Genomic DNA, 57671 nt, shown 5'->3' on the forward strand with positions numbered 1-57671 from the left:
CACCAAGCTCGGCTGGGGCAGCCGCCTGGGCGGCAGGGACGACTGATGCTCGATCCGGCGCGCAGTTTCGACATCATCGGTGACGTGCACGGTTGCGCGCTCACCCTCGAACGCTTGCTCGACGCCCTCGGCTACAAGCGCATCGGCGGGGTCTGGCGGCACCCGCGGCGCCAGGCGTTGTTCCTGGGCGACATCGTCGACCGCGGCCCGCGCATCCGCGAGGCGCTGCACATCGTTCATGACATGGTCGAGGCCGGCCAGGCGTTCTGCATCATGGGCAACCATGAGTACAACGCCCTGGGCTGGGTCACCCCGGCGTTGCCGGGCAGTGGCAAGGCCTTCGTGCGCGAGCACACCCCACGCCATGCCCGGCTGATCGACGAGACCCTCACCCAGTTCGCCCAGCACCCCGGCGACTGGCACGATTTCATCCAGTGGTTCTACCAGCTGCCGCTGTTCATCGACGCCGGTCGCTTCCGTCTGGTGCATGCCTGCTGGGACCCGCGGCTGATCGAGCCGTTGCGCCTGCAGTACCCCACGGGCTGCATCGACGAGCACTTCGTGCAGGCTTCGGCAGTGTCCGGCAGCTTCGCCTCGACGGTGTGCAACCGCCTGCTGCGCGGCACTGACATGCGCCTGCCGGACGGCCTGACCTTGACCGGTGGCGACGGTTTGACCCGCGCCTTCTTCCGCACCAAGTTCTGGGAGGAGGACCCGCAGACCTACGGCGACATCGTCTTCCAGCCCGACGCACTGCCCGATGAAGTGGCCCGCACGCCGCTCAGCCACAGCCAGAAGAACGCCCTGCTGCGCTATGCCGAGGACGAACCGTTGCTGTTCGTCGGCCATTACTGGCGCAGTGGCCGGCCGGCGCCGATCCGCGACAACCTGGCCTGCCTGGACTACAGCGCCGTGCTCTATGGCAAGCTCGCGGCCTACCGCCTGGACGACGAGACCCGCATCGATCCGCACAAGTTCGTCTGGGTCGATGTCGACCGCCCGCAGGCTAGCCAATGAATGTGATCGAAGTGCTGCGCCTGCCGCTGGCGGTCGATCTCAGCGGTTTCGTCGTCCTGCTGCGCCGTCTGCAGGTGCCGCACCGGGTGGTGGAGGAGGGCGAGGAGCAGGTGCTGTGGGCGCCGCCGGCCATGGCCCACGACGTACTGGAACTCTATCGGCGCTTCCCTGAGGGCAATGCCGACCTAGAAGCGATACCCGAACCTGTGGACGCTGGCATGCCGACCGCCCCGGCGGCGCCTTCGCTGAAGGAGCAGGCCATGGCCTGCAAGGTCACCGCCGCCGTACTGATCCTGAGCCTGGTGGTCGCCGGGGTGACCGGCCTGGGTGACAACCTCTCGACCATCGGCTGGTTCACCTTCCTGTCGTTCAAGGTGCAGGGCGACTACCTGTACTTCACCCCCTTGCTCCAGGGCCTCGCCGAAGGCCAGTGGTGGCGCCTGGTGTCACCGATGCTGCTGCACTTCGGCGTGCTGCACCTGGCCATGAACGGCCTGTGGTATTGGGAGCTGGGCAAGCGCATTGAGCTGCGCCAGGGCCCGTGGATGTTGCTGGGGCTGACGCTGTTGTTCAGCCTGGTATCCAACCTGGCCCAGCATTTCACCAGCGGGCCGAGCCTGTTCGGCGGGCTGTCCGGCGTGCTCTACGGCTTGCTCGGGCATGTCTGGCTGTACCAGTGGCTGGCGCCGAACCCGCAGTTCAACCTGCCCAAGGGCGTGCTGGTGATGATGCTGATCTGGCTGGTGATCTGCCTGAGTGGCGTGGTCGGCCAGCTCGGCTTTGGCCAGATCGCCAACGCCGCACATGTCGGTGGGTTGCTCATCGGATGCCTGACGGGGCTCTTGGGTGGCGCGCTGGCGAGGCGTAAACTGACGGCCTGACTGAGGAGACAGCATGTCCACATTCGCGCAAATGATCGAAAACATCACCCCCGAGATCTACGAGAGCCTGAAGACAGCGGTTGAAATCGGCAAATGGTCCGATGGCCGCAAACTGACCGCCGAACAGAAAGAACTGTCGCTGCAGGCGGTGATCGCCTGGGAAATCAAGAACCTCCCCGAAGAGCAGCGTACCGGCTACATGGGCCCGCAGGAGTGCGCCTCGAAGTCGGCGCCGATCGCCAACATTCTGTTCAAATCGGACTCGGTACATTGATCGAACTCGCTCGTGGCTCTCTGAGCAAGATGGCGGTGCGCCTGGACGCACCGGTCGTTCAATACAGTTTCCGCCTGGATGACACCGAGGTGCCGGTCAATCCGCTGATCGGCCAGTCGATCCGCCTCGAGTACCTCGGCGCGATCCACTGCAGCCATTGCGGCAAACGCACCAAGACCAGCTTCAGCCAGGGCTACTGCTACCCGTGCATGACCAAGCTGGCCCAGTGCGACGTGTGCATCATGGCCCCGGAACGCTGCCACTACGACGCCGGCACCTGCCGCGAGCCGTCGTGGGGTGAGCAGTTCTGCATGACCGATCACGTGGTGTACCTGGCCAACTCGTCGGGCATCAAGGTCGGCATCACCCGCGCCACCCAGTTGCCCACCCGTTGGCTCGACCAGGGCGCCAGCCAGGCGCTGCCGATCATGCGCGTGGCCACCCGCCAGCAATCCGGGCTGGTCGAAGACGTGCTGCGCAGCCAGGTGCCGGACCGCACCAACTGGCGCGCGCTGCTCAAGGGCGACGCCGAGGTACTCGACCTGCCGGCCATCCGCGAGCAGATCTTCGACGCCTGCGCCGACGGCATCCGCGCCTTGCAGGAGCGCTTCGGCCTGCAGGCCATCCAGCCGCTGCCCGACGCCGAAGTGGTGCAGATGCGCTACCCGGTCGGGGCCTACCCGAAAAAGATCGTCAGCTTCAACCTCGACAAGGATCCCGTCGTGGAAGGCACGCTGCTGGGCATCAAGGGCCAGTACCTGATCTTCGACACCGGCGTGATCAATATTCGCAAGTACACGGCCTACCAGCTGGCCGTGCTCCAGTAAAAGGATCGTCACCATGCGTACCGAACAACCGCAAGTGATCTACCTCAAGGACTATCAGGCCCCCGAGTACCTGATCGATGAGACCCACCTGACCTTCGAACTGTTCGAGGACCACAGCCTGGTCCATGCGCAGCTGGTCATGCGCCGCAACCCCGAGCGCGGCGCCGGCCTGCCGCCGCTGGTGCTCGATGGCCAGCACCTGGAGCTGCTGAGCGTGCAGCTGGACGACCAGGTGCTTGCTGCCGGCGACTACCAGCTCGATGACGACAGCCTCACCGTGCATCCCAAGGCCGAACGCTTCACCCTGGATACCAGCGTGAAGATCCACCCGGAGAACAACACCGCGCTGGAAGGCCTGTACAAGTCCGGCAAGATGTTCTGCACCCAGTGCGAGGCCGAGGGCTTCCGCAAGATCACCTACTACCTCGACCGCCCGGATGTGATGAGCGTCTTCACCACCACGGTGATCGCCGAGCAGCATCGCTACCCGGTGCTGCTGTCCAACGGCAACCCGATCGGCAGCGGGCCGGCCGAAGACGGCCGCCACTGGGCGACCTGGGAAGACCCGTTCAAGAAGCCGGCCTACCTGTTTGCCCTGGTAGCCGGTGACCTGTGGTGCGTCGAGAGCGAGTTCACCCGCCAGTCCGGCCGCGACGTGACCCTGCGTATCTATGTCGAGGAAGAAAACCTCGACAAGTGCGACCACGCCATGGTCAGCCTGAAGAAGTCCATGCGCTGGGACGAGGAAGTCTATGGCCGTGAGTACGACCTGGACATCTTCATGATCGTCGCGGTCAACGACTTCAATATGGGCGCCATGGAAAACAAGGGCCTGAACATCTTCAACTCCAGCTGCGTGCTGGCCCGCGCCGAGACCGCCACCGACGCCGCCCACCAGCGGGTCGAGGGCGTGGTGGCCCACGAGTACTTCCACAACTGGTCGGGCAACCGCGTGACCTGCCGCGACTGGTTCCAGCTGTCGCTCAAGGAAGGCTTCACGGTGTTCCGCGATGCCGAGTTCAGCGCCGACATGAACTCGCGCACGGTCAAGCGCATCGAGGACGTCGCCTATCTGCGTACCCATCAGTTCGCCGAAGACGCCGGCCCCATGGCCCACCCGATCCGCCCGGACAGCTTCATCGAGATCTCCAACTTCTACACCCTGACGGTGTACGAGAAGGGCGCCGAGGTGGTCGGCATGGTCCACACCCTGCTGGGGGCCGAGGGCTTCCGCAAGGGTAGCGACCTGTACTTCGAGCGCCATGATGGCCAGGCCGTTACCACCGACGACTTCATCAAGGCCATGGAAGACGCCAACGGCGTCGACCTGGCCCAGTTCAAGCGCTGGTACACCCAGGCCGGCACCCCGCGCCTGGAGGTCAGCGAGGCCTATGACGCTGCCGCGCAGCGCTACAGCCTGACCTTCCGCCAGAGCTGCCCGCCGACACCGGGGCAGGTTGAGAAACTGCCGTTCGTGATCCCGGTGGCGCTGGGCCTGCTGGATGCCCAAGGCAACGACCTGCCGTTGCGCCTGGCCGGCGAAAGCGCCGCCACTGGCACCAGCCGCGTCCTGTCGGTGATCGAAGCCGAGCAGACCTTCACCTTCGAAGGTATTGCCAGTCAGCCGCTGCCGTCGCTGCTGCGCGGCTTCAGCGCACCGGTCAAGCTGAGCTTCCCCTACGACCGCGACCAGTTGATGTTCCTCATGCAACACGACAGCGACGGCTTCAACCGCTGGGAAGCAGGGCAGCAGTTGGCCGTGCAGGTGCTCCAGGAGCTGATCGGCCAGCACCAGCGTGGCGAAGCACTGGCCCTCGACCAGCGCCTGATCACTGCACTGGGCACTGTGGTTGGCAATGAGTCGTTGGACCCGGCCATGGTCGCCGAGATGCTCTCGCTGCCGGGCGAGGCCTACCTCACCGAGATCAGCCAGGTGGCCGACGTGGATGCCATCCACGCCGCCCGTGAGTTCGCCCGCCGGCAGATCGCCGAGCAGCTGTTCGATGCGCTGTGGGCGCGTTACCAGGCCAACCGCGAGGTCTCGCGCAAGACCGCCTACGTGGCCTCGGCCGAGCACTTTGCCCGTCGTAGCCTGCAGAACATCGCGCTGTCGTACCTGATGCTCAGCGGCAAGCCGCAGGTGCTCGAGGCGACCCTGGAGCAGTACGAGCACTGCGACAACATGACCGAGCGTCTCACCGCCCTGGCGGTGCTGGTCAACTCGCCGTTCGGGGCCGAGCGCGCCAAGGCCCTGGAAGCCTTCGCCGAGCACTTCAAGGACAACCCGCTGGTAATGGACCAGTGGTTCAGCGTGCAGGCGGCCAGCACCCTGCCGGGCGGCCTGGCGCGGGTCAAGGCATTGATGCAGCACCCGGCCTTCACCCTGAAGAACCCGAACAAGGTGCGTGCGCTGATCGGTGGTTTCGCCGGGCAGAACCTGGTCAACTTCCACGCCGCTGACGGTTCGGGGTATCGCTTCCTGGCGGACCTGGTGATCGAGCTCAATGCGCTGAACCCGCAAATCGCCTCGCGTCAACTCGCCCCGCTGACCCGCTGGCGCAAGTATGACGACCAGCGTCAGGCGCTGATGAAGGGCGAGCTGGAGCGGATCCTCGCGTCCGGGGCGCTGTCCAGCGATGTGTACGAGGTGGTGAGCAAGAGCCTGGCGTAAGTCGGGCGAAGTTTGGGGCCGCTTTGCGGCCCCAGTCATTTTCTATGGTTAACAAAACATAACGTCCCGCTCGTTGTTTTCTGTCGGACAAGCCCGATACGATGGTCAGAAGCTATTCCAGGCCTCTGGACCAGGGGTTTCGGCAGTGCCTGGCAATAGATTGACCCACCACAAGAACACAACAGGGGGCAGTCATGAGAGAGCGGATAACGCCACGCCGCAGGCTGGCGGCAGGCGCGATGCTGGCACTGGTGCTGGGCATCGGCGCCGGCAATGCCGAGGCGGCGGTGGCCGCCGAGGAATACTCGGTGGAGTCGGCCAAGGCCAGCCAGAGCCTGTTGATCGGCGCCACCCACGCAGGCCAGCGCCTGGTGGTGGTCGGCGATCGCGGCCATATCCTGTTCTCCGACGACCAGGGCAAGACCTGGACCCAGGCCCGGGTGCCCACCCGGCAACTGCTCACCGCAGTGTTCTTCCTCGACGACAAGCGCGGCTGGGCGGTCGGCCATGATGCTCAGATCCTCGCCAGCAACGACGGCGGCGCGACCTGGAGCAAGCAGTTCGAAGACCTGTCCCGCGAAGCGCCCTTGCTCGACGTGCGTTTCATCGATGCTCAACATGGCTTTGCCGTCGGCGCCTATGGCGCGCTGCTGGAGAGCACCGATGGCGGCCAGCACTGGCAGGACGTCGCCGAGCGCCTGGACAACCCCGACCAGCTCCACCTCAACGCCATCACCCAAGTGAAGGACGCCGGCCTGTTCATCGTCGGCGAGCAGGGCAGCATGTTCCGCTCCAGCGATGCTGGCCAGAGCTGGACGACGGTGCAAGGCCCCTACGAGGGTTCGCTGTTCGGTGTGATCGGCACCGCCCAGCCCAACACCCTGTTGGCCTACGGCCTGCGAGGCAACCTGTTCCGCTCCACCGATTTCGGCGACAGCTGGCAGCCGATCGAACTCAAGGCCGAACGCGGCCCGCTCGAATTCGGCCTGGCAAGCGCTACGCTTCTCGAGGACGGCAGCCTGGTGCTGGTCGGCAATGGCGGCAGCGTGCTGCGCAGCCATGATGACGGGCAGACCTTCAGCGTGCGCAACCGCGCCGACCGTATCGCCCTGTCGGGTGTCAGCGGCCTGGGCGGTGGCGGCCTGTTGCTGGTCGGGCAAGGGGGCGTGCACCTGGCCTCGGCCGACGGTACCCAGGAGGCGCGTCCATGACCAGCCGGGAGAGCTTCGACATGCAGCACAAGGACAAGGCCACCCTGCTGGAACGCCTGATCTTCAACAACCGCCCCGTGGTCATCGGCATCTGCCTGCTGGTGAGCGTGTTCCTGTTCTGGCAGGCCACGCAGATCCGCCCGTCCACCAGCTTCGAGAAGATGATCCCGCTGCAGCATCCGTTCATCGAGCAGATGATGGAGCACCGCAACGACCTGGCCAACCTCGGCAACACCGTCCGCGTCTCGGTGGAGGCTGTCAATGGTGACATCTTCGACAAGGACTACATGGAGACCCTGCGCCAGATCCATGACGAGGTGTTCTACATCCCCGGTGTCGACCGCGCCGGGCTGAAATCGCTGTGGAGCCCGAGCGTGCGCTGGAGCGAGGTCACCGAAGAGGGCTTCTCCGGCGGCGAAGTGATCCCCAATACCTACAATGGCTCCCAGGACAGCCTCGACACCCTGCGCGACAACGTGCTCAAGTCGGGCCAGGTGGGGCGCCTGGTGGCCAACAACTTCAAGTCCAGCATCATCGATATCCCGCTGCTGGAGAACCATCCCGACCCGCAGGATCCGGGGCGCCAGGTCAAGCTCGACTACCAGCAGTTCTCCCACCAGCTGGAAGAGAAGATTCGCGACAAGTTCCAGGCGCAGAACCCGAACGTGAAGATTCACATCGTCGGTTTCGCCAAGAAGGTCGGTGACCTGATCGACGGCCTGGTGATGGTCGCGATGTTCTTCGGCGTGGCGCTGGTGATCACCTGGGCGCTGCTGTACTGGTTCACCTGGTGCATTCGCAGCACCATCGCCGTGCTCATCACCACCCTGGTAGCGGTGGTCTGGCAGTTGGGGCTGATGCATGCGGTGGGCTTCGGCCTGGACCCGTACTCGATGCTGGTGCCGTTCCTGATCTTTGCCATCGGCATTTCCCACGGGGTGCAGAAGATCAACGGCATCGCCCTGCAATCCAGTGACGCCGACAACGCCCTGACCGCGGCCCGGCGCACCTTCCGCCAGCTGTTCCTGCCGGGGATGATCGCCATCCTCGCCGACGCCGTGGGCTTCATCACCCTGCTGATCATCGACATCGGCGTAATCCGCGAGCTGGCCATCGGCGCCTCGATCGGCGTGGCGGTGATCGTGTTCACCAACCTGATCCTGCTGCCGGTGGCGATCAGCTATGTCGGCATCAGCCAGAAGGCCATCGCCCGCAGCAAGAAGGACGCGACCCGCGAGCATCCGTTCTGGCGCCTGCTGTCCAACTTCGCCAGCCCCAAGGTGGCGCCGGTATCGGTGGTGCTGGCGCTGCTGGCCTTCGGTGGCGGCCTCTGGTACAGCCAGAACCTGAAGATCGGCGACCTCGACCAGGGCGCGCCGGAGCTGCGCCCGGACTCGCGCTACAATCAGGACAACAGCTTCATCATCAGCAATTACTCGACCAGTTCCGATGTGCTGGTGATCATGGTCAAGACCCCGGCCGAGAGCTGCTCGATCCACTCGACCATGGCGCCGATCGACGAGCTGATGTGGACCATGGACAACACCCCCGGGGTGCAGTCGACCATCTCCCTGGTGACCGTGTCCAAGCAGGTCATCAAGGGCATGAACGAGGGCAGCCTGAAATGGGAAACCCTGTCGCGCAACCCGGATATCCTCAACAACTCCATCGCCCGTGCCGACGGCCTGTACAACGCCGACTGTTCGCTGGCGCCAGTGCTGGTGTTCCTCAACGACCACAAGGCCGAGACCCTGGAGCGGGTCACCGCAGCGGCCAAGGCTTTCGCCGACAGCCACAGCAAGGAAGGCCTGCAGTTCCTCCTGGCGGCGGGTAATGCCGGCATCGAGGCGGCCACCAACGAAGTGATCAAGTCGGCCGAGCTGACCATCCTGATCCTCGTGTACATCTGCGTGGCGGTGATGTGCATGATCACCTTCCGCTCGTTCGCCGCGACCCTGTGCATTGTCCTGCCGCTGGTGCTGACCTCGGTACTGGGCAACGCGCTGATGGCCTTCATGGGCATTGGCGTGAAGGTCGCCACGCTGCCGGTGGTGGCGCTGGGCGTGGGCATCGGCGTGGACTACGGCATCTACATCTACAGCCGCCTGGAGAGCTTCCTGCGCGCCGGCCTGCCATTGCAGGAGGCCTACTACGAGACCCTGCGCTCCACCGGCAAGGCGGTACTGTTCACCGGCCTGTGCCTGGCCATCGGCGTGTGCACCTGGATCTTCTCGGCGATCAAGTTCCAGGCCGACATGGGCCTGATGCTGACCTTCATGCTGCTGTGGAACATGTTCGGCGCCCTGTGGCTGCTGCCGGCGCTGGCGCGGTTCCTGATCAAGCCAGAGAAATTGGCGGGCAAGGAGGGCGGCTCGATCTTCGCCCATTGAGTGACGCCATGATCGCGGGTCAAGTCGCATCGGCGCACCGCCGCGACTTGACCCGCGATTGCGTATAATGGCGGCCTTTGTCTGAAATGGTATTACCATGACCACCCTCGCCACCGCCCTCGCAGCCTGCGACATGCTCCTGATCGACGGCCTGCACGCCTTCGACTTCACCCTCGACGAATCCGGCCTCACCATCGAATGCATGGACGGCCGCCAACTGCGCCGCTGGTCCTTCACCCCCGAGCAGATCGCTGCCGCCACTGGCGCGGGCGACGACTGGAGCCTGGCCACTGATGAAGGCGAGCATCGTCTAGTCTGTATGAGTGCTTTTCGTGCCCCGGATGAAGAAGACGATGAACAGGAAATGGACACGCCTGCTGACCGCTAGCCTGATGGCTTTGTCAGTCAACGCCCAGGCCGCCACGTTGCTGGTGGGCAGCTACACCGACAACGGCAGCGAAGGGATCTACCGCTACGACTTCAACGCTCGCACTGGCCAGATCGACGCCAAGCCCCGGCAGGTGGTCAAGAGTGTCAGCCCCTCGTGGCTGGTGCTGTCTGCCGACCAGCGCCAGCTGTTCGCGGTAAATGAAACGCCCAAGGGCAACGTCAGCAGCTTCTCGCTAAGCAGCAAGGGCGAGATCAAGCTGCTGAACCAGGTGCCCAGCCAGGGCGACGAGCCGACCCACGCCAGCCTGAGCCATGACCAGCGCTACCTGTTCGTCGCCAACTACGCCGTCGCTCCCGACCCCGGTGGCAGCCTGGTGGTGATCCCGGTGGCCAGGGACGGCAAGCTCAAACCGGTGGTGCAGCAGGCTAGGCACACGCCAAGCAAGGTCAACCCCGAGCGCCAGGCCGGTGCCCATGTGCATTCGCTGGTGCTGTCGCCCGATGGCCGCCACCTGTATGCCAGCGACCTGGGCGCGGACAAGGTGTTCATCTACCGCTATGACGGCGCCAGCCCCGAGCATCCGCTGAGCCCGGCGATTCCGCCGTCAGTGGCGTTGCCACCGGGCAGTGGCCCGCGTCATCTGCTGTTCGACGCCAAGGGTCGGCACGCCTACCTGACGCTGGAGATGAGCGCCGAGGTGGTGGTATTCGATGTGCAGGACGGTGCTCTGACCGAGCGCCAGCACTTGCCGCTGACCGACAGCAAGGATGCAGCGGCCAGGGCCGCGGGCGGGCTGCACCTGTCGGCCGATGGCCGCTTCCTCTATGTCAGCAATCGCGGCACTGCCAACGAGATCGTGGTGTATGCGGTAGGCAAGGATGACGGCCAACTGAGATTGGTGCAGCGCCGCTCGGTCGAGGGCGACCATCCCCGCGAGTTTGCCCTGGACCCCAGTGGCAACTACCTGCTGGTGGCGAACCAGAAGAGCAACCAGATCGTGGTCATGCGCCGAGATCCGCGCAGCGGCAAGCTGGGGGACACCCTGCAGAAGTTGGCGCAGCAGGCGCCTTCGGACCTCAAGTTCCTCGAATAATGGCGGACACTGAGTTGGCGTGGGAGCGGCATCGGCAATTATCAATGGCCATGATAATGGCTACTGCCGCAATGAATTTTTACAGGCAGATCCATCGGCGTAAGTTTTGACCCAAGGCCCACGACGGGCCAACGTCAACCACCGAAGTCGAGGTCTGCCAGCATGAACTTCAATCTCTTCCCACTCATCGCCGCCTCCGCCATCTCTGCCTCCGTCGTTTTGCCAGCCCACGCCCAGGCGGAGCAGGGTACCAAGGCCTCGAGCACCCACAGCTACACCCAGAAATACCTGCAACAGAGCGCGCATTTCCATGCCGCCTTGAGCAAGCACTCCAACTGAGTGTGTAAAGCCATTGGTAATAGCACAAAGCCATATGATTTAATTTGACGCTAAATTTTTGACTCGCCAAAGGGGCAGAGCATGATGTGGCGTATCACGGCGGTAGTGCTGTTGCTGATGTCCGCGCCGATTCTGGCGTTGTGAGTAGCGGGCGGCAGGAAAAAACACAGGACGAACGACGCTTTTTCCTGCGGCCTGCAGTGTGTCGCGTGGGGCACTATGGCTTCGCCATGACGGCCTCGAACAGGGATGACCCCAGCCAGCCCTGAAGCCAGCTCCGCAGCCGCGGATAAGCAGCCTCGGCGAACCATTGCGGTTCGACCCCGGCAAACTGGCGCATCAAGGGCAGCAAGGCGGCGTCGGCCAGGCTAGGGTGCTCGGCGAGTAGCCAGGGCCTGCCTTCGAGAAGGCTTTCCAGCTCGGCCAGCCAGGGCTCGGCCTGGGCGCGGTAGTGGGCCCGGGAATACTTTGGATAGCGCTCGGCATACTTGTACAGGTTTACCTGCGCCTTGAACGCGCTGTCGTTGCGGGCTATCAGCGCGTCGGCCTGGCGCGCGGCCGCTGGGTCAGCCAGCAGGCGCCAGTCTTCGGGGTCGTGGCGGTCGAGCGCCCAGCGCATGATCTCGAGGCTTTCCTCCAGTACGCCATTCCCGGTATCGAGCACCGGCACCGTGCCCTTGGGCGACAGTGCCAGCAGTTCGGCGGGCTTTTCCTTCATCTTTACCTCGACCACCTGCACGTCGCACCCGGCGTAGCGCAGCGCCAGGCGTGCGCGCATGGCCCAGGGGCAGCGGCGGAACGAGTAGAGAATCACCCGCACACCTCGACATCGCTCAGCCCATTGCCCTGACGGCGCACCTGGATCTGCACCGGGATGCGTTCGTGCATCTCCTGCACGTGGGAGATCACCGCTACCTTGCGGCCCTGAGCCTGCAGACCGTCGAGGGCGTCCATGGCCAGTTGCAGCGACTCGGGGTCGAGGCTGCCGAAGCCTTCGTCGATGAACAGCGATTCGATGCGCAGGGTGCTGGAGGCCATCGACGCCAGGCCCAGGGCCAGCGCCAGGGAGACCAAGAAGGTTTCGCCGCCCGACAGCGAGTGCACAGAGCGCAGCTCGTCGCCCATCTCGGTGTCCAGCACCAGCAGGCCCAGCGCGCTGCCGCCGCGCTTGAGGCGGTAGCGTTTGGCTAACTGGCGCAACTGGCTATTGGCGTGGTGCAGCAGCAGGTCGAGATTGTAGCCCTGGGCGATCTTGCGGAACACATCGCCCGAGGCCGAGCCGATCAGCGCATTCAGGCGCGCCCAGCGTTGCCATTGCTGGTAGGCCTGCTCGATCTGCTCGGCCAGGGCCTGGCTGGCCTGCTGACGGCGCTGGTCGTCGGCCTGGCGCGCGCGTAGTTCGGCGCAGCCTTGTTCTTGAGCGGCCAGTTGCTGCTGGAGCTCGCTGAGTGCTTGCTCCAGTTCTTCCGCCGGCAATTCGCCGTGGGCCTGGCTGGCATGTTGCTGCAGGCGTTGTTCACGCTCCTGAAGCAGCACCCGGCCTTGCTCGATGGCCTTCTCTGCAGTTTGCAGGCGCTGACGCAATTCACCGAGCTGGGCATCGTCGACGGCCAGCAGGCGGTCAAGGCCGGCATCGTCCAGCTCAGGGTGCGCGCTGCGCCAATTGGCGATTTCGCCCTGCAACTGCTGATGCTCCTGTTCCAGGGCCTGCTGACGCTGCTGGTTGGCCTTGAGGTCGCCGGCCAGTTGCACGCTTTGGGTGTGCAGCGCTTGCAGCTTCTGGACGCAGTCGGCCTCGGCGCTGCGCGCCTGCTCCAGCTGGGTATCCATGTACTGTTGCCAGGCTTCGGCGCTGGGCTGTTCACCGAGCAGTTCGCCAAGTGTGGCGCGGGCCTGCTGGTGTTGCGCGTCCAGCGTGGCAAATTTCTGTTGCAGTTGCTGATGCACGTGCAGGCGTGTCTGTTGCTGGTCCCGCAGCTTGTCGAGCTGGACTTGACGGGCCTGTTGCTCTTCCTGTTCGTCCTTGCGCAGGTCGAGTTGTTGGCGGCGCTGGGCGATCTGCTGGTCGAGGCCGAGGAAGGCGTTGGCCGGGTCGTCGCGCAGGGCCTGGAGAATGTCCTGGGGCAGCACGCTGCCCAGGTCGTCGAGGCTTTGTTCCAGTTGCTGGGCGTCGGCGGCCAGGGCCTGGTGCTGCTGGTCGAGGTGACGCTGCGCCTGTTGCTGGGCCTCGCCTGCGGCCTGCAATTGCTGGGTAAGGCGAGCGGCATCCTTCTGCAGGGTGAGCAGGGCGCCCTGACGTTTCTCGTCGCGGTCTATCTCCTCGCCGAGGCGGCGTAACTGGCCGTCGAGCCACTTGCCGCGGGCCGCGTCGTCTTGCGGGGCAAGCGCCGGCCACAGAGCATGGGCGTGGAGCTGTTCGGTCACAGGCTGCAACTGCTCGCCGAGCTGCTGTTGTTGTTGCTGGTAATCCTTGAGCTGGGCATTGACCACGCCCAGTTCGGTGCGCAGTTCCACCAGCTTGCCATTGAGCTGCTCGACTTGCTTGTGCGCCGCCTCTTCCTCGGCCTGGTCGTGTCGACCAAGGCTGTGCAGCAGGGCTTCGGGCTGGTGGAACGGGTGTTCGGCGCTACCGCAGACCGGGCAAGGCTCGCCGTCGCGCAGTTGCGCGCGCAGCTCTTCGACGCTGGTGTTGCGCGCCAGGCGCTGGCGCTCGAGCAATTGACGGGTGAGGGTCAGCGCTTGCTCGGCGCTTTCCAGCTCGGCCTTGGCCGCGGTGCCTTCGCCGATCAGTTGCTGGCGCCGCTGCATGGCTTGCTGCTGGCGTTCACGCAGGGCGGCGATGGCCTGGCGCAGTTCCTGCTCGCGACCATGCAGGCGGCCCAGCTCTTCGACGGCGCGCTGTTGCTTGCGGTTGTCCTGAAGCATGGCGCCGAGCAGATCGACCTGCTCGGCCAGCGCATGGGGTTCGGCACCGGCTTCGCGGAACAGCAGTTCGAAATGCTCGCGTTGCGCTTGCAGTTGGGCGTTGGCCTGGCTGGCCTGGGCCTGCAGCCCGGGCAGCTCTTCGCGGCCCTTGGCCAGGCGGCCGCCGGTCAGCATGACCTGCTTGAGTTGTGGCAGATAGGCCTGCCAGGCGTCGGCGAGGCCGCCCAGATGCTGGCTTTCGGCCAGGGCGGCATCGATCTGCGACAACTGCTGCTGGCTGCGTTGCTGATGGTCCTCCAGCTGTTGCAGCTGCTGCTGGCCCGCGCTGGCCTCCTGCTCGGCCTGGTTACAGGCTTCGCGCTGTTCCGTCAGGTCCTTGTCCAGGCGTGCGATGTCGCCTTGAGCGGCGAAGGCCTGGCGCAGGCGCGGAGCGTTTTCGCCTTGCAGGGCCTGCTGTTGGCCCAGGTGCTGGCGGGCGGCTTCGAGGGACTGCTGCAGTGCGTCGATATCTTGCTGCATATCGCTTTGCTGGCGTTGTTGCTGGTCGATATCCGCCTGCACCGGGGCCAGTTGCGCGGCCAGGTGCTGTTGGCGATGGAACTGGTGGCGCTGGGGCGCCAGGCGCTCCAGGCGTTGCAGGTCGACGCGCTGTTCGGCCAGTTGCTGCCACGCCTGCTCGGCGGCTTGCAGGGCAGTGCCGGCCTCATGGTGCTGGGCGTGCAGGCGCTGCTGTTCTTCGAACCAGGTGCGCTGTTGTTCGAGCAGGCGCTGGCGTGCCTGGCCGGCCTTGAACTGTTGCTGGGCCAGTTCAAGTTCCTGGTCGAGGGCGGCACGAGCTTCGGCGTCCATCGGCAGCAGATGCTCGGCCTGCTTCTTCAGATCGTTGTGTACCTCGCCGGTTTCCCGAGCCTTGCTGAAGGCGCGCTGGCCGAGGCGGGTGTAGATCGCCGTGTTGGTGAGTTTTTCCAGCAATTCGCTGCGCTCACGGTCGTCGGCCTTGAGAAAGGCGCCGAACTCGCTCTGGGCCAGCATCACCGCGCGGGTGAACTGCTCGAAATTCAGGCCCAGGCGGGCCTCGACCAGCTGCTTGTATTCGTTCTTGCCGCTACCCAGCAACTGCTCGCTGTCCAGGTCGTAGAGGCTTTGGCGGCTGTTCTGCAGCTTGCCGGTGGCTTTCTCGCGGGCGCGATTGGCTTCCCAGCGGGCGCGGTAGCGGCAGCCGTCGATGCCGATGAAATCCACCTCGGCAAAGCCGCTGCCGGTGCCACGGCGCAGCAGGTTGCGTGGGTCGGAGGTGGGGATCTCGCCGTCGGCATCCGGCACCTTGGCTTCCCGGGCGATATCGTTCAGGCGTGGCACGCTGCCGAACAGGGCCAGGCACAGGGCGTCGAGCAGTGTGCTCTTGCCGGCCCCGGTCGGCCCGGTGATGGCGAACAGGCCGGCGCTGGCCAGGGGCTCGGCGGTGAAGTCGATGTCGATGGGGCCGGCAAGGGAAGCCAGGTTCTTCAGGCGGATGGCGAGAATCTTCATGGTCGTTCCTCCTCTTGCAGCACGTCCTGCAGCAGCTCGGCAAAGTCGGCCAGGGCCTGCTCGTCGGCAGGGTTGCCGTACTGTTGTTGCCAGGCACGGCCGAACAGGTCCTGCGGGGTCAGCTGCGCCAGTTCGACAAAGGTTTGTTCATCCTCCTCCTGGCGCCCGGCGCCGGCATACTCGGCGCTGATGCGCACCAGGCGCACAGCCTTGCCTTGCAGGGCGGTCTCGATCTGCTGGCGCAGGTCGGGCTGCGGCTCGTCCAGGCGTACCCGCACCTCCAGCCAGGGTTGGCGGTTGGGGTCTTCGAGCAGGTCGATCACCGGCAATTGGCCCAATTGTTCGAGCAACTCGCCCAGCGGTGCCGGGCCGACCCGCTGCAGGGCCACGGCACGCGGCACCGGGCGCGGCTCGACGCTGACCAGTTCGGCGCCCTCCAGCTCCACTTCCAGCACCTGGTGCGGGTAGTTGATTTCAGCGAAGGACAGCGGGATCGGCGCGCCGCTGTAGCGGATGCGATCCTCGCGGTTGACCTTCTGCGGCTTGTGCAGATGACCCAGGGCGACATAGCTGATGGCCTTGTCGAACAGCCGCGCCGGCAGCGCCTCGGCATTGCCGATGATCAGGCTGCGTTCGGAGTCTTCCGAGATGCTGCCGCCGGCCATGTGCGCATGGCTGATGGCGACCAGCGCCTGGTCCTTCTTGCGTTTCTTCTGTGCTGCCGCGATCAACTGCTCGTGGACCTGGGTGATGCCCTGCAGGTAGTCGTCACCCAGCGCCGGCCCGGTGACTTCGGCGGGGCGCAGGAAGGGCAGGGCCAGGCACCAGGCGCCGACCTTGCCGCGGGCGTTGGTCAGCGGGATCAGCAGGCGCTCGGCGTCCAGCTGGCCCTCGTCGAGCCAGTGCACGCGGCCCAGGGCGTGGGTGCGCAGGCGGCGCATCAGTGGCGCCGGCAGCTCGATGCGCGAGCCGGAGTCGTGGTTGCCGGCGATCATCACGATGTCCAGCTTGGGCTGTTGCTCGTGGGCCTGGACGATGAAGTCGTAAAGGCGTTCCTGGGCTTTGACCGGCGGATTGACGGTGTCGAAGATGTCGCCGGCGATCAGCAGCGCATCGGGCTGGCGCAGGCGCAGCTGGCCTAGCAGCCAGTCGAGGAAGCAGGCGTGTTCGAAGTCGCGTTCCTGGCCATGCAGGCTCTGGCCCAGGTGCCAGTCGGAGGTGTGAAACAGACGCATGGAAGATCCGTAGGGTGAGCGGCAGGGGGCGTTTGGATTCGGGCGCTATGGTAACTCATCGCGGACTTGTGGGAGCGGGCTTGGCCCGCGATGGGGCTACTTGGGATAAAGCGGAGGCAGGCTACTGGCCTCGCCCGTCGGCGCCAGCTCCTGCTCGGCCGGCGGTATGGCGCCGATGGCCCGCCATAGCTCGTCGCCATGCCAGTACTGGCCGCTTTCGCTGTACAACGCACCGTTCAACCCATCCAGCGCATCGGACAACGGCACGAAGCGCGCCGCCATCTCGGCCAGGGTTTCCGGCTGCTGCCGCGCCCAGGCGTCCAGCGCCTGGCGGGTGGCCTGCGGATCGTTGGCCTGGCAGGCGCGCTTGAGGTCGTCGAGCAGCGTGCGTGGACTTGGGCCAGTCTGCGCCGCCCGCAGTACCGCCGGTTGCGAACGGGCCCGCCACCACAGGGTGAAACCGAGCAAGGTGGTCAGCGCCAGTACCAGCGTAGCCAACTGCCAGGGCCAGAGCAGGCTGGGGGCCATGTTGCTGTCGCCGACCGGGGTGTCGGCGCTGAGCGCCGGATTGTCCTGCACGTTCAGGGTGCGTGCCGGCAGGCTGCTGTGCTCCAGGTGGTCCTCGCGGGTGTTCCACCAGGTCACCTCCAGCGCCGGCAGGGCCAGCTCGCCGGCGTGGGTCGGCACCAGCGCCTCGCGTTCCTCACGGTTGGCGACCATGCCGCGCTCGCCGATCTCATTGCGCAGCAACGGCTGGTCGGGGTAACGGCGCAGGCCGGCGGCCTCGGTGGCCGGCAGCGGCGGCAACTGAGTGCTCGAAAGGCCCTCGGCGCGCACACTGATGTTGCGCGTCAGCGAGTCGCCGATCTGCGTCGGCTGGCTGTTCGGGTCGGGGTTCCAGTGTTCTTCCAGGGTCAGGCTGCGTGCCGGCAGCCAGGGGCGGTCGGCCGGGTAGCCGGCCGGGATCGGCTTGACGGTCAGGCGCAACGGCAGCGAACTAACCTGCACCTGGCGGCCGACCCTTGGCGTGCCGGCGGGTTGCTCGCCATTGTCGGCGGCGGTGGCGGTGAAGCGCAGCGGCGGCACGTCAAGGTCGCCGCTTTGCTGGGGGTAGATGGCGTAGCGGGTCTCGATCACCCCATGGCGCACGCCATTAATCTCTTTCTCGTACGTGCGCGACTCACCCAGGGGGTCAACCTTGGCGTTTTCCAGTTGCAACGGGCTGAGACTGCTGTCGTCGTATAGCGCGACCGAATGGTAGATGCGCAGGGTCAGCACGGCCTGGGCCTGGACATAGACCGCGCTGCTGTCCAGGGTGGCCTCGACGAACACTTGCGAGGCTGCGTCCGGGCGCTGGCTGTCGGCCTGCAGCACCTGCAGCTCGATGGCCTGGCTGCGCGACTGGCCCAGTTGCAGCTCGGGGATGCGCAGGCTGCCGCTGCGCCGGGGCAGCAGGGTGATGATCCAGCGGGTGCTGGCGCGGGTTTCGCCGTCGAGGGTGTGCAGGCTGTTGAGCTGGCGTGTGCCGCGAACCTCGAAATCCGGCTCGAGGGTGCGCAGGTCGGGCTTGCCGAACTGGGTCACGTCCTGGCTCTCGAGGGTGAGTTCCAGGGTTTCGCCGGCCTCGAGGCGCGTGCGGTCGACACTGGCCTGCAGGGTCGGTTCGGCCTGGGCCGCGAGGCTCCACAACAGGCCTAGGAGAAAGACGCCGAAGCGACTCATCGTGGGGTTTCCTGATGCAATTGCTGTTCATACCAGAATTTGCGCCGCAGCAGTTCCGCCGGATTGTCGGGGATCTCCCGCAGCCACTGTTCCAGGGCCTGGCGCTGCTCGGCGTCGAGGCTGGTGGAGAGCGGCCGCTGGGGCGGCTGGGTGATGCTGTCGTCATCGCCGTCGGCAGTGCCGGACGGAGCCTGGGAGTTGCCCTGATTGTCACCGTTCTGCTGGCCTTGTGCCGGGTTTTCGCTGTCCGGCGCGCCCTGGGCCTGGCTGCTGGTCGAGCTGCTATTGCCTTCCGTCTCATTGCCGGGCGTGTCCCGGGCATCGGCGTTGTTTGGCTGTTCCTCGGCCTTGGCCTGGCGCTGTTGCAACAATTGCTGGACCAGCGCCTGGTTGTCCAGCGCGGCTTTCAGGTCGGGCTGGCGCTCCAGTGCCTGTTCGTAGGCGTCCAGCGCCGCTTCCAGTTCGCCGGCGCGGGCCAGGGCGTTACCACGATTGTAATGGGCGGCTGCTGTGCCGGCTTGGGCGAATGCGGCGGCGGCGCCTTCGAAGTCGCCGGCCTGGTAAAGTGCCATGCCACGCCATTGGCTGTCGGCGAAGTGCCGGGCGGCCTCGGCGGGGCGTTGTCGTTCCAGCAGGCGCTGGCCCTGCTGGTCGGGGCGCAGCCACAGGTCGTTGAACTCGAAGGCCTGGCTCGGCTGCGGCAGGGCCAGCAGCAGGGGGAGGCAGAACAGCCAGCCACGCCGGCCGGCGCAGGCGGCGAGCAGCAGCAGGGGCAGTAGCAGCCAGTATCCCTGATCGGCCCAGCTGTCCAGTTGCAGGGGCTGTCCGTCGTTGTGCAGCAGGCGCGGGTTGTCGAACAGGCCCAGGCCGCGCAGGTCGAGGTCGTCGATGCGGGCATGGCGATAGCGCCCGCCGGTCGAGCCGATGAAAGTCTTCAGCGAAGCGCTGTCCAGGCGTGGCATAAGGATGCCGCCCTGGTCGTCCTTGAGGTATTCGCCATTGGCCTGGCGCACCGGCGCGCCCTCGGCGCTGCCGACACCCAGCATCAGCAGGCTCGGGCCCTGGCGGCCAAGGGCCTGGCGTATGCCTTCGCGTTCAAGTTCGCTCAGCGACGAGCCGATCAACAGCAGGCGGCCCTGGCCCAGACCGCTTTGCGCTAGCAGCGCGAGGCCCTTGCGTAAGGCCAGGTCAGCGCGCTGGCCGGGCTGCGGCATGATCGATGGATCGACGGCCTCGAGCAGGTTGCGCGTGGTGCCCAGGTCATCTGACAGCGGCACCAGGGTGTGGGCGCTGCCGGCATAGACGATCAGTGCGGTCTGGCTGTCGCGACGATGCTCGAGCAGGTCGAGCACCTTGCGTCGGGCCTGCTCCAGGCGGTTCGGCGCGCTGTCCTCGGCGAGCATCTGCGGCGTCAGTTCGAGCAGGATCACCAGCGGGTCGGCCGGGCGCTGGCGGGTTTCCTCGAGGCGTTGCCAGCTGGGGCCGAGCAGGGCCAGGACGATCAGCAGCCAGGCCAGGCCCAGGGCGATCCACGGCAGCTTGCTGGTGCTGCCGCTGCCGCCACCGAGCAGTACCGCGTGGAACGGTTGCGGCAGGATCAACTGCCAGCGTCCGGCGCGCTTGCGTCGGTGCCAGAGCTTGAACAGCAGCCAGCCAAGCAGTGGCAGTACCAACAGCCAGAGCGGGCGCAGCCATTGCGGCCAGAGTTCGATCATCGCCGCCTCCTCAGGCGCAGGCGCTTGAGGCGCTGGCGCCATTCCGGGTGAGGCTGCAGGAAGCGCGGTTTGCGCAGCAGGCGTTGCAGCAGGTTGTCCGGCCACTGCACGGCCACCACCAGCAGCACGCTGAGCAACAGCGCCAGTGCCAGTGGCCAGGCGTACAGCTCATGGGCGGTGCGCGCCTGGGTCGGCTGCTGGGCCACCGGTTCCAGTTGGTCGAGGGTGTCGCCGATGGCGTCGAGCTCGGCGCCGTCGTGGGCGCGGAAGTAGCTGCCATGGGTGATTTCGGCGATCTCCTTGAGCGCGGCCTCGTCCAGGTCCAGGCTCGGATTCAGGCCCAGCAGTCCCGGCGTGCCGCTGGCCTCGGGGTTGGCGCCGATGCCGATGGGGTAGATGCGCACGCCTTCCTGGGCGGCCAGGCGCGCGGCGGTCAGCGGGTGGATCTGCCCGCCGTTGTTGGCGCCGTCGGTGATCAGGATCAGCACCCGGCTCTGCGCCGGGCGCTGGCGCAGGCGTTTGACGGCCAGGCCAATGGCGTCGCCGATGGCGGTGTTCTTGCCGGCGATGCCGATCTGCGCTTCGTCGAGGAAGGTGCGCACGGTGCGCCGGTCGAAGGTCAACGGGGCCTGCAGGTAGGCTTGGCTGCCGAACAGGATCAGGCCGACGCGGTCGCCCTGGCGGTCCTGCAGGAAGTCGCCCATCAATGCCTTGACCAGGTCCAGGCGGCTGATCTCGTCGTCCTTCCACTGCATGTCGGGGAAATCCATGGAACCTGATACGTCCACCGCCACCAGCAGGTCGCGGCCACTGGCCGATACCGGCAGCGGATCGCCCAGCCATTGCGGGCGGGCGGCGGCCAGCAACAACAGTAGCCAGATCAGGATGAACGGTGCCTGCTGGCGCCAGGTCGGCAGGTTCAGGCGGGCACGGCGCCCGGCCAGGCCCTCGAGTTCGTCAAGGAAGCCGACCTTGAGCACCGGTTCGCCGCTGTCGGCGGCCGGCAGCAGCAGGCGCGCCAGCCAGGGCAGCGGCAACAGCAGGAAAATCCACGGCCAGCCCAGTTCAAACATGCTTGCGGATCCAGGTTTCGACCGCCTGGGCGAGCCCGGCGATGGCCTTGTCATCGAGCTTGCACTCGGGCTTGTAGGCGCCTTCGACCAGCACCATCCAGCGGGTCAGGCCGGCTGCCGGGCAGCGATTATCGAGAAACGCCAGCCATTGCCGGCCATTGAGGGTATGGCTGTTGGCCCCCGGGTAGTGATTACGGCACAGGCGTTTGAGCAGGGCGTTGATCTGCTGCAGCCAGGCCCCGGCGGGCGCGCCGTCATAGGGACGCGGCAGGCGCGCAAGTTCCGCCAGGGCCTCGACGCGGATCGGGTCCAGCGGCAGTTCGGCGCGCACCACCTTGCGCTTGCCTGGGCGCCAGTGGCGCAGGCGCCAGGCGCCCCAGCCGAGCAGGGGCAGCATGGCCAGCAGCAGCCACCAGCCGGGCGCGGGCGGCCACAGGCCGATGGCGGGTGGCGCGATCAGCGGCTGCAGCTGGTCCAGCGGGTTCATTTCGCGCCTCCAGGGCGCTGTGCATTCAGGTATTCACGCAACTGCTCGATCATCTCGCTCTGGGTGCTCAGCGGCATCAGCACCACGCGCAGTTTCTGTGCCAGCAACTCCCAGCGCTCGATGCGCGCTTCGGCCTGCTGGCGGTAGGCCTGGCGCAGGTTGGCGTCGAGGGTGTCGAGTTCCAGCTGCGCGCCGCGCTGGGCGAAGCGCAGCAGGCCGGCGGCGGGCAGGGCGTGGTCGAGCGGGTCGCTGACCGGCATCAGCAGCACGTCGCAGTGCCGTGACAGCATGGCCAGGTGCTGCTCGACGCTGGCGCTGAGGGCGCGTTCGTCGCAGATGACGATGGCCAGGCTGCCCGGGCGCAATACCTCTCGCGCCCGGCGCAGGGCAAGGCCCAGGCTGTCGGCCTGGGGCTGGGCCTCGGTGTGCAGGGCCTGGTTGATCTTGGCCAGGCGGTTGAGCAGTTGCAGCAGGCTCTGCTTGCTGCGCCTGGGCTTGACTTCATGGTGCTCGTTGTCGCCGAACACCAGCCCGCCGATACGGTCGTTGTGGCCCAGCGCAGCCCAGCCGAACAGGGCGGCGGCCTGGGCGGCCAGGACCGACTTGAACATCTGCCCGGAGCCGAAGAACAGCCGCTGGCTCTGCTCGACCATGATGAAGATCGGCCGTTCGCGCTCTTCATGGAACAGCTTGGTGTGCGGCTCCTGGGTGCGGGCGGTGACACGCCAGTCGATATTTCGCACATCGTCGCCGGCCTGGTAGACCCGTACCTGGTCGAAGTCCACTCCGCGGCCACGCAGCTTGGAGTGGTGCAGGCCCACCAGCGGGCTGCGTTGGCCGGGCCGGGAGAACAGCTGGATCTCGCGCACGCGATGGCGCATGTCGATCAGGTCGGCCAGGCCGATGCGGATGCCGGGTTCGGCCAGCTGTGTGGTGGGCATGGGGTCAGGCGACGGCGACGACGTCGAGGATGCGCTGAACCACGCGGTCCTGGTCGACCCCCGCCGCCTCGGCCTCGAACGACAGGATGATACGGTGGCGCAGCACGTCGAACAGCACCGCCTGGATATCCTCGGGGCTGACGAAGTCGCGCCCGGCCAGCCAGGCGTGGGCGCGGGCGCAGCGGTCGAGAGCGATCGAGCCGCGGGGGCTGGCGCCGTAGGCGATCCAGTCGGCCAGTTCGCTGTCGAACTTGGCCGGGGTGCGGGTGGCCATCACCAGTTGCACCAGGTATTCCTCCACCGCATCGGCCATGTACAGGCCGAGGATTTCCTTGCGCGCGGCGAAGATCGCCTGCTGGCTGACCCGTCGCTCGGGCTTGACCTCGCCGCCCAGGGCCTCGCCCCGCGCTTGCAGGAGGATGCGCCGCTCGACGGCGGCATCGGGGAAACCGATCTTCACGTGCATCAGGAAACGGTCGAGCTGGGCTTCGGGCAGCGGGTAGGTGCCCTCCTGCTCGATCGGGTTCTGCGTGGCCATCACCAGGAACAGGGGCGACAGCTCGTAGGTGCTGCGTCCGACGCTGACCTGACGCTCGGCCATGGCCTCGAGCAGGGCCGACTGCACCTTGGCGGGGGCGCGGTTGATTTCGTCGGCCAGCACCAGATTGTGGAAGATCGGGCCTTGCTGGAACACGAAGCTGCCGGTTTCCGGGCGGTAGATCTCGGTGCCGGTGATGTCGGCCGGGAGCAGGTCGGGGGTGAACTGGATGCGATGGAACTGGGCCTCGATACCCTCGGCGAGCTCCTTGATGGCCTTGGTCTTGGCCAGGCCCGGGGCCCCCTCGACCAGCATGTGGCCGTCGGCCAGGAGCACGATCAGCAGGCGCTCGACCAGTTTTTCCTGGCCGAGGATCTGGGAAGAGAGAAAGGTGCGCAGCGCGATCAGCGCCTCACGGTGTTCCATCGTTGACGGTTCCTGGGGATGAGCCCTGGCGCGCTGGGAGCGGATGCCGGGCGAGGGGGGATACTTTAATCCATCCGGGGGGGCGGGGACCAATGGGGGTTTGCAAAAAACGTGTAAAGGATGGATTGGGGAGCAAGACTGTCCCGATCCCGATCCCGATCCCGATCCCGATCCCGATCCCGCTCTTGCCTTTGCCTTTGCCCTTGCTCTTGCTCTTGCTCTGCTTTTGCTTCTAAGTGCGCGATAGTTCAGGCGACACAAATTGCGACTTCAGGAGGCCGAACGCAGGTCTTGCGAAGGGAGGTGACGGGCATGGATGCCCGTCAAGCGCTGCGCCCCAGGATGGGGCGTTCAGCGCGGTCCTCCCGGGAGCAAGGCCGGAGTGAGGGGACCCCGGAGCGAAGCGTAGGGGCCGGATGAATGGAGCGAGCATTTTTTGGTTCCTTTTTGATGCTTGGCGGCGGCAAAAACTGAGTGCAACACCTGACCTTTCCGGTACGGTGCTGCCACTATGTCTTATACCGAACTCAGCGTTGAAGAGCGCGCCACCATTCAAATCGGTCGTACTCAAGGCTTCAGCCTGCGTAGGATTGCCTGCTTGATCAACCGATCCCCTTCGACCATCAGCCGGGAGCTGCGCCGCAATCGAGATGTCTGTGGCGGCTACTCGGCCCACGCGGCCCAGCAGCAGATGCAGGCTCGCCGCCAGGTGTGTCGACCGAAGCGAAAGCTGTTGCCGGGTGGTGAGCGCTTCGAGTTGGTGGCGCATATGCTCCGTGAGCGTTTGTCTCCCGAGCAGATTGCCGGCAAGCTGCGCAGCATGAACATTCCCAGCCTCAGAGATGCCTACGTCTGTCGCGAGACGATCTATAACGCGATCTATGCCCTGCCGGTCGGTGAACTGCGCAAGGAGCTGATCATCTGCCTGCGGCAAAGCAAGACGACACGCCGACCGCGCTCTGGTGGTGTGGATCGGCGCGGCCAGATCCCCGAGATGGTCAGTATTCATGTGCGCCCGCCGGAGATTGAAGACAGGCAGATGCCGGGGCATTGGGAAGGCGACCTCATCAAGGGTAAGGCCAACGCCTCGTCCGTCGGTACGCTGGTGGAACGCACCAGTGGCTACCTGATGCTGGTAAAGATGAACGACGCGACGGCGACTTCGGCGCTGGAAGGCTTCAGCGCCGCGCTCAATGGCATGCCGCTGGAGATGCGAAAGAGCATGACTTACGACCAGGGCCGGGAGATGGCGCGACACGCCGAGATCACCCAAAGAACCGGCGTGGCGATCTACTTCTGCGACCCGCACAGCCCTTGGCAGCGCGGTAGCAACGAAAACATCAATGGCCTGATCCGCCAGTACCTGCCCAAAGGCACAGACCTGTCGGTACACAGCCAGGAAGAACTGAATGCCATCGCACTGCAACTGAACATGCGTCCGCGTAAGCGCTTCGACTTCAAATGCCCAATCGAAGTTATGGGCGAGGTGATGCAGAAGGCCATGGCTATGCGGCATGATGCTCCAGTTTCAATTCAATGACCGTGTTGCACTCAGCTCCTGCAACCGCCCTTCAAAAAGGGACCCGCCGTAAGGGCGGAAAGGTGATTATGCGTCACCATCGCAAATGAATGCGCATATAACTTTCGAGACGCACGCTGTGTAAGTCAAAGTCAAAGTCAAAGTCAAATGCGATCGGCGTGGGTTTCCACAGTTGTAAGCGCATTCATTTACTATACTGACGCATAGTCACCTTTTCGCCCTTACGTGAACTGACCCCCGAAAGTTGGACACCTGATCCCCAACCGGAGGGTGTTCCATGACGAAATACAACCTGGCACTCAAGCAGATACTCATCGAAGAGTGCCTTTCTGCCCGCAGTGTTCATGAGGTGGCGCTCAAGCATGACCTGAGTCCATCGCTGTTACGCCGCTGGGTAAAGGGCTACGAGCAACACGGTGCAGCCGGTTTGATTGCCAAGTACAGCCACTACGACGCGCAGTTCAAATTGAAGGTTTTGCAGTGCATTGAGCAAGACGGACTGTCCGCTCAGCAAGCTTGCGTGCAGTTTGATATCCGCGGCCCGAGTAGCATCAGGCAATGGAAAAGGTTGTACGATAAAGGCGGAGTAGAAGCCCTTCACCCGCGCCGTACCCGAGAGTTCAGCATGCCCCGCAAGCCATCAAAACAGTCCAGCACAAGCCCGCCCACTCCAACGGACAGCGAGCTGACACCAAAGCAAATGCTCGAAGAGCTGGAATACCTGCGCGCGGAGAATGCTTATCTAAAAAAGCTCGATGCCTTGATCCAAGCGGACCCTCGAACTGCGCAGGCAAGAAAACGCAGGCTATCCAAGGATTGAGGCGCGGGCATCGACTTGCTCTGCTGCTACGTGCTGCAGGGCTGGCACGCAGTACCTTTTATTACCAAAGCAAAGTGCTGGTGGCTGACAAGCATGCTGCTCTCAAAGAGCGCATCAACAGCCTCTATCACGGAAATAAGGGGCGGTATGGCTATCGTCGCATCACTGCGGCCCTCAGGCACAATGGCGAGGTGGTCAACCACAAGAAGGTGCAGCGACTGATGCAGTTGATGGACCTCAAATCTCTGGTAAAAGTTAAGAAATATCGCTCGTACCGAGGCTCCGAGGGGGTTGTTGCATCTGATCTACTCAAACGCAAATTCAAGGCAGAAGCCCCCAATCAGAAATGGGCAACCGACGTGACAGAGTTCAAGGTAAAGGGGCAGAAGCTGTTTCTCTCGCCTGTGATGGACCTGTACAACGGCGAGATCCTTGCTTATCAGATCAACCGGCGTCCTGAGTTCAAGATGGTTTCGACAATGCTGGAGCAAGCCTTCGAGCGGCTGAATCCAGGTGACACACCGATACTGCATTCCGATCAAGGCTGGCAGTATCAACAGCCAACTTACCGGCATATGCTGGCTGGGAAGAATATCGAGCAGAGCATGTCGCGTAAGGGCAATTGCCTGGACAACGCCGCCATGGAAAGCTTTTTCGGCACGCTCAAGAGCGAGTTTTTTTACCTGGAGTCGTTTGAGAGTGTTGAGCAACTGGCATCAGGACTAGAGGATTACATCGCCTACTACAACCAAGAACGCATCAGTCTCAGACTGAATGGCTTGAGTCCGGTAGAATTCCGAACCCAAGCGCTGGCCGCATAGCGCTACCTGTCCAACTTTCGGGGGTCAGTTCAACGGCGAGTCACTTTTTGTCAAACGCGACAAAAAGTAACCAAAAAACGCTGAGGGTATGACTCACCCACATGGGTTACAAATCAGTTCACGCACATAGGTAACAGTCTTTAACTGGCAGGGTCGGTTTTCGAGGATCTGACCATGCCTTGGCGAGAGCTGAAACCTATGGACCTTAAAATGCTTTTCATCGCGGATTACCTGCAGGGGCCGCCCAGCTTCAGCGCCCTGTGCCAGGCCTACGAGATCAGCCGAAAGACCGGCTACAAATGGGTCGAGCGATATGAGAAAGAGGGGCCTTCGGGGCTGGAAGAACGCAGCCGCCGCCGGTTGAACCAGGATTGGGTCGTACCCGCCGCAGTTCGCGAAGCCATCATCGAATTGCGCAGCCGAGGCGAAACGGAACCGGGGCCGAAAAAGATCCAGGCTGCGCTGCAGGAGCGTTTCCCTGATCAGGCGCCGCCCTCGAAGACAGCGATCTACAACATCCTCAAGAAAGCCCAATTGGTCAAACCACGCCGCTTACGTCAGCGTGTAGCGGTCTATCCCAAGCCCCTGGAGAAGGCCGAGTCGCCTAACCAGCTGTTCAGTGCGGACTACAAAGGTCAATTTCTGACAGGTGCAGGCGTCTGGTGCTATCCGCTGACTGTCAATGGCCATTAATTTTGACCCACTTTTGGCCAATAGAATTGACCCACTTGCTCACCGCTAACCGCCGGTTTTCTGCTTCAAACGATAGCTCTCACCTCCCAGCATAAAGATGTGTGAATGGTGGATCACGCGGTCGATGATGGGCACGGCCACGTTGTCGTCATGGAAGAACTCGCCCCAGCTGGTGAAGTCCTTGTTGGTGGTCAGGATGACCGAGCGGTACTCGTACAGGTTGTTGATTAACTGGAACAGGTTGTACCGGGCTTGGCGCGTCATCGGCAGGTAGCCCAGCTCATCGATGATCAGCACGTCGTATTTGCTCAGCTGATTAAGGCGCTTCTTCAGCTCGCCCTTCATTTCCGCCAGCTCCAGATCCTCGACCAACGCCAGAGCCGTGCGGAACAGCACCTTGTAGCCCGCCTGAACCGCCTTGTGGCCAATCCCAATGGCCAAGTGGGTCTTGCCCACACCCGGTGGTCCGATGAACACCAGGTTGTCGCGGTTGTCGATAAAGCTGAAGTCCAGCAAGGTGCTGACCTGGCGCTTGGTGATGGTGGTCTGGTGCCGGTAATCGAAGGCCTCCAGATGCTTCTCCGAGGGGAACTGCGCCTGCTTGAGGTTGCGGCTTACGCGGCTACTGGAGCGGGCGTTAAGCTCATGCTCGACCAGTGACTGGGCGAAGCTCAGGTAGGACAGTTCATTGGCTTCGGCTCTGGCCAGCAGGGTGGCCAGCTCACCCGCGGTCGCGCTGAGGCGCAGGCTTCGGTACTGCGCGATAGTGCTGTCGAGCAGGCTCATTGGGTCACCCCGTGGCCAGTCGACTGGCCAATGCGGGCATAAGCGTTCAGGTCGGCGTGACTAACCTGGCTACCGGCCTCTGGCGCATAGTCATGGTCGCCGATGATCCGGCCCCGCGCCTTGGCTTGCTGCCATGCTTCGAGGTAGCGCTTGAGCCCGGTGGCGGTCAGTTCACTGCGCTCGCACAACTCGCCGAGCAACGCCGTATCAACCGGCGCATGGGCCATGAGCAGGTCGCGTGCAGCAACCAGCTGATCCTTGTAGATACGCGGCGAAGTACGCTTGAGCAGTTGGCACAGGGTTGCCCCAAGGGCATCGGGCAGGATCGAGTCGATGCCGCGCTCCAGGTCGGTAATGCGCTGGGCATGGTCTCGGTAATGGTTGTTGTTCTTGATCATCCGGCCCTTGGCCTTGCACAGGTCATGGGTGGCTATGAGTTCACCGCTCTCCAGGTCATGGATCAGCAACTGGTTGTCCTGTGCGCTGACACCGACACGGGCTTGCTGCCAGGCCATGGGTACCGAGTACTTGTTGGCCTGCCATGAGATCAAGCCGGTCTTGTCGACCTTGCGGGTCTCCCTTGTCGGCGCCACGTGCAGCAGGTTCTGCGGGACGAGATAGGGCTTGAGCTGACTACGCTCCAGTGCCTCGAAATGCGCTCTTGGATGCTGCCCCGTCGTGCCGTGCACGCGTGCGTTGGCGACAGTCTCGAGCCAATCATTCAGGTGCTGTCGGACGGCGGCCTCGTCCTGGAAGTGCTCGCCGTAGAAGCAGTCACGCTTGACGTACTTGACCCCGGCCTCCACCTTGCCCTTGCTCTCCGGGTCATAGCCCTCGCAGGCATGGATGCGGTACCCGACGGTAGTCGCATACTGGTGGAAGCGCTGGTTCAGCGTCAGCTCACGGTACTGCTCGTTGATCACCACCATCTTGGTCTGATCGTAGATGCACTCCTCGGTGACGCCGCCGAAGTAGCGGAAGGCCTCGTCGTGCATCTGGATAAACCGTTCGGTATCCAGCGGCCGGAAGTTCAGACCGACATACATCAGCCGTGAACAGGACAGCACAAACACCACAAAATGAACGACACGCTCCAGGCCGCCAATCATGACGCCTCGCAGCTCACCGGGGTCGACCTGACACTGCACGCCAGGCACTGACTCAACGACCGGCTCGTAATAGCGCAACTGGCCACTGGCAACCTGCTGCTTGAGCGCTTGCACATAGCGGCGAATGCTCCGGTCTGACACCGCCAGCTCGGTGGTGCGCTCCCTCAGGCGACGGGCCAGCTTGACTGCGCTCAGGGCTGGAAACTGACCCAACTGATTAATCAGATAATCGCGGTGCTCGTCGAGCACCTTGGTGCGTGAAGGGTCAGCAATGGTAGCGCTGATCTGCATCTCATCCAGGTGGAGATACTTGCGTACGGTGTTCCGGGAAATCCCCAGCTCACGACTGATGGCACGGACCGACAGGCCTCGGCCCTGGTCATACAACCCCTTGATCTTGTGAATCACAACCCACTCCTTCAATGATCTGTCCCCGGCCTGTGCATAAGGCGGGTGACGCTACATGGTCGGTGGCCAATGCCACTATGGGTGGGTCAAAATTGTTGGCCAGAGGTGGGTCAGTTTAATTGGCCATTAACACGCTGACGATCATGGATCACGCCAGTCGTTTCCTGCTCGCCTGCCACAGCATGCCCAATACCAACCTGCTGGAAACCCAGGCCGTTTTCACCCAAGTGTTCTGAGAGAATGGCTTGCCTGAGCGGATTCGTACCGATAACGGTGTGCCGTTTGCCAGTAAGGGGCGTGCGGGACTTTCTCAGCTGTCGATCTGGTGGCTGCGTCTAGGCATCATTCCCGAGCGCATTGCGCCTGGTCGGCCTGAACAAAATGGCCGCCACGAGCGCATGCATCGAACGCTCAAAAGCACGCTCCCATCGCCGCCGGCAGTGGCCTGGGAGGCTCAACAACGGCACTTTGATCGCTTTCGGCAGCACTACAATCACGAGCGCTTGCATGAAGCGCTGAAGCAGAAAACACCGGCGTCTTGCTACCAGCCATCTCCACGCCCATTCCCTGAAAAGCTCCCCGAAATGACCTATCCCAGTCATATCGAGAGCTTGCCGGCTGATAGCTCCGGCATCATCAATCGCCGGGGCTTGAGGATCTACGTAGGTTATGTGCTCAAGCACCAGACCATTGGACTGGAGCAGGTTGGGGATGGCGTCTGGGATGTTATTTTCGGTCCCATCATCCTTGGCAGAGTCGATGTGCGGGATACCACTGATGGTTATGTAACACTCAAGGTGTTGTCACCTATGTGAGTGAACTTTTGTGTAACCCATGTGGGTGATCCGTACACTGCGCTCCATTCATCCGGCCCTCCGCTTCGCTCCGGGTCCCCTCACTCCGGCCTTGCTCCCGGGAGGACCGCGCTGAACGCCCCATCCTGGGGCGCAGCGCTTGACGGGCATCCATGCCCGTCACCTCCCTCCGCAAGACCTGCGTTCGGCCTCCTGAAGTCGCGAAGTTACGGGCGGCGCCTGAACTGACGCAGCTGTCGCTAGTGACTACGCAGTTAATCTTGCGATCAAGATCAAGATCAAGATCAAGATCAAGATCAAGATCAAGATCCGATCGTGGCTTTGTTTAGTTCTTCGCCTTCGAATGCCGCCACCCTTGGTCAAAGAACGCAAACACCACCACCAGCACCCCGGCCACCGCCAATATCATCGCCACGCCATCGGTTGAATGAGTCGCCGAACCTGCCACCAGCGCCAGCCCGCCCAACGGCGCCAGGCCGCCTGCCACCGCGGTACCGACCTCTCGCCCGGTGCCGAACCCGGACGAGCGCGTCTGCGTGGGGAACTGCCGGCTGAGGAACGACCCCTGCGGGGCGAACATCATCGGCGCCAGGATCCCTGTGCCCACGGCGATGGCCAGGTAGATCATCATCGGCTCGCCAGTCGACAGCAGTTGCAGGAACGGGAAGGCGAACAGCGCCGACAGCACGCCGCCGAGCATCAGCACGGTCTTGCTGCTCCACTTGTCGCACAGCCAGCCGAAGAACGGCACGGCGAAGATCGCCACCAGGCTGGCCAAGGTCACCGACAGCGAGGTGACATGCGCCTCGACGCCCTTGAACTGGGTCAGGTAGGCCAGCGAGAAGGTCTTGAAGATGTAGCTCAGGGCGTTGTAGCCCACCGCCACGAAAAACACCACGGCCAGGCCCTTGAGGTCATTCCTGAACAGCAGCTTCAGCGGCGACACCTGCGGTTTGTCATCGGCCTTGTCCAGCTCCTTGAAGTCCGGGGTCTCGGGGATGCTCTTGCGCACCCACAGGCCCACTGCCACCAGGGCGATACTGGCGATGAACGGGATGCGCCAGCCGCCGGCCAGCAGGAATTCGTTGCCGTTCATGGTCAGTAGGTACACGGTCAGCGACGACAGCAGCAGGCCCAGGTTCAGCCCCAGCGCCGGCCAGGCACCCTGGCTGCCGCGCTTGCCTTCGCTGGCGTGCTCGTAGGAGGTCACTGCCGCGCCGGACAGCTCGGCACCGGCGCCCAGGCCCTGGATGATGCGGATGATCACCAGCAGGATCGGCGCCCAGATGCCAATGGTCGCGTAGCCAGGGATCAGGCCGATCAGCATGGTGCACAGGCCCATCATGCAAAAGGTGATCACCAGCACATGCTTGCGCCCGAAACGGTCACCCAGGTAGCCGAACAGCACACCGCCGAACGGGCGGGCGATGAAGCCGATGGCGAAGGTGGAAAACGCCAGCAGCGAGGCCACCGCCGGGTTGCTCGGGTCGAAGAAAATCTTCGAGAAGACGATCGCGGCCATGGTCGCGTAGAGGTAGAAGTCATACCACTCCAGCATCGAGCCGAAAATGGTCGCCGCCGCCACCTTGCGCAGGCGCTTGCGTTGCTGTTCGGGGGTTTCCGGCGCGGCCGGGGCCGTCTCGTATACCGACATCTGAGGTTTCCTTGTTGTCTTTGTAGTTGTGGATGCAGCAGGTGCTTCAGCGGGCCTCGAGGATCTTTTCGGCGATCATCTGGCCGATGGGGATGGCCGAAGTGGCGGCCGGCGACGGTGCGTTGCACACGTGCACCATTCGCGGCGTCTCGGCGAACAGGAAGTCGTGCACCAGGGTGCCGTCGCGCATCACCGCCTGGGCGCGGATGCCGGCCTCATAGGGCAGCAGGTCCTCGACTTGGAGCGACGGGCAGTACTTGCGGCACTGCTCCAGGTAGCCGCGCTTGAACAGCGAGTTCTTCATCTCGGCGGTGCCGGAACCGAGGTTGTTCCAGATGGTTTTCCAGAAACCGGGGAAGCGTGCGTACTCGGCGACATCGCGCCAGTTCACCGAGAACTTGCGGTAGTTCTCCCGGCCAAAGCCGAGCACCGCGTTGGGGCCGACGGTGACGCTGCCGTCGATCATTCGCGTCAGGTGCACGCCAAGGAACGGCAGCTCCGGATCGGGGATCGGGTAGATGAGGTGGTTGACGATCTGGTTCTTGCTCGCCGGCAGGCGGTAGTACTCGCCGCGGAAGGGGATGATCTGGTGGTCGATCTTCACCCCGGCCAGGCGCGCCAGGCGGTCGGATTGCAGGCCGGCGCAGGCCACCAGCTGGCGGGCGCGCCAGGTGTTGTCGTCGGTGCTGACCGCGACATGATCGGCATGCTCCTGGATGGCGCGCACGGCGGTGGACAGGTGCACTTCGCCACCGGCCTGGCGAATCACCTTGGCCATGGCGTCGCATACCTGCTGGTAGTCGACGATACCGGTGGCATCGAGGAACAGCGCGCCCTTGCCGACGATGTTCGGCTCGCGTTCACGCAGGGCGTCGGCGTCCAGGCGCTCGACCTTCAGGCCGTTCTGTTGCGAACGCTCGTACAGCGCCTGCATGCGCTGCACCTCCAGGTCGTTGGAGGCCACCAGCAGCTTGCCGCAGACCTCGAAGGCGATGCCGTGCTCGGCGCAGAAGTCCTTGGTGGCCTGGGCGCCGCGCTTGCACAGGTCGGCCTTGAGGCTGCCGGGGGCATAGTAGATACCGGCATGGATCACACCGCTGTTGTGGCCGGTCTGGTGGCGGCCGAGGCTGGCCTCCTTTTCCAGGATCAGCAGCGAGGCGCCGGGGCGATGGGTGAGCAGGGCCATCGCGGTGGCGAGGCCGACGATGCCGCCGCCGATGATGCAATAGTCGTAGGTCATGCAGGGTACCTTGGAATTCTTGTCGGTGAATCTGCTTATCAGGTTGTCAGACTAAGTGGTGCGCGTAAAAACCTCGCCAGGTTGCGATAGGGTTCTCCGGGGTCAGTCGAGGTCGGGGAGGTCGAGTTTCAAGCGCTTGGCCGAGGCGCGCAGGTGGGCTTCGGCGCAGGCGGCGGCCGCATGGCGGTCACCGTCGGCAATGGCCTGGTACAAGGCCCGGTGCTCACGCAGGGCGTCAGCCGAGCCGCCTACCGCCGGAGTGGCGGAGTTTTCCCAGGCGGTGCGGCGCGCGGCGGCCAGCTGGCCACCGAGGAAATCGTGGAAGGCGACGAAGTAGTCGTTCTTGCCGGCGTCGGCGATGGCACGGTGAAAGGCCACGTCGGCGGCCGCGGCGGTGGCAAAGTCGCTGCGCGGGTCTTCCATGGTGCCCAGGGCCGCGGCCATGCGCTGGAGGTCATCGGTATCGCGGCGGCGGGCGGCGATGGCGGCGGCCTGGGTCTCGATCCACAGGCGCATCTCGAACATCTGCACCAGGTCCGGCTTGCGCCCGTTGCTGCCAGGGAAGCGGAACACCGTGCCGTTTGGGGTCTGCGAGATGTACGAACCGAGCCCACGGCGAGCGATCAGCACGCCGTCGGCCTTGAGCTGCGCCACGGCCTCGCGCACCACCGAGCGGCTGACATTGAGCTGGTCGGCCAGTTGCTGTTCGGTGGGCAGGCGCGACTCGGCGGCCAGGCGGCCGGCATCGATCTCGGCGCGGATGGCGCTGACGACGCGTTCAACGAGGGTGTCGGGGCGCTGGAGCTCTAGCATGGACGTGCGGGTGCCTATTGGTCAGGTTGTCAGACAATGCCTGCTCGCGCCTTCAGCTGTCAATGGTGCTGTGCCCTCATCGCGGAAGACTCAGGCCCCCGCGAGGAGGCCGCATGACCGGTCTAGACCTCGGATACGAAGGTCCCGGTGCCGTCGAGGATGTTGCGCAAGGTCAGCGCCACTTCCTCCAGGTCGCTGCCCGAGGTAGTCAGGATGATCTCCAGTTCTTCGTCGCCCTTCAGCGCATCGCGATCCCCGGCCGCCACTTCGATCAGCAGGCGGGTGGCGCTCAAGGTCACCTTCAGCCCGTCCAGCGTCGACGGCTCGTCGTCCAGGGTCAGGTCGACGGTGTCCTCGTCCGGGTAGCGGGTCAGCAGGAACATCTGGCCCTTTTCGCTGTGGCAGCACAGGGTCGCCATGTTGTCTTCCTCGTCGTCGCAGGCGGTGGCGAAGAGCAGGGCGGTTTTCAATTGCATGGCGCACTCGGATTAATGGAGATGAAAAGGAATTCTGACAGCCTTGCGCACACTGATAAACGTAAAGTTACCGCGCATTGACCGAAATTGTCGCAGCGCTGCAAGCCCAAGTGACCGTTCAGTCGTTAAGCTGCCCTGTCGATGGGTTCCCGTAAAGGCACAGCCACCTGGCAGTCGCTTTTGCAGGCACCCAACGCTTCTGTCTTGCCACGGGTTGGCTATGGTTGATCCGTACAAGGCGCATGTACGCGACGCTTCACCTATAACAAAGCCCAAGCGGAGTACCACAGATGGCGTTCTTCACCGCAGCCAGCAAAGCCGACTTCCAGCATCAACTGCAAGCGGCCCTGGCGCAGCACATCAACGAACAGTCCCTGCCACAAGTGGCACTGTTCGCTGAACAGTTCTTCGGCATCATCTCTCTGGACGAACTCACTCAGCGCAGGCTGTCGGACCTGGCCGGCTGCACGCTGTCCGCCTGGCGCATCATCGAGCGCTTCGACGCCGCGCACCCGCAGGTGCGGGTCTACAACCCCGATTACGAACGCCACGGCTGGCAATCCACGCACACCGTGGTCGAGGTGCTGCACCACGACCTGCCATTCCTGGTCGACTCTGTGCGCACCGAGCTCAACCGCCGCGGCTACAGCATCCACACCCTGCAAACCACCGTGCTCAGCGTGCGCCGCGGCGCCAAGGGCGAGCTGGTCGAGCTGCTGCCCAAGGGCACCCTGGGCGAGGGCGTCAGCCATGAATCGCTGATGTACCTGGAGATCGACCGCTGCTCCAACACCGGCGAGCTCAACACCCTGGCCATGGAGCTGGAGCAGGTGCTGGCCGAGGTGCGGGGCGTGGTAGCCGACTTCGAGCCGATGAAGGCCAAGATCCGCGAGCTGCTGGACCTGGTGGAGCAGAACGCCTTCGGCCCCGCGCAGAACGACAAGGCCGAGGTGAAGAGCTTCTTGTCGTGGCTGCTGGACAACCATTTCACCTTCCTCGGCTACGAGGAGTTCACCGTCGAGTCCGACGCCGACGGCGGCCACCTGGTCTACGACGACGCCTCGTTCCTGGGCCTGGCCCGCCTGCTGCGCGCAGGCCTGGGCGCCGATGACCTGCGCATCGAGGACTACGCCGTCGCCTACCTGCGCGAACCGCGCCTGCTGTCCTTCGCCAAGGCTTCGCAGCCAAGCCGCGTGCACCGCCCGGCCTACCCGGACTACGTGTCGATCCGCCAGATCGACCAGGACGGCAAGGTGGTCAAGGAATGCCGCTTCATGGGCCTGTACACCTCGTCGGTGTACGGCGAGAGCGTGCACACCATCCCCTACATCCGCGGCAAGGTCGCCGAAGTCGAGCGCCGCTCGCATTTCGACCCGAAGGCGCACCTGGGCAAGGAATTGGCCCAGGTCCTGGAAGTGCTGCCCCGCGACGACCTGTTCCAGACCCCGGTGGACGAGCTGTTCAGCACCGCCATGTCGATCGTGCAGATCCAGGAACGCAACAAGATCCGCGTGTTCCTGCGCAAGGACCCGTACGGCCGCTTCTGCTACTGCCTGGCCTACGTGCCGCGCGAGATCTACTCCACCGAGGTGCGGCAGAAGATCCAGCAGGTGCTCATGGAGCGCCTGAAAGCCACCGACTGCGAATTCTGGACCTTCTTCTCCGAGTCGGTGCTGGCCCGCGTGCAACTGATCCTGCGGGTCGACCCGAAGAATCGCATCGAGATCGATCCGCAGCAGCTGGAGAACGAAGTGATCCAGGCCTGCCGTTCGTGGCAGGACGACTTCTCGGCGCTGGTGGTGGAAAACTTCGGCGAAGCCCACGGCACCAACATCCTCGCCGACTTCCCGAAAGGCTTCCCGGCCGGCTACCGCGAGCGCTTCGCCGCGCATTCGGCGGTGGTCGACATGCAACATGTGCTCAACCTGTCCGAGGCCAAGCCGCTGGCCATGAGCTTCTACCAGCCGCTGACGCAGCTCGGTGAGCGCACGCTGCACTGCAAGCTCTACCACGCCGATACGCCGCTGGCACTGTCGGACGTGCTGCCGATCCTGGAAAACCTCGGCCTGCGCGTGCTCGGTGAGTTCCCTTACCGCCTGCGCCACGCCAGCGGCCGCGAGTTCTGGATCCACGACTTCGCTTTCACCTACAGCGAAGGCCTCAACCTCGACATCCAGCAGCTCAACGACACCTTCCAGGACGCCTTTGTCCATATCGTCAAGGGCGACGCCGAGAACGACGCGTTCAACCGCCTGGTGCTGACCGCCGGCCTGCCATGGCGCGACGTCGCGTTGCTGCGTGCCTACGCCCGTTACCTCAAGCAGATCCGCCTGGGCTTCGACCTGGGCTACATCGCCAGCACCCTGAACAACCACACCGATATCGCCCGCGAGCTGACCCGGTTGTTCAAGACCCGCTTCTACTTGGCGCGCAAGCTCACCAACGAAGACCTCGACGACAAGCAGCAACGCCTGGAGCAGGCGATCCTCACCGCCCTGGACGATGTCCAGGTGCTCAACGAGGACCGCATCCTGCGGCGCTACCTGGACCTGATCAAGGCCACCCTGCGCACCAACTTCTACCAGCCGGACGCCAACGGCCAGAACAAGTCGTACTTCAGCTTCAAGTTCAACCCCAAGCTGATCCCCGAGCTGCCCAAGCCGGTGCCGAAGTTCGAGATCTTCGTCTATTCGCCCCGGGTCGAGGGCGTGCACCTGCGCTTTGGCAACGTCGCCCGCGGCGGCCTGCGCTGGTCGGACCGCGAGGAAGACTTCCGCACCGAGGTGCTCGGCCTGGTCAAGGCCCAGCAGGTGAAGAACTCGGTGATCGTCCCGGTCGGCGCCAAGGGCGGCTTCCTGCCGCGCCGCCTGCCGCTGGGCGGCAGCCGTGACGAGATCGCCGCCGAAGGCGTGGCGTGCTACCGCATCTTCATTTCTGGCCTGCTCGACATCACCGACAACCTGAAGGACGGTGGCGTAGTGCCGCCGGCCAACGTGGTGCGCCACGATGACGACGATCCGTACCTGGTGGTGGCGGCCGACAAAGGCACCGCGACCTTCTCCGACATCGCCAACGGCATCGCCATCGACTACGGCTTCTGGCTGGGCGACGCGTTCGCCTCGGGCGGCTCGGCCGGCTATGACCACAAGAAGATGGGCATCACCGCGCGTGGCGCCTGGGTTGGTGTGCAGCGCCACTTCCGCGAGCGCGGCATCAACGTGCAGGAAGACCCGATCACCGTGGTTGGTGTCGGCGACATGGCCGGCGACGTGTTCGGCAACGGCCTGCTGATGTCCGACAAACTGCAACTGGTGGCGGCGTTCAACCACCTGCACATCTTCATCGACCCGAACCCGGACCCGGCCACCAGTTTCGCCGAACGCAAGCGCCTGTTCGACCTGCCGCGCTCGGCCTGGAGCGACTACGACACCGGCATCATGTCCGAAGGCGGCGGGATCTTCCCACGTAGCGCCAAGAGCATCGCCATCAGCCCGCAGATGAAGGAACGCTTCGCCATCGAAGCCGACCGCCTGACCCCGACCGAACTGCTGCATGCACTGCTGCAGGCACCGGTGGACCTGCTGTGGAACGGTGGTATCGGCACCTACGTCAAGGCCAGCAGCGAAAGCCACGCCGATGTCGGCGACAAGGCCAACGACGCCCTGCGCGTCAACGGCAACGAGCTGCGTTGCAAGGTAGTGGGCGAGGGCGGCAACCTGGGCATGACCCAGCTCGGCCGTGTCGAGTTCGGCCTGAACGGCGGCGCCACCAACACCGACTTCATCGATAACGCTGGTGGCGTCGACTGCTCCGACCACGAGGTCAACATCAAGATCCTGCTCAACGAAGTGGTGCAGGGTGGCGACATGACCGAGAAGCAGCGCAACCAGCTGCTGGGCAGCATGACCGACGAAGTCGCCGGGCTGGTGCTGGGCAACAACTATAAGCAGACGCAAGCGCTGTCGCTGGCGGCCCGCCGTGCCCGCGAGCGCATCGCCGAGTACAAGCGCCTGATGGCCGACCTGGAGGCACGTGGCAAGCTGGACCGCGCCATCGAGTTCCTGCCCAGCGAAGAGCAGCTGGCCGAGCGCCTGGCGGCGGGGCAGGGCCTGACCCGCGCCGAGCTCTCGGTGCTGATCTCATACAGCAAGATCGACCTCAAGGAGCAACTGCTCAAGTCGCTGGTGCCGGACGACGACTACCTGACCCGCGACATGGAGACCGCGTTCCCGCCGTCGCTGGTCAGCAAGTTCGCCGACTCGATGCGCCGCCACCGCCTGAAGCGCGAGATCGTCAGCACCCAGATCGCCAATGACCTGGTCAACAACATGGGCATCACCTTCGTGCAGCGCCTGAAGGAGTCCACCGGCATGAGCCCGGCCAACGTGGCCGGTGCCTATGTGATTGTGCGCGATATCTTCCACCTGCCGCATTGGTTCCGCCAGATCGAGGCCCTGGACTACCAAGTTCCGGCCGAGATCCAGCTGACCTTGATGGACGAGCTCATGCGTCTGGGGCGTCGGGCCACCCGCTGGTTCCTGCGTAGCCGCCGCAACGAGCAGGACGCCGGGCGTGACGTGGCGCACTTCGGGCCGAAGATCGCCCAGCTGGGGCTGAAACTCGACGAACTGCTGGAGGGACCAACCCGTGAGCGCTGGATGAACCGTTACCAGGGCTTCGTCAATGCGGGTGTACCAGAATTGCTGGCACGCATGGTCGCCGGTACCACCCACCTGTACACCCTGTTGCCGATCATCGAGGCTTCGGACGTCACCGGGCACGATCCGGCGCAGGTGGCCAAGGCGTTCTTCGCCGTGGGCAGCTCGCTGGACCTGACCTGGTACCTGCAGGAGATCAGCAACCTGCCGGTGGAGAACAACTGGCAGGCCCTGGCCCGCGAGGCGTTCCGCGACGACATCGACCTGCAGCAGCGGGCGATCACTATCTCCGTACTGCAGATGGCCGACGCGCCGGAAGACATGGACGCCCGCGTGGCCCTGTGGTGCGAGCAGCACCGGGTGATGGTCGAGCGCTGGCGCGCCATGCTCGACGACCTGCGCAACGCCACCGGCACCGACTATGCGATGTACGCGGTGGCCAACCGCGAGCTGGTCGACCTGGCGCTGAGCGGGCAGGCGACGGTGATGCCGTCCTGAGCCTTGCGTTGAGGTAAAAGAAAGCCCCGGCAGTGATGCCGGGGCTTTTTCATGGGGCGCGCGCTGAGTTTGTGGTGGTGCGCGAATCGAGCGCCGCCCGCGCCGCGCTCGGTCTCACTGGCGATGAAAATCTTGTGACGAGCCCCTCGCGTTACTTGAACCGCCGCTCCACCCCTTTCTCCACCAGAATCTTCGCCGAAATCTCTTCCACCGAAAAATGCGTGGAGTTGATGTTGGGAATGTTTTCCCGACGGAACAGGTTTTCCACTTCGCGCACTTCGAATTCGCACTGCGCGAAGCTCGAATAGCGGCTGTTGGGCTTGCGTTCGTGGCGGATCGCGGTCAGTCGGTCGGGGTCGATGGTCAGGCCGAACAGCTTGTTGTGGTGCTTCTTGAGCACTGGCGGCAGCTGCAGGCGTTCCATGTCGTCCTCGGTCAGCGGGTAGTTCGCGGCACGAATACCGAACTGCATGGCCATGTACAGGCAGGTTGGGGTCTTGCCGCAGCGTGATACGCCCACCAGGATCAGGTCGGCCTTGTCGTAGTAGTGGGTACGCGCGCCATCGTCGTTGTCCAGGGCGAAGTTGACCGCCTCGATCCGCTCCATATAGTTGGAATTGCCACCGATCGAGTGGGACTTGCCCACGGAATACGACGAATGGGCAGTCAATTCCTGCTCGAGCGGGGATAAAAACGTCGAGAAGATGTCGATCATGAAGCCATTGGACGTGGCCATGACCTCACGGATGTCCTGGTTGACGATGGTGTCGAATATGATCGGACGCACCCCGTCGCGCTCGGCCGCGGCGTTGATTTGCTGGACCATGGCCCGGGCCTTTTCCAGCGTGTCGATGTAGGGTCGCGTGAATTTATTGAACGGAATGCTCTCGAATTGTGCGAGCAGGCTCTGGCCCAGCGTTTCTGCAGTGATGCCGGTACCGTCGGAGATGAAGAACGCGGTTCGTTTCATTTGCACCTGGGGGCCTTAAGCTGCCGAAGATTTCTGGATATGATAGGTTCGGTTTGCCGAACGCGGTTGCACGGCATTCTCACTTATTTTCCAGGTCCAGGCCACAAGCGTCCGGCCCAGTCAGTCAGGCAGGCGGGCGCCCTTGAGCTTTTCCAATACAGTTAGTGGAGAGATCACCTTGGTAGAGTACGTAGTTTCCCTCGATAAGCTCGGCGTCCATGATGTGGAGCATGTGGGGGGCAAGAACGCATCCCTGGGCGAGATGATCAGTAACCTCGCAGGTGCTGGTGTCTCGGTGCCGGGCGGCTTTGCCACTACGGCTCAGGCGTACCGCGATTTTCTCGAGCAAAGTGGCCTGAACGACCGCATTCATGCGGCGCTCGACGCGCTGGATGTCGACGATGTCAACGCCTTGGCCAAGACCGGTGCGCAAATTCGCCAGTGGGTGATGGAAGCCGATTTCCCGGCCCGCCTTGATTCGGAAATCCGAACCGCTTTCGCCGAAATGTCCCAGGGCAACGACAACATGGCGGTGGCCGTGCGTTCCTCGGCCACGGCCGAAGACCTGCCAGACGCCTCCTTCGCTGGCCAGCAGGAGACTTTCCTCAACATCCGTGGCGTCGACAACGTGATCCGCGCGGCCAAGGAAGTGTTCGCCTCGCTGTTCAACGATCGGGCCATTTCCTACCGTGTACACCAGGGCTTCGACCACAAACTGGTCGCCCTGTCCGCCGGCGTGCAGCGCATGGTCCGTTCCGAAACCGGCACCGCGGGTGTGATGTTCACCCTGGACACCGAGTCGGGCTTCCGCGACGTGGTATTCATCACCGGTGCCTATGGCCTGGGTGAAACCGTGGTGCAGGGGGCGGTCAACCCGGACGAATTCTACGTTCACAAGAACACCTTGCAGGCCGGTCGCCCGGCGATCCTGCGCCGCAACCTGGGCAGCAAGGCGATCAAGATGGTCTATGGCGACGAAGCCAAGGCCGGTCGTTCGGTCAAGACCGTCGAGGTCGACCGCGCCGAGCGTGCGCGCTTCTGCCTGAGCGACGACGAAGTCAATGAACTGGCCAAGCAGGCCATGATCATCGAACAGCACTACCAGCGCCCGATGGACATCGAGTGGGCCAAGGACGGTGACGACGGCAAGCTGTACATCGTCCAGGCCCGTCCCGAGACCGTGAAGAGCCGCGCCAGCGCCAATGTCATGGAACGCTACCTGCTGAAAGAGAAGGGCACCGTACTGGTCGAAGGCCGTGCCATCGGCCAGCGCATCGGCGCCGGCAAGGTCCGCGTGATCAACGACGTGTCCGAGATGGACAAGGTCCAGCCAGGCGATGTACTGGTCTCGGACATGACCGACCCGGACTGGGAGCCGGTGATGAAGCGCGCCAGCGCCATCGTCACCAACCGTGGCGGGCGTACCTGCCACGCGGCGATCATCGCCCGTGAGCTGGGCATCCCGGCCGTCGTCGGCTGCGGCAACGCCACCCAGGTCCTGAAGGATGGCCAAGGCGTGACCGTCTCCTGCGCCGAAGGCGACACCGGATTCATCTTCGAAGGTGAGCTGGGCTTCGACGTCAAGCAGAACTCTGTCGATGCCATGCCGGAGCTGCCGTTCAAGATCATGATGAACGTGGGCAACCCGGATCGCGCCTTCGACTTCGCCCAGTTGCCCAATGCCGGTGTCGGCCTGGCGCGCCTGGAGTTCATCATCAACCGCATGATCGGCGTACACCCCAAGGCGCTGCTGAATTACGCCGGCCTGCCGCCGGAACTGAAAGAGAGCGTCGACAAGCGCATTGCCGGCTATAACGACCCGGTCGGCTTCTATGTCGAGAAGCTGGTCGAGGGCATCAGCACCCTGGCCGCAGCCTTCTACCCGAAAAAGGTCATCGTGCGCCTATCGGACTTCAAGTCTAACGAGTACGCCAACCTGATCGGCGGCAAGCTGTATGAGCCGGAAGAGGAAAACCCAATGCTGGGCTTCCGCGGCGCTTCGCGTTACATCAGCGAGTCGTTCCGTGACTGCTTCGAGCTTGAATGCCGCGCCCTCAAACGCGTGCGTAACGAGATGGGCCTGACCAACGTCGAGATCATGGTGCCGTTCGTGCGTACCTTGGGCGAGGCCAGCCAGGTTGTCGACCTGCTCGCCGAAAACGGCCTGGCCCGCGGTGACAACGGCCTTCGCGTGATCATGATGTGCGAGTTGCCGTCCAACGCCATCCTGGCCGAAGAGTTCCTCGAGTACTTCGATGGCTTCTCCATCGGTTCCAACGACCTGACCCAGCTCACGCTGGGCCTGGACCGCGACTCGGGGATCATCGCTCACCTGTTCGATGAGCGAAATCCGGCCGTGAAGAAACTGCTGGCCAACGCCATCGCCGCGTGTAACAAGGCCGGCAAGTACATCGGCATTTGTGGCCAGGGCCCGTCGGACCACCCGGACCTGGCCAAGTGGCTGATGGAACAGGGCATTGAAAGCGTGTCGCTGAACCCGGACTCGGTGCTCGAGACCTGGTTCTTCCTGGCCGAGGGCCAGGGCGCGGCCTGATGCTGTGAGCAGGGTGCTTGCGCCCTGATGTTAATGCGTGGGAGCGGGCTTGTCCCGCGATAGCGTCAGCGAAGACACATCTGTAGTCTGCTCTGACGCTCTCGCGGGGCAAGCCCGCTCCCACGTTTCATGTCCACTGAATCTGTGAACCCATGCAAAGCAGCTCCACCCAATTTCCCGTCGCGTTGCTCAGTGCCGAGCGCCGCGGCGACCTTAGTGAAGACGTCTACCGGATCAAGGCTGGCAACAGTCCCGACCATAGCGTCGAGCTGGCCGTCACCCGTCTGGGCCTGGCTGATCAGCACGGTGTCCAAGGTGTGCCGGTCATTCTCCTGCACGGCAGCTTCTCCAACCGGCGTTTCTGGTATTCGCCCAAGGGCATAGGCCTGGGCGCTTATCTGGCGCGTGCTGGCTTCGATGTGTGGATCCCGGAGATGCGCGGCCACGGCTTGTCGCCGCGCAACCGCGATTGGCGGCAGAATCGGGTGGCCGATTATGCGCGCTACGACCTTCCGGTGATCGGCGCCTTCGTTCATGAAAAGGCTGGGCAGGCCCCACGCTGGATTGGCCACTCGTTGGGTGGTACGACGTTGGCGGCGGCGCTGGGCAGCGGTTATCTGGCCCCGGGCCTTGTCGCCAGCGTGGCGTTGTTCGGGACCCAGGTCAGCCGGGTTTACTGGCCACTGAAAGTGCCACCCGTCGAGTGGGGCGCGCGGATGCTGCTCAAGCGGTTCGCGCAGATTTCCGGTTCGCGCCTCAAGCGTGGCCCGGAAGACGAACCCATAGGCCTGGCTTTGGAGAGCCTGCGCTGGAATGGTCTGTTCGGGCGCTTTGGCGACAAGGACCGCGACTGGTGGGCGGGCCTGGCCGAGGTCGAGGTGCCACTGCTGGCGGTGGCCGGTGCAGGGGATTTCCAGGATCCGGTCTGGGCTTGCCGCAAGCTTTTCGGCCAGTGGGGTGGTGACAGCAAGCAGTTCCTGCGCCTGGGGCGTGAGGAGGGCTTCGAGGCCTTCGGGCATGTCGACATGCTGGTCAGCAAGCCGGCGCAGGCGCAGGTATGGCCGTTGGTGGAGAGCTGGTTGCGCGATCCCCTGGTGCCGGTGCACGCCTCGACGGTGGTGATGGAGGAGGCTGTGGCTGCCAGTTGAAACGTAGTTGCTGCATCTTGCTCCATCGCCGGCTTGCCGACGATGAAGCCGGTGCGGTGGACGTTCAACTGACTGCTCGGTCCCGGATGACTGCCAGCCCTCCTAAGGTGTAGCCTTGCTCGACATCCGCTTCGTTGTGACTGACAGGAGTTTCCCATGCAGCATTACGTAACGCCCGACCTGTGCGACGCCTACCCGGACCTGGTCCAGGTGCTCGAGCCCATGTTCAGCAACTTTGGCGGCCACGACTCGTTCGGCGGCCAGATCGTCACCATCAAGTGCTTCGAAGACAACTCCCTGGTCAAGGAGCAGGTCGAGCTTGATGGCAAGGGCAAGGTGCTTGTGGTTGATGGCGGCGGCTCGCTGCGCCGGGCGCTGCTGGGCGACATGCTTGCCGAGAAGGCCGCGAAGAATGGCTGGGAAGGCCTGCTTATCTATGGCTGCGTACGTGACGTGGACGTGCTGGCGCAGACCGATGTCGGTATCCAGGCCCTGGCCAGCCACCCGATGAAAACCGACAAACGCGGCATTGGTGACCTCAACGTCGCGGTGACCTTTGCCGGCGTGACCTTCCGCCCGGGCGAATACGTGTACGCCGACAACAACGGCGTGCTGGTCTCGCCAAGCCCGCTGAAGATGCCCGAGTGATCCGCCGCACACCCATGGAGCTTTGATGTTCGAGGAAGACAACGCGCAATGGGGCCTGGTGCATGCCCTGGTGCTCGATGGCAAGGGTGGCGCGCGTTCGATCGCCCGCACCGAGCTGGACGACCTGCAGTTGCAGCCGCAGGAGAGCCTGTGGCTGCATTGGGATCGCAGCCATCCGCAGACCCGCACCTGGCTGCTGCACGACAGCGGTCTGAGCGAGTTCGCCTGCGACCTGCTGCTTGAAGAAAATACCCGTCCGCGCTTGTTGCAGATGGCCGGCGAGCAGATGCTGCTGTTCTTGCGCGGTGTCAACCTCAACCCGGGTGCCGAACCCGAGGACATGGTGTCGGTGCGTATCTTCGCCGAAGCGCGGCGGGTCATCTCGCTGCGTTTGCGACCGCTGCGCGCCAGCGACGAGGTGCTTCAGCAACTGGACGAGGGCAGGGGGCCGAAAACGGCCTCCGAACTGTTGTTGCTGATGGGCGAACTGCTGACCGAAAAGGTCCAGGCACTGGTCAGCGACCTGTCCGAAGCGGTCGATCTGGAAGAGGAAAAGGCAGAATCCGACGAACGGTATTCCCCGGCCCAAGGCAGCCTGCAGCAGATCCGCCGTCGTGCTGCCGGCCTGCGCCGTTTCCTCGCTCCCCAGCGCGATATCTATGCCCAGCTTTCGCGCAATAAATGCAGTTGGTTCGCCGATGCCGACGGGGACTACTGGAACGAGCTGAACAACAGCCTGATCCGCTACCTCGAAGAGCTGGAGCTGGCCCGCGAGCGAGCCGCCCTGGTGCTGGAAAGCGAGGATCGGCGCCGCAGCGAACGGATGAACCGGACTATGTACCGGTTTGGCATCATCACCTGCATCTTCCTGCCCATGAGCTTTATCACCGGATTGCTCGGGATCAATGTTGGCGGAATTCCGGGCTCCGACAGCCCCTATGGATTCCTGTTCGCCAGCTTGATCGTGCTGGGGCTGGCGGCAGGGCAATGGCTGCTGTTCCGGCGTTTGCGGTGGGTGTGATGTGTCCTGTCGCGGGGCAAGCCCGTTCCCACGGTCTCAGCTTGGTTTCCTGGGAGCGGGCTTGCCCCGCGATGGGCTCGGGCACTCATTTTGAAACATTCGTGCCACATCGCTGTGTGACCCATCGCCCGGCACCCACGTCTTTGACTGACATTGCGCGAGGTGCCCATGCACGATCCGTTTGAAGAATCCCTGCGCGACCTGCTCAAGGCGTCGCCGTCCGGCCAGGACCGTGACGACGCCGCGTGCCTGGGGCGCGTGCTAAAGACCGCCAACCGCCAGGTTGGCGCGGGCGATCTGTTCAGCCTGCTTGGCCGCTGGAGCCAGGCGCTGCTGATCGCCGTGAACAATGGCTCGGCGCATGTCGCGCCGGTGCGCCGCAACTCTACCCGCAACCCTGCCGCAGGCAGCCCTGCAGATAAGGCCGATTGAATATGGAACTCGATCTCTGGACCCAGAGCCTGGTCACCGCCATGACTGCCCTTTGGACCAAGGTGGCGAACTTCATCCCCAACCTGTTCGGCGCGCTGGTCGTGGTGCTGCTTGGTTTCGTCGTGGCCAAGCTGCTCGACACCTTGCTGTCGAAGGTGCTGGCCAAGTTCGGCCTGGACCGCCTGATGAGCGGTACCGGCCTGACCAAGATGCTCGCCCGGATTGGTATCCAGGTACCGATTTCGACGCTGATCGGCAAGATCGTCTATTGGTTCGTGCTGCTGATATTCCTGGTTTCGGCGGCTGAATCGCTGGGCCTGGAGCGGGTCTCTGCGACCCTGGACATGCTGGCGCTGTACCTGCCCAAGGTATTCGGCGCGGCGCTGGTGATGCTGGCCGGCGTGCTGTTGGCGCAACTGGCCAACGGCCTTGTGCGCGGCGCCGCCGAGGGCATCGGCCTGGAATACGCCGCTGGCGTCGGGCGTATCGTCCAGGGCCTGGTGATCATCATCAGTATTTCGGTGGCCATCAGCCAGCTGGAGGTCAAGACCGACCTGCTCAACCACGTGATCGTCATCGGGCTGATTACCGTTGGTCTGGCAATTGCCCTGGCGATGGGCCTGGGCAGCCGTGAAATTGCCGGGCAGATCCTGGCCGGCATCTATGTGCGTGAGCTCTATCAGGTCGGCCAGCACGTGCGCATTGGCGAGGTCGAAGGGCACATCGAGGAGATCGGCACGGTCAAGACGACCCTGCTGACCGATGATGGCGAACTGGTGTCGTTGTCTAATCGCGAGCTGCTCGAGCAGCGCGTGAATAGCCGCTAACCGAACAAAAGCTGTTAATGTATGCCGCCGCAAAAATCGGCCCACGGGGCCGAGCGGCGACATTGACCTGACTGTCGGCCAGATCCGTTTTGAATAAAGTTCATTCGCCGCCCATGCGCTATGACCCCCGCGAGCTCACCGACGAGGAGTTGGTGGCGCGTTCGCATGAGGAGCTGTTTCACGTCACCCGCGCCTATGAGGAGCTCATGCGGCGCTACCAGCGCACGCTGTTCAACGTCTGTGCGCGTTACCTGGGGAACGATCGGGATGCCGACGATGTCTGTCAGGAGGTGATGCTCAAGGTGCTGTACGGGTTGAAGAATTTCGAGGGCAAGTCCAAGTTCAAGACCTGGCTGTACAGCATCACGTACAACGAATGTATCACCCAGTACCGCAAGGAGCGTCGCAAGCGTCGGCTGATGGATGCGTTGAGCCTGGACCCTGTGGAAGAGGCGTCCGAGGACAAGGCACCAAAGCCGGAAGAAAAAGGCGGGCTGGATAAATGGCTGGTGCATGTGAACCCGATCGATCGGGAAATCCTGGTGCTGCGTTTTGTCGCGGAACTGGAGTTCCAGGAGATCGCTGACATCATGCACATGGGCCTGAGCGCCACGAAAATGCGCTACAAGCGTGCGCTCGACAAGCTTAGAGAGAAATTTGCAGGCGTGGCTGAAACTTAGTGGTCTGCAAATACCTCTAACCAACCGGCAAGTTCTGCTAGACTTGCCGTCGAGTTGTCCCCCGGATGTTGGTGGGACTGCTTAACTATCACCAGATGGGGATTTAACGGATGAAATTGAAAAACACCTTGGGCTTGGCCATTGGCTCTCTCGTAGCCGTGACTTCGCTCGGCGCTCTGGCTCAAGGCCAAGGCGCGGTCGAAATCGAAGGTAACGTTACCAAGCAGTTCTACGACAGCGAGCGTAACTTCAAGAACGACGGCACCAACCCTGGCGTTCGTCTCGGCTACTTCCTGACCGACGACGTCTCCCTGGACCTGGGCTACAACGAGACTCACAACGCTCGTGGTGAAGTCTTCAACAAAGACATCAAAGGCTCCAAGACCAAGCTCGACGCTACCTACCACTTCGGTACCGTAGGCGACGCGCTGCGTCCGTACGTTTCCGCCGGTTTCGCTCACGAGAGCCTGGGCCAGGCTACCCGTAGCGGCCGTGACCACTCCACCTTCGCCAACGTTGGCGCTGGCGCCAAGTGGTACATCACCGACATGTTCTTCGCCCGTGCCGGCGTCGAAGCCATGTACAACATCGATAACGGCAACACCGAGTGGGGTCCGACCGTTGGTCTGGGTCTGAACTTCGGTGGCAGCGGTGGCCAGAAAGCCGCTCCTGCGCCGGCTCCAGTTGCCGAAGTCTGCTCCGACAGCGACAACGACGGCGTCTGCGACAACGTCGACAAGTGCCCTGACACCCCAGCCAACGTTACCGTTGACGCTGATGGCTGCCCGGCTGTTGCCGAAGTCGTTCGCGTTGAGCTGGACGTCAAGTTCGACTTCGACAAGTCGGTCGTCAAGCCAAACAGCTACGGCGACATCAAGAACCTGGCTGACTTCATGAAGCAGTACCCACAGACCACCACCACCGTGGAAGGTCACACTGACTCCGTCGGCCCAGACGCTTACAACCAGAAGCTGTCCGAGCGTCGTGCCAATGCTGTCAAGCAGGTCCTGACCCAGCAGTACGGTGTTGAATCGAGCCGTGTTGATTCGGTTGGCTACGGTGAGACCCGTCCGGTCGCCGACAACGCCACCGAAGCTGGCCGCGCCGTGAACCGTCGCGTAGAAGCTCAGGTAGAAGCCCAGGCCAAGTAATTGGTTTGATGCTTCACGGAAAACCCGGCCTTGGCCGGGTTTTTCTTTGTCCGCGATTTCTAGGTCGTGTTCAGCGTTTGAGCAGCACCAGCAGTAACAGCATGTTCAGCAACATCGACAGCAGCCCTAGCGCTCGCCATACCTTCAACGGCTCACGCTCCAGCAGCGGCCGTGGCCGCTCGTCCAGCTCCTGACGATCTCCTCGCTCCAGCAGCAGCAACCATTGTTCAGCGGTCTCGAACCGCTGCGCCGGGTCTGCCGCCACCGCCTGCAACAGGTTGCGCTGCAACCATTCCGGTATATCTGGGCGGTAGCGCGCGGGGTTCACGGGTGCCCCGAAGCGTGGCCGTTGGAACGCCTCGACCTCGCCGTAGGGGTAGTGGCCGGTAAGCAGGTGGTAAAGTGTCACGCCCACCGCATAGAGGTCCTGGCGCGGCCGGGGGGGCAGGCCGTCGAAGGCTTCCGGGGCAAGGAACGTGGGGGTGCCCGGCAAGGTATGGGGCGGGTCCTCGGAAAGCCCTGGGCAGTACGCCAGCCCGAAGTCCAGCAGGCGCAGTTGGCCATCGCTGCCGTAATGCAGGTTTTCCGGTTTGATGTCGCGGTGCAGCAGGTTACGTCGATGCAGCGCGCCGACGGCCTGCAGCAATTGGCGGGCTATCTCCAGCCATTGCGCCAGCGGTAGGGGACCGCCCGCCTTGAACAGGTCGGCAAGGGTCGTGCCTGGGTATTCGCGCATCAGGTAATACAGGTGCTGTCGATGGCGGGCCGGGTGTACTTCGGGGAAGTGCCGGCCGGCGACCCGGCGCAGGAACCACTCTTCCAATAGCAGGGCTTGGGCCGCCCCTGGGTCCTGACGGGTCTGCGGCAAGGTCTTGAGCAACCAAGCCTGACCTTGTGGATCACAAACGCGATAGAGCAGCGACTGCCGGCTCTGGGCGAGCAAACTGTCGACTTGCCAACCGTCGATCAATTGGTCGTCACGCAGCGCGCCGGGCAGGGGCCACTGCTGGAGCTGCGCCAGGGTGTCGCCGAGGTTGGTCGCGCCCAGCCGGTCGACCCGCACCAGCAGGGCACTGGCGTTGTCCTGGCTGCCACGATGATGCGCGCTGGCCACGAGGGTGTCGGCGGCTTGCTGCAGGTCAGGTTGTTCGCGCAGGATCGACTGGATGTGCGCGTCGCCCAGGCAGGCCCACACGCCATCGCTGAGTAGCACGAAGCACTCGCCTTCACGAAGGTCGCCTTCCAGGTAATCCACCAGCAACTGCTGGTCCAGGCCCAGGGCCCGCTTGAGCACATGTTGCATGCCGGGCTGTTCCCACACATGGTCTTCGCTCATGCATTGCAATTGCCCGTTTTGCCAGCGATATACCCGGCAGTCACCGATATGCGCGAGGGTGAAGCGTCGCCCACGCAGTACCAGGGCGCTGAGGGTGGTGAGCAGCGGCTGGCCATTGCCCTGGGCGCGCAACCAGCGGTTTTGCGCCACCAGCAGGCGGTCGATGGCCTGCGCCACGCTCCAGGTGGCGGGCGTGGCGTAGTAGTCCAGGGCCAGGGCCTGCAGGCTGGCGCGCGCTGCCAGGCCGCCGTCGGCGCACTGGCTGACGCCATCGGCCAGCGCGCACAGGTAGCCTTTGCTGGCCGCGAGTTCCGGCACCGGGGTGACCAGGCGCAGGGCGTCCTGGTTATCCGGGCGTGGCCCGGTGGCACTGGCATGAGCGAAGCTCAATTGCAGGCTCATCGCGTGCCCTCAGACTCGGGCCGCGGTGACTGCGGCCGATCCCCAGGTTGTGCGCCAGCGCTGCTTGACGCCATGCAGGCCGAACCAGGCCAGCAGGCCGAGGCTGGCGAACAGCCACAGTCCCAGTTGATAGTCGCCGGTATGTTGCTTGATGCTGCCCAGGCCTGCGGCGAGCAGGAAGCCACCGATACCGCCGGCCATGCCGATCAGCCCGGTCATCACGCCGATTTCCTGGCGGAAGCGCTGTGGCACCAACTGGAATACCGCGCCATTGCCAGCGCCCAAGCCGAGCATCGCGCTGACGAACAGCGCCAGGGCCGCCGTCGCGCTGGGCAGGTTGAAGCCCACCGCCGCGATGCATACGGCGGCCACGCTGTACATTGCCAGCAAGGTGCGGATGCCACCGAAGCGGTCGGCCAGGGCGCCGCCGAGCGGGCGCATGAGGCTGCCGGCGAACACGCAGGCGGCGGTGTAGTAGCCGGCAGTCACCGGGCTCAGGCCATACTGGTCGCTGAAATAGCCAGGCAGGGCGCTGGCCAGGCCGATGAAGCCGCCGAAGGTGACGCTGTAGAAGAACATGAACCACCAGCTGTCGCGGTCGCCGAGGGCCTTGAGGTAGTCGGCGGTGGCCTTGGGCTTGGGCCGTTGCGGGGCATTGCGGGCCAGCCAGGCGAACAGCACCAGGGTCAGCAGCAGCGGCAGCAGGGCAAAGCCGAACACATTGTTCCAGCCGAAGGCGGCCGCCAGCGCCGGCGCCAGCAACGCGGCGAACACCGTGCCGGAGTTGCCGGCACCGGCGATGCCCATGGCCTTGCCCTGGTGTTGCGGCGGGTACCACTGCGAGGCCAGCGGCAGGGATACGGCGAACGAGGCGCCGGCAAAGCCAAGGAACACACCCAGCAGCAAGGCTTGTTCGTAGCTGTGCACGCCCAGCTGCCAGGCACAGGCCAGGGCGACGATCACCGTCACCTGGCCGATCAGCCCGGCGGTCTTGGGCGACAGGCGATCGACCAGTACGCCCATGGCAAAGCGCAGCAGCGCACCGGCCAGGATCGGCGTGGCCACCATCAGGCCGCGTTGCTGTGCGGTCAGTTGCAGGTCGGCGGCAATCTGCACCGCCATCGGCCCGAGCAGGTACCAGACCATGAAGCTCAGGTCGAAATACAGGAAGGCGGCGAACAGGGTGGGCACATGCCCGGATTTCCAGAAGCTCGTATTCATCGGACACCTCGTGGGGCGCACAACACAGGGTGGAAACGAAAAGACGCCGCTGCCCGGTCCACGGATGAGTGGCGGGGAAGCGACGTCTTTGTCGGGGTCTGGGGGGCAACCGCCGTTGGCTACCCGGGGTTGCATGAGCAAGAGGCGGGCCAAGGTCTTGCCTACCCCAGCAGCTCCGACATGGCGATGATCTGTTCCGCTACCTGGATCAGCTTCTGCTGGCGGCTCATGGCCTGGCGGCGCATCAGGGTGTAGGCCGCTTCCTCGTTGCAGTCCTTCATTTTCATCAGCAGGCCCTTGGCTTGTTCGATGCGCTTGCGCTCGGCCAGTTGCTGGTCGCGGGCCAGCAATTGCGCCTTCAGCGCCTGGTCGCTTTCGAAGCGGGCCATGGCCACGTCGAGGATCGGCTGCAGGCGCGTGGCCTGGATCCCCTCGACAATGTAGGCGCTGACTCCAGCCTGGATCGCCTGGCGCATCACGTCGGGGTCGTGCTCGTCGGTGAACAGCACGATCGGGCGGGGGCGATCGCGGCTGACCAGCACTACCTGTTCCATCACATCGCGGCCAGGTGACTCGGTATCGATCAGCACCACGTCCGGGTGCACCGTTTCGACACAGGCGGGCAGGTCGATGCTCAGGTTGCCGGCCTCGATCACTTCGAAGCCGGCCTCGATCAGGGCCGCCTTGAGACGACCGACTTTCTTTTCGGTGTCGTCGATCAGCAGAATACGCAGCATGTTCGCCCCCCTCAGTGACTGGCGCGGACATCAGGCGCCGCGTCCAGGGCGTGCAGGGGGAAGCTGCGCGCATAGCCATGGGGGTCGCTGCCGTCCCAGCGGCGGCCGTCGAGCAGCAGGCTGCTGCGCATGGGCAGGTCGGCGCAGGGCACGCCCAGTGCCGAGGCGGCCTCGCGGTAGAGGGCCAGCTGTTGCACCTGGCGGGCGACCCCGAGGTAGTCCGGGTCGTCACGCAGCAGGCCCCAGCGGCGGAACTGGGTCATGAACCACATGCCGTCGGACAGGTAGGGCAGGTTGGCCCGGCCCTGGTCGAACAGGCGCAGGCCATGGGGGTCGTGCCAGCGATGGCCGAGGCCATCCTGGTAGTCGCCGAGCAGGCGCGGCTCGATGCTGTCGACGGGGGTGTCAAGGTAGGCGCTGCCGCTGAGCAGTTGCGCGGTACTGCGGCGGTTTTCCTGGCTCTGCTCGATGAAACGCGCGGCGGCGAGTACCGACTGGATAAGCGCGCGGGCGCTGTTGGGGTACTGCTCGACGAAACCGCGCGCGCAGGCCAGGACCTTTTCGGGGTGATCGGGCCAGATCGACTGGCTGGTGGCCAGGGTGAAGCCCTGGCCCTTGGCGAGCGCTTCCGCCGACCAGGGTTCGCCGACGCAGAAGCCGTCGATACGCCCGGCCTGCAGGTGGGCGGCCATCTGTGCCGGGGGCACCACGACGCTGCTGACGTCACGCAATGGGTGGATACCCTGGCTGGCCAGCCAGTAGTACAGCCACAGGGCATGGGTGCCGGTGGGAAAGGTCTGGGCGAAGGTCAGCCGTGCGCCTTGCTGGTGCACCAGCCGCGCCAGTGCCTCGGGGTTGGTCACGCCCTTGCGCTGCAGTGCGGGAGAGAGGTTGATGGCCTGGGCGTTCTGGTTCAGGCCCATAAGCACGGCCAGGGGGCTGGCGGGCACGCCGCCGATACCGAGGTGCACCGCGTACACCAGGCCATAGAGGCAGTGGGCGGCGTCGAGCTCGCCGCTGACCAGCTTGTCGCGCAGTCCGGCCCAGGAGGCCTGGCGGCGCAGGTTGAGAGTCAGGCCAAATGGCTGGGCGAAACCCTGGGTGGCGGCGACCACTACCGAGGCGGAGTCGGTGAGGGCCATGAAACCGATGTCCAGGCTGGGTTTTTCCGGCGCGTCGCTGCCGTTGACCCAGGCCAGGGGCGTTGTCGGGAGGGCTGTGTTCACGGAGTTCCTCGAGCGTTCGCAATGGGCTGCCTGCAACTGACATAGCAACCCATGTGCCATGGGCCTGTCGCCCTGGCGGCGCGCTGGCTATAATCGCCCCCTCACACACCGCGAGTCCGCCCGCCCATGTATACCCTGGCCCGCCAGCTGCTGTTCAAGCTCTCCCCGGAAACCTCCCACGACCTCTCGCTGGACCTGATCGGCGCCGGTGGCCGCCTCGGGCTCAACGGTCTGCTGTGCAAGCAGCCGGCGGCGTTGCCGGTGACGGTGATGGGCTTGAACTTCGCCAACCCGGTCGGCCTGGCCGCAGGCCTGGACAAGAACGGCGCAGCCATCGACGGTTTCGCCCAGCTGGGTTTCGGTTTCGTCGAGATCGGCACCGTGACGCCGCGCCCGCAGCCGGGCAACCCCAAGCCACGGCTGTTCCGCCTGCCTGAAGCCACGGCCATCATCAACCGCATGGGCTTCAACAACCTGGGTGTTGACCACTTGCTGGCACGTGTGCGCGCCTCGAAATACACCGGGGTACTGGGCATCAACATCGGCAAGAACTTCGACACTCCGGTCGAGCGGGCCCAGGACGACTACCTGATCTGCCTGGAAAAGGTCTACAACGACGCCAGCTACATCACCGTCAACGTCAGCTCGCCGAATACCCCGGGCCTGCGTTCGCTGCAGTTCGGCGACTCGCTCAAGCAACTGCTCGATGCCCTGGCCGAACGACGTGAACAGCTGGCCACGGCCAACGGCAAGCGCGTGCCGGTGGCGATCAAGATCGCACCGGACATGAGCGACGAAGAGACCGCGCTGGTTGCCGCGGCGCTGCGCGAGTCGGGCATGGATGCGGTGATCGCCACCAACACCACCCTGGGCCGCGAAGGTGTCGAAGGGCTGCCGTTCGGTGGCGAGGCGGGCGGCCTGTCGGGCGCCCCGGTACTGCAAAAGAGCACGCACACGGTGAAGGTGCTGGCGGGCGAACTGGGCGGCAAGCTGCCGATCATCGCCGCTGGCGGTATTACCGAGGGGCGCCACGCGGCTGAGAAGATCGCCGCTGGGGCTAGCCTGGTGCAGATCTATTCGGGCTTCATCTACAAAGGCCCGGCGTTGATTCGTGAAGCGGTGGATGCGATTGCGGCGATGCCGAAACCATGAAATGAGCCGCTCCCACGCTGTATAGAAGATTTGGCGGGAAAATACGGTGCATAAAAAGGGCCCCTTCAAAGGGGCCCCTGGGCCGTAGCCCGCCGCCCGGATAGGGCGCGCATGGTGACTCGAATTCAGTGTCCTCGTTCAGCCAACGGCGTGATTTTCGTTGAGTCTATGAATGCCAGCGGTGCCGGTCATGCCATCCCAGTTATCGCCGCGACCTTCGCGCCAGCCGTTGATCCAGGCTTGGCGTACAGAGGGTAGATTGAAGGGGCAAAGTTCGCGGGATTTGCCGGTGACTCCATACTGGTAGCCACGTGAATATGCTCTTTCCAACGGATCACGCTTAAGTCTTCTCATAGGGTGTTGCCCTCACTTGTTGACTGTAATGTCCCGTCGGCCTCTCCGAGGCCGGGCAGAATCGTTCTGCCGGTTTGCGCCCGCTGCCGGCGTCGCGGGCTGAAAGTGCCGCCCCGTTGCGGTGCGGCCTGAGATCAGTTCTAACGAATGCGAGTCACAGTGTGAATGATCGATTTGTCATAAGGACGTAACCTTTCCGAGGGTGAGGGGATAAGTAAATAAATGCGACTCAACCTTGTTTGCCGTTGAGCCCGCTATGATCAGGGTTTAGTCAGCGTTGACGTCAAATGGCCAGCGTTGCTCGCTGATGACAGTAATAATTGGTAATGCGACGAAGGGTCACATCTGAATCCTGGGTCCACGAAATTTTCACACTGCCCGACGATCAAAGCCTCTTTCGCTTCTGCGCGAGGCGTTGGTCTGCCGGGCGGCCAGGTCTTGCGAGCGCTTCGCAAGGCCACCCGGGCGCCTGCTGGAAAGGTGCCCGGGCAAACAGCGGCAGCCGATGCGTCGGTTTGCCATCTACCTAGCCAAAGGCTCTGGATTGCACATGTCGGACCGTTTCGAACTTTATCTCACCTGCCCCAAGGGTCTTGAAGGCCTGCTCGCCGAGGAGGCCCGCCAATTGGGCCTGAGCGAGGTGCGTGAACACACCTCGGCCATTCGCGGCGACGCCGATATGGAAACCGCCTATCGCCTGTGCCTGTGGTCGCGCCTGGCCAACCGGGTGCTGCTGGTGCTCAAGCGTTTTTCCATGAAGAACGCCGATGACCTCTATGACGGTGTGCATGCCCTCGATTGGGCTGATCACCTGGCGGCCGACGGTACGCTGGCGGTGGAGTTCAGCGGCCATGGTTCGGGTATCGACAACACCCACTTCGGCGCCCTGAAAGTGAAGGACGCCATCGTCGACAAGCTGCGCAACCGCGAAGGCCTGCGCCCGTCGGTGGAGAAGGTCGACCCGGATGTGCGCGTACACCTGCGCCTGGATCGTGGCGAGGCCATCCTGTCCCTCGACCTGTCCGGCCACAGCCTGCACCAGCGCGGTTATCGCCTGCAGCAGGGCGCGGCGCCATTGAAGGAAAACCTGGCAGCGGCGGTGCTGATCCGTTCGGGCTGGCCACGTATTGCAGCCGAGGGCGGCGCCCTGGCTGACCCGATGTGCGGTGTGGGCACCTTCCTGGTCGAGGCGGCGATGATCGCCGCCGACATCGCCCCCAACCTCAAGCGCGAGCGCTGGGGCTTCACGGCCTGGCTCGGGCATGTGCCGGCGCTGTGGCGCAAGCTGCACGACGAGGCCCAGGCCCGTGCCCAGGTGGGCCTGGCCAAGCCACCGCTGTGGATTCGTGGCTACGAGGCCGACCCGCGGCTGATCCAGCCGGGGCGCAACAACGTCGAGCGCGCAGGCCTGGGCGACTGGGTGAAGATCTACCAGGGCGAGGTAGCGAGCTTCGAACCGCGCCCGGACCAGAACCAGAAGGGCTTGGTGATCAGCAACCCGCCCTATGGCGAGCGCCTGGGTGATGAAGCCAGCCTGCTGTACCTCTACCAGAACCTCGGCGAGCGCCTGCGCCAGGCGTGTATGGGCTGGGACGCGGCGGTGTTCACCGGTGCGCCGGAGCTGGGCAAGCGCATGGGCATCCGCAGCCACAAGCAATACGCTTTCTGGAACGGCGCATTGCCGTGCAAGTTGCTGCTGTTCAAGGTCCAGCCGGACCAGTTCGTCACCGGCGATCGTCGCCAGGCCCAGCCCGAGGCGGGCGAGGACGAGCCGCGCCGCCAGGCAGCGGTGGCC

The 57671-nt window shown here is 64.1% G+C and carries 45 protein-coding genes and 2 pseudogenes (2 of these 47 cut by a window edge); 26 read left to right on the forward strand and 21 right to left on the reverse strand.

The features are described from left to right. The 11 genes from C3F42_RS25920 to C3F42_RS29670 form a co-directional block, all read left to right on the forward strand. Positions 1–46, forward strand: the 3' portion of a protein-coding gene (locus C3F42_RS25920) for an NAD(+) kinase (RefSeq protein ID WP_023632574.1). 845 nt of this gene lie to the left of the window's left edge; only the last 46 of its 891 coding nucleotides appear in the window; its start codon lies off the left edge, out of view; its stop codon occupies positions 44–46. Next, the gene (locus C3F42_RS25925; RefSeq protein WP_038706529.1) at positions 46–1017 is read left to right on the forward strand and encodes a metallophosphoesterase; all 972 of its coding nucleotides are present in this window, start codon (positions 46–48) and stop codon (positions 1015–1017) included. The genes C3F42_RS25920 and C3F42_RS25925 overlap by 1 nt, the downstream gene beginning before the upstream one ends. Continuing rightward, a complete protein-coding gene (locus C3F42_RS25930) occupies positions 1014–1898 on the forward strand; it encodes a rhomboid family intramembrane serine protease (RefSeq protein WP_094012583.1) in 885 nt (294 codons plus the stop codon). The genes C3F42_RS25925 and C3F42_RS25930 overlap by 4 nt, the downstream gene beginning before the upstream one ends. Positions 1899–1911: 13 nt before the next feature. Beyond that, complete coding sequence (locus C3F42_RS25935) at positions 1912–2172, forward strand: YeaC family protein (protein ID WP_023630887.1); 261 nt, start codon at positions 1912–1914, stop codon at positions 2170–2172. After that, entirely contained in the window at positions 2169–2999 is an 831-nt protein-coding gene (locus C3F42_RS25940; RefSeq protein ID WP_038706528.1) for a DUF2797 domain-containing protein, read from the forward strand. The genes C3F42_RS25935 and C3F42_RS25940 overlap by 4 nt, the downstream gene beginning before the upstream one ends. A 13-nt stretch (positions 3000–3012) precedes the next feature. Then, a complete protein-coding gene (pepN, locus tag C3F42_RS25945) occupies positions 3013–5670 on the forward strand; it encodes an aminopeptidase N (RefSeq protein ID WP_104445099.1) in 2658 nt (885 codons plus the stop codon). A 194-nt stretch (positions 5671–5864) separates the two neighbouring features. After that, positions 5865–6881 (forward strand): YCF48-related protein, encoded by a 1017-nt coding sequence (locus tag C3F42_RS25950; protein ID WP_094012585.1) that lies wholly within the window; start codon positions 5865–5867, stop codon positions 6879–6881. Beyond that, positions 6878–9271: an RND family transporter gene (locus C3F42_RS25955; protein ID WP_094012586.1), complete on the forward strand. Its 2394-nt coding sequence runs from the start codon at positions 6878–6880 to the stop codon at positions 9269–9271. The genes C3F42_RS25950 and C3F42_RS25955 overlap by 4 nt, the downstream gene beginning before the upstream one ends. A gap of 97 nt (positions 9272–9368) precedes the next feature. Beyond that, positions 9369–9659, forward strand: a complete 291-nt coding sequence (locus C3F42_RS25960; RefSeq protein ID WP_023631373.1) for a DUF5629 family protein — start codon at positions 9369–9371, stop codon at positions 9657–9659. Next, positions 9625–10755 (forward strand): lactonase family protein, encoded by a 1131-nt coding sequence (locus C3F42_RS25965; protein ID WP_031315541.1) that lies wholly within the window; start codon positions 9625–9627, stop codon positions 10753–10755. Before C3F42_RS25960 ends, C3F42_RS25965 begins: the two co-directional genes overlap by 35 nt. Positions 10756–10917: 162 nt before the next feature. Next, on the forward strand, positions 10918–11094 hold the full coding sequence (locus C3F42_RS29670) for a hypothetical protein (RefSeq protein WP_023631376.1): 177 nt from the start codon (positions 10918–10920) through the stop codon (positions 11092–11094). A 217-nt stretch (positions 11095–11311) separates the two neighbouring features. On the opposite strand, the gene C3F42_RS25970 is transcribed toward C3F42_RS29670, so the two are convergent. The 9 genes from C3F42_RS25970 to C3F42_RS26010 all read right to left on the reverse strand — a co-directional run bounded on the left by C3F42_RS25970 (position 11312) and on the right by C3F42_RS26010 (position 23686). Then, entirely contained in the window at positions 11312–11908 is a 597-nt protein-coding gene (locus C3F42_RS25970) for a glutathione S-transferase (RefSeq protein ID WP_094012587.1), read from the reverse strand. Beyond that, positions 11905–15549, reverse strand: a complete 3645-nt coding sequence (locus tag C3F42_RS25975) for an AAA family ATPase (RefSeq protein WP_094012588.1) — start codon at positions 15547–15549, stop codon at positions 11905–11907. Before C3F42_RS25975 ends, C3F42_RS25970 begins: the two co-directional genes overlap by 4 nt. Further along, entirely contained in the window at positions 15546–16784 is a 1239-nt protein-coding gene (locus C3F42_RS25980) for an exonuclease SbcCD subunit D C-terminal domain-containing protein (RefSeq protein WP_094012589.1), read from the reverse strand. The genes C3F42_RS25975 and C3F42_RS25980 overlap by 4 nt, the downstream gene beginning before the upstream one ends. Positions 16785–16880: 96 nt before the next feature. Continuing rightward, positions 16881–18506 carry a BatD family protein gene (locus tag C3F42_RS25985; RefSeq protein WP_094012590.1) on the reverse strand — a complete coding sequence of 542 codons (1626 nt, stop codon included), beginning with the start codon at positions 18504–18506 and terminating at the stop codon, positions 16881–16883. After that, a complete protein-coding gene (locus C3F42_RS25990) occupies positions 18503–20221 on the reverse strand; it encodes a tetratricopeptide repeat protein (protein WP_104445100.1) in 1719 nt (572 codons plus the stop codon). The genes C3F42_RS25985 and C3F42_RS25990 overlap by 4 nt, the downstream gene beginning before the upstream one ends. Next, positions 20218–21294: a VWA domain-containing protein gene (locus C3F42_RS25995; RefSeq protein WP_038706521.1), complete on the reverse strand. Its 1077-nt coding sequence runs from the start codon at positions 21292–21294 to the stop codon at positions 20218–20220. Before C3F42_RS25995 ends, C3F42_RS25990 begins: the two co-directional genes overlap by 4 nt. Further along, positions 21287–21781, reverse strand: a complete 495-nt coding sequence (locus C3F42_RS26000; RefSeq protein ID WP_046854739.1) for a DUF4381 domain-containing protein — start codon at positions 21779–21781, stop codon at positions 21287–21289. The genes C3F42_RS25995 and C3F42_RS26000 overlap by 8 nt, the downstream gene beginning before the upstream one ends. Continuing rightward, a complete protein-coding gene (locus tag C3F42_RS26005) occupies positions 21778–22722 on the reverse strand; it encodes a DUF58 domain-containing protein (protein ID WP_038706519.1) in 945 nt (314 codons plus the stop codon). The genes C3F42_RS26000 and C3F42_RS26005 overlap by 4 nt, the downstream gene beginning before the upstream one ends. Before the next feature lie 4 nt (positions 22723–22726). Further along, entirely contained in the window at positions 22727–23686 is a 960-nt protein-coding gene (locus C3F42_RS26010; protein ID WP_011532987.1) for a MoxR family ATPase, read from the reverse strand. 511 nt (positions 23687–24197) lie between these two features. On the opposite strand from C3F42_RS26010, the gene C3F42_RS26015 reads away from it, so the two are divergent. The 3 genes and pseudogenes from C3F42_RS26015 to C3F42_RS26025 all read left to right on the forward strand — a co-directional run. After that, positions 24198–25226, forward strand: a complete 1029-nt coding sequence (locus C3F42_RS26015; protein WP_100774681.1) for an IS30 family transposase — start codon at positions 24198–24200, stop codon at positions 25224–25226. Positions 25227–25503: 277 nt separating this feature from the next. Then, a protein-coding gene (locus C3F42_RS26020; RefSeq protein WP_104445101.1) for an IS3 family transposase occupies positions 25504–26867 on the forward strand; the annotation gives its coding sequence in 2 pieces (ribosomal slippage) (positions 25504–25969 and positions 25969–26867; 1365 coding nt in all). Positions 26868–27041: 174 nt separating this feature from the next. Then, positions 27042–27557, forward strand: a pseudogene (locus C3F42_RS26025) (helix-turn-helix domain-containing protein); the annotation flags it as partial. 48 nt (positions 27558–27605) lie between these two features. Here the strand turns inward: C3F42_RS26025 and istB are convergent. Together istB and istA are read right to left on the reverse strand one after the other, a co-directional pair. Beyond that, complete coding sequence (gene istB, locus C3F42_RS26030) at positions 27606–28346, reverse strand: IS21-like element helper ATPase IstB (protein WP_064491510.1); 741 nt, start codon at positions 28344–28346, stop codon at positions 27606–27608. Next, positions 28343–29863, reverse strand: a complete 1521-nt coding sequence (istA, locus tag C3F42_RS26035) for an IS21 family transposase (RefSeq protein WP_081273177.1) — start codon at positions 29861–29863, stop codon at positions 28343–28345. The genes istB and istA overlap by 4 nt, the downstream gene beginning before the upstream one ends. Positions 29864–29997: 134 nt before the next feature. Between istA and C3F42_RS26040 the strand changes: the two are divergent. Beyond that, a pseudogene (locus C3F42_RS26040) lies at positions 29998–30678 on the forward strand (integrase core domain-containing protein); the annotation flags it as partial. Between the two features lie 325 nt (positions 30679–31003). Here C3F42_RS26040 and C3F42_RS26045 read toward each other — a convergent pair. From C3F42_RS26045 to C3F42_RS26060, 4 genes are all read right to left on the reverse strand, one after another. Further along, positions 31004–32332 carry an MFS transporter gene (locus tag C3F42_RS26045; RefSeq protein ID WP_046854741.1) on the reverse strand — a complete coding sequence of 443 codons (1329 nt, stop codon included), beginning with the start codon at positions 32330–32332 and terminating at the stop codon, positions 31004–31006. A gap of 46 nt (positions 32333–32378) precedes the next feature. Beyond that, complete coding sequence (lhgO, locus tag C3F42_RS26050; protein WP_023632060.1) at positions 32379–33572, reverse strand: L-2-hydroxyglutarate oxidase; 1194 nt, start codon at positions 33570–33572, stop codon at positions 32379–32381. A 102-nt stretch (positions 33573–33674) separates the two neighbouring features. After that, positions 33675–34385, reverse strand: coding sequence for a FadR/GntR family transcriptional regulator (locus tag C3F42_RS26055; RefSeq protein WP_094012039.1), 711 nt, complete (start codon positions 34383–34385; stop codon positions 33675–33677). Between the two features lie 122 nt (positions 34386–34507). Then, positions 34508–34861 (reverse strand): hypothetical protein, encoded by a 354-nt coding sequence (locus tag C3F42_RS26060; RefSeq protein ID WP_104445102.1) that lies wholly within the window; start codon positions 34859–34861, stop codon positions 34508–34510. A gap of 290 nt (positions 34862–35151) precedes the next feature. Between C3F42_RS26060 and C3F42_RS26065 the strand changes: the two genes are divergently transcribed. Then, on the forward strand, positions 35152–40017 hold the full coding sequence (locus C3F42_RS26065; RefSeq protein ID WP_094012041.1) for an NAD-glutamate dehydrogenase: 4866 nt from the start codon (positions 35152–35154) through the stop codon (positions 40015–40017). A 151-nt stretch (positions 40018–40168) separates the two neighbouring features. On the opposite strand, the gene C3F42_RS26070 is transcribed toward C3F42_RS26065, so the two are convergent. Beyond that, a complete protein-coding gene (locus C3F42_RS26070) occupies positions 40169–40987 on the reverse strand; it encodes a pyruvate, water dikinase regulatory protein (RefSeq protein ID WP_023630327.1) in 819 nt (272 codons plus the stop codon). Positions 40988–41165: 178 nt separating this feature from the next. Between C3F42_RS26070 and ppsA the strand changes: the two genes are divergently transcribed. From ppsA to C3F42_RS26115, 8 genes are all read left to right on the forward strand, one after another. Then, positions 41166–43541 (forward strand): phosphoenolpyruvate synthase, encoded by a 2376-nt coding sequence (gene ppsA, locus C3F42_RS26080; RefSeq protein ID WP_023630328.1) that lies wholly within the window; start codon positions 41166–41168, stop codon positions 43539–43541. Positions 43542–43693: 152 nt separating this feature from the next. Next, on the forward strand, positions 43694–44689 hold the full coding sequence (locus tag C3F42_RS26085) for an alpha/beta fold hydrolase (RefSeq protein WP_023630329.1): 996 nt from the start codon (positions 43694–43696) through the stop codon (positions 44687–44689). Positions 44690–44845: 156 nt separating this feature from the next. Then, the gene (gene rraA, locus C3F42_RS26090) at positions 44846–45337 is read left to right on the forward strand and encodes a ribonuclease E activity regulator RraA (RefSeq protein WP_023630330.1); all 492 of its coding nucleotides are present in this window, start codon (positions 44846–44848) and stop codon (positions 45335–45337) included. A 25-nt stretch (positions 45338–45362) separates the two neighbouring features. After that, complete coding sequence (locus C3F42_RS26095; protein WP_094012042.1) at positions 45363–46358, forward strand: zinc transporter ZntB; 996 nt, start codon at positions 45363–45365, stop codon at positions 46356–46358. Positions 46359–46526: 168 nt separating this feature from the next. Beyond that, complete coding sequence (locus C3F42_RS26100; RefSeq protein ID WP_038706516.1) at positions 46527–46790, forward strand: hypothetical protein; 264 nt, start codon at positions 46527–46529, stop codon at positions 46788–46790. Between the two features lie 2 nt (positions 46791–46792). Then, positions 46793–47617 (forward strand): mechanosensitive ion channel domain-containing protein, encoded by an 825-nt coding sequence (locus C3F42_RS26105; RefSeq protein WP_023632140.1) that lies wholly within the window; start codon positions 46793–46795, stop codon positions 47615–47617. 113 nt (positions 47618–47730) lie between these two features. Then, positions 47731–48297 (forward strand): RNA polymerase sigma factor SigX, encoded by a 567-nt coding sequence (sigX, locus tag C3F42_RS26110; protein WP_046854750.1) that lies wholly within the window; start codon positions 47731–47733, stop codon positions 48295–48297. Between the two features lie 110 nt (positions 48298–48407). Then, the gene (locus C3F42_RS26115) at positions 48408–49448 is read left to right on the forward strand and encodes an OmpA family protein (protein WP_023632142.1); all 1041 of its coding nucleotides are present in this window, start codon (positions 48408–48410) and stop codon (positions 49446–49448) included. Positions 49449–49518: 70 nt separating this feature from the next. On the opposite strand, the gene C3F42_RS26120 is transcribed toward C3F42_RS26115, so the two are convergent. From C3F42_RS26120 to C3F42_RS26135, 4 genes are all read right to left on the reverse strand, one after another. Beyond that, positions 49519–51186, reverse strand: coding sequence for a bifunctional protein-serine/threonine kinase/phosphatase (locus C3F42_RS26120; protein WP_038706514.1), 1668 nt, complete (start codon positions 51184–51186; stop codon positions 49519–49521). Positions 51187–51195: 9 nt separating this feature from the next. Then, on the reverse strand, positions 51196–52407 hold the full coding sequence (locus C3F42_RS26125; RefSeq protein WP_038706513.1) for a NarK/NasA family nitrate transporter: 1212 nt from the start codon (positions 52405–52407) through the stop codon (positions 51196–51198). A gap of 161 nt (positions 52408–52568) precedes the next feature. Further along, on the reverse strand, positions 52569–53144 hold the full coding sequence (locus tag C3F42_RS26130) for an ANTAR domain-containing response regulator (RefSeq protein ID WP_023631803.1): 576 nt from the start codon (positions 53142–53144) through the stop codon (positions 52569–52571). An 11-nt stretch (positions 53145–53155) separates the two neighbouring features. Next, positions 53156–54370 carry a CmpA/NrtA family ABC transporter substrate-binding protein gene (locus tag C3F42_RS26135; RefSeq protein WP_038706512.1) on the reverse strand — a complete coding sequence of 405 codons (1215 nt, stop codon included), beginning with the start codon at positions 54368–54370 and terminating at the stop codon, positions 53156–53158. Between the two features lie 126 nt (positions 54371–54496). Between C3F42_RS26135 and C3F42_RS26140 the strand changes: the two genes are divergently transcribed. Then, positions 54497–55522 (forward strand): quinone-dependent dihydroorotate dehydrogenase, encoded by a 1026-nt coding sequence (locus C3F42_RS26140; protein ID WP_038706511.1) that lies wholly within the window; start codon positions 54497–54499, stop codon positions 55520–55522. A 138-nt stretch (positions 55523–55660) separates the two neighbouring features. Here C3F42_RS26140 and rmf read toward each other — a convergent pair whose 3' ends face one another. Further along, positions 55661–55876, reverse strand: coding sequence for a ribosome modulation factor (gene rmf, locus C3F42_RS26145; RefSeq protein WP_003248687.1), 216 nt, complete (start codon positions 55874–55876; stop codon positions 55661–55663). Positions 55877–56426: 550 nt separating this feature from the next. Here rmf and rlmKL point away from each other — a divergent pair. Continuing rightward, positions 56427–57671, forward strand: partial view of a bifunctional 23S rRNA (guanine(2069)-N(7))-methyltransferase RlmK/23S rRNA (guanine(2445)-N(2))-methyltransferase RlmL gene (gene rlmKL, locus C3F42_RS26150; RefSeq protein WP_094012044.1) — the 5' portion only. It continues 954 nt past the right edge of the window; only the first 1245 of its 2199 coding nucleotides appear in the window; its start codon is at positions 56427–56429; its stop codon lies off the right edge, out of view.

It is taken from the genome of Pseudomonas sp. PONIH3 (assembly GCF_002934345.1).
Taxonomy (GTDB): domain Bacteria; phylum Pseudomonadota; class Gammaproteobacteria; order Pseudomonadales; family Pseudomonadaceae; genus Aquipseudomonas; species Aquipseudomonas soli.

Coding starts and splice junctions, on each gene's coding strand:
- C3F42_RS26115 (WP_023632142.1), top strand. CDS start 48,408: ATGAAATTGAAAAACACCTTGGGCTTGGCCATTGGCTCTCTCGTAGCC.
- C3F42_RS25980 (WP_094012589.1), bottom strand. CDS start 16,784: ATGCGTCTGTTTCACACCTCCGACTGGCACCTGGGCCAGAGCCTGCAT.
- C3F42_RS25990 (WP_104445100.1), bottom strand. CDS start 20,221: ATGATCGAACTCTGGCCGCAATGGCTGCGCCCGCTCTGGCTGTTGGTA.
- C3F42_RS26055 (WP_094012039.1), bottom strand. CDS start 34,385: ATGCTAGAGCTCCAGCGCCCCGACACCCTCGTTGAACGCGTCGTCAGC.
- C3F42_RS25960 (WP_023631373.1), top strand. CDS start 9,369: ATGACCACCCTCGCCACCGCCCTCGCAGCCTGCGACATGCTCCTGATC.
- C3F42_RS26005 (WP_038706519.1), bottom strand. CDS start 22,722: ATGCCCACCACACAGCTGGCCGAACCCGGCATCCGCATCGGCCTGGCC.
- C3F42_RS25995 (WP_038706521.1), bottom strand. CDS start 21,294: ATGTTTGAACTGGGCTGGCCGTGGATTTTCCTGCTGTTGCCGCTGCCC.
- lhgO (WP_023632060.1), bottom strand. CDS start 33,572: ATGACCTACGACTATTGCATCATCGGCGGCGGCATCGTCGGCCTCGCC.
- C3F42_RS26060 (WP_104445102.1), bottom strand. CDS start 34,861: ATGCAATTGAAAACCGCCCTGCTCTTCGCCACCGCCTGCGACGACGAG.
- C3F42_RS26000 (WP_046854739.1), bottom strand. CDS start 21,781: ATGAACCCGCTGGACCAGCTGCAGCCGCTGATCGCGCCACCCGCCATC.
- C3F42_RS26085 (WP_023630329.1), top strand. CDS start 43,694: ATGCAAAGCAGCTCCACCCAATTTCCCGTCGCGTTGCTCAGTGCCGAG.
- C3F42_RS26125 (WP_038706513.1), bottom strand. CDS start 52,407: ATGAATACGAGCTTCTGGAAATCCGGGCATGTGCCCACCCTGTTCGCC.
- C3F42_RS29670 (WP_023631376.1), top strand. CDS start 10,918: ATGAACTTCAATCTCTTCCCACTCATCGCCGCCTCCGCCATCTCTGCC.
- istB (WP_064491510.1), bottom strand. CDS start 28,346: ATGAGCCTGCTCGACAGCACTATCGCGCAGTACCGAAGCCTGCGCCTC.
- C3F42_RS26045 (WP_046854741.1), bottom strand. CDS start 32,332: ATGTCGGTATACGAGACGGCCCCGGCCGCGCCGGAAACCCCCGAACAG.
- C3F42_RS26120 (WP_038706514.1), bottom strand. CDS start 51,186: ATGAGCCTGCAATTGAGCTTCGCTCATGCCAGTGCCACCGGGCCACGC.
- C3F42_RS26105 (WP_023632140.1), top strand. CDS start 46,793: ATGGAACTCGATCTCTGGACCCAGAGCCTGGTCACCGCCATGACTGCC.
- pepN (WP_104445099.1), top strand. CDS start 3,013: ATGCGTACCGAACAACCGCAAGTGATCTACCTCAAGGACTATCAGGCC.
- C3F42_RS26010 (WP_011532987.1), bottom strand. CDS start 23,686: ATGGAACACCGTGAGGCGCTGATCGCGCTGCGCACCTTTCTCTCTTCC.
- C3F42_RS26015 (WP_100774681.1), top strand. CDS start 24,198: ATGTCTTATACCGAACTCAGCGTTGAAGAGCGCGCCACCATTCAAATC.
- C3F42_RS26070 (WP_023630327.1), bottom strand. CDS start 40,987: ATGAAACGAACCGCGTTCTTCATCTCCGACGGTACCGGCATCACTGCA.
- C3F42_RS25930 (WP_094012583.1), top strand. CDS start 1,014: ATGAATGTGATCGAAGTGCTGCGCCTGCCGCTGGCGGTCGATCTCAGC.
- C3F42_RS25950 (WP_094012585.1), top strand. CDS start 5,865: ATGAGAGAGCGGATAACGCCACGCCGCAGGCTGGCGGCAGGCGCGATG.
- C3F42_RS26100 (WP_038706516.1), top strand. CDS start 46,527: ATGCACGATCCGTTTGAAGAATCCCTGCGCGACCTGCTCAAGGCGTCG.
- C3F42_RS26140 (WP_038706511.1), top strand. CDS start 54,497: ATGTATACCCTGGCCCGCCAGCTGCTGTTCAAGCTCTCCCCGGAAACC.
- rraA (WP_023630330.1), top strand. CDS start 44,846: ATGCAGCATTACGTAACGCCCGACCTGTGCGACGCCTACCCGGACCTG.
- C3F42_RS25965 (WP_031315541.1), top strand. CDS start 9,625: ATGAACAGGAAATGGACACGCCTGCTGACCGCTAGCCTGATGGCTTTG.
- C3F42_RS26095 (WP_094012042.1), top strand. CDS start 45,363: ATGTTCGAGGAAGACAACGCGCAATGGGGCCTGGTGCATGCCCTGGTG.
- C3F42_RS25975 (WP_094012588.1), bottom strand. CDS start 15,549: ATGAAGATTCTCGCCATCCGCCTGAAGAACCTGGCTTCCCTTGCCGGC.
- C3F42_RS25955 (WP_094012586.1), top strand. CDS start 6,878: ATGACCAGCCGGGAGAGCTTCGACATGCAGCACAAGGACAAGGCCACC.
- sigX (WP_046854750.1), top strand. CDS start 47,731: ATGCGCTATGACCCCCGCGAGCTCACCGACGAGGAGTTGGTGGCGCGT.
- C3F42_RS26130 (WP_023631803.1), bottom strand. CDS start 53,144: ATGCTGCGTATTCTGCTGATCGACGACACCGAAAAGAAAGTCGGTCGT.
- C3F42_RS25925 (WP_038706529.1), top strand. CDS start 46: ATGCTCGATCCGGCGCGCAGTTTCGACATCATCGGTGACGTGCACGGT.
- rmf (WP_003248687.1), bottom strand. CDS start 55,876: ATGAGAAGACTTAAGCGTGATCCGTTGGAAAGAGCATATTCACGTGGC.
- C3F42_RS25985 (WP_094012590.1), bottom strand. CDS start 18,506: ATGAGTCGCTTCGGCGTCTTTCTCCTAGGCCTGTTGTGGAGCCTCGCG.
- C3F42_RS25935 (WP_023630887.1), top strand. CDS start 1,912: ATGTCCACATTCGCGCAAATGATCGAAAACATCACCCCCGAGATCTAC.
- C3F42_RS26065 (WP_094012041.1), top strand. CDS start 35,152: ATGGCGTTCTTCACCGCAGCCAGCAAAGCCGACTTCCAGCATCAACTG.